At 64.7% G+C, this 56,790-nt stretch carries 50 protein-coding genes and 2 riboswitches; of the genes, 31 read left to right on the top strand and 19 right to left on the bottom strand.

Annotation, left to right across the window (positions count from 1 at the left end):
- The 7 genes from Q0K23_RS05360 to Q0K23_RS05330 all read left to right on the top strand — a co-directional run.
- Nucleotides 1–906 (top strand): toprim domain-containing protein (locus Q0K23_RS05360; protein ID WP_294518836.1); only part of this gene is annotated, 906 nt, incomplete at its 5' end.
- A gap of 76 nt (nt 907–982) precedes the next feature.
- On the top strand, nt 983–2,545 hold the full coding sequence (locus Q0K23_RS05355; protein ID WP_294518833.1) for a stalk domain-containing protein: 1,563 nt from the start codon (nt 983–985) through the stop codon (nt 2,543–2,545).
- Between the two features lie 17 nt (nt 2,546–2,562).
- Complete coding sequence (locus Q0K23_RS05350) at nt 2,563–4,806, top strand: DNA topoisomerase (ATP-hydrolyzing) subunit A (RefSeq protein WP_294518830.1); 2,244 nt, start codon at nt 2,563–2,565, stop codon at nt 4,804–4,806.
- A gap of 59 nt (nt 4,807–4,865) precedes the next feature.
- Entirely contained in the window at nt 4,866–5,741 is an 876-nt protein-coding gene (locus tag Q0K23_RS05345) for a YitT family protein (RefSeq protein ID WP_294518828.1), read from the top strand.
- A gap of 56 nt (nt 5,742–5,797) precedes the next feature.
- On the top strand, nt 5,798–6,388 hold the full coding sequence (locus Q0K23_RS05340) for a lactate utilization protein (protein WP_294518825.1): 591 nt from the start codon (nt 5,798–5,800) through the stop codon (nt 6,386–6,388).
- A 35-nt stretch (nt 6,389–6,423) separates the two neighbouring features.
- On the top strand, nt 6,424–8,283 hold the full coding sequence (locus Q0K23_RS05335) for a glycoside hydrolase family 13 protein (protein WP_294518821.1): 1,860 nt from the start codon (nt 6,424–6,426) through the stop codon (nt 8,281–8,283).
- A gap of 161 nt (nt 8,284–8,444) precedes the next feature.
- Complete coding sequence (locus Q0K23_RS05330) at nt 8,445–9,332, top strand: helix-turn-helix transcriptional regulator (protein ID WP_294518818.1); 888 nt, start codon at nt 8,445–8,447, stop codon at nt 9,330–9,332.
- A 40-nt stretch (nt 9,333–9,372) separates the two neighbouring features.
- Here the strand turns inward: Q0K23_RS05330 and Q0K23_RS05325 are convergent, their stop codons facing one another.
- The 18 genes from Q0K23_RS05325 to Q0K23_RS05240 form a co-directional block, all read right to left on the bottom strand.
- Nucleotides 9,373–9,801: a CBS domain-containing protein gene (locus Q0K23_RS05325; protein ID WP_294518816.1), complete on the bottom strand. Its 429-nt coding sequence runs from the start codon at nt 9,799–9,801 to the stop codon at nt 9,373–9,375.
- A gap of 137 nt (nt 9,802–9,938) precedes the next feature.
- Nucleotides 9,939–10,775 carry an epoxyqueuosine reductase gene (locus Q0K23_RS05320; RefSeq protein WP_294518809.1) on the bottom strand — a complete coding sequence of 279 codons (837 nt, stop codon included), beginning with the start codon at nt 10,773–10,775 and terminating at the stop codon, nt 9,939–9,941.
- On the bottom strand, nt 10,765–12,288 hold the full coding sequence (locus Q0K23_RS05315; protein ID WP_294518807.1) for a Mur ligase family protein: 1,524 nt from the start codon (nt 12,286–12,288) through the stop codon (nt 10,765–10,767). Before Q0K23_RS05315 ends, Q0K23_RS05320 begins: the two co-directional genes overlap by 11 nt.
- A 100-nt stretch (nt 12,289–12,388) precedes the next feature.
- The gene (locus tag Q0K23_RS05310) at nt 12,389–13,096 is read right to left on the bottom strand and encodes an aspartate/glutamate racemase family protein (RefSeq protein WP_294518804.1); all 708 of its coding nucleotides are present in this window, start codon (nt 13,094–13,096) and stop codon (nt 12,389–12,391) included.
- 13 nt (nt 13,097–13,109) lie between these two features.
- Nucleotides 13,110–14,321 (bottom strand): ATP-grasp domain-containing protein, encoded by a 1,212-nt coding sequence (locus tag Q0K23_RS05305; RefSeq protein WP_294518800.1) that lies wholly within the window; start codon nt 14,319–14,321, stop codon nt 13,110–13,112.
- A 39-nt stretch (nt 14,322–14,360) separates the two neighbouring features.
- Nucleotides 14,361–14,564, bottom strand: a complete 204-nt coding sequence (locus Q0K23_RS05300; RefSeq protein ID WP_294518798.1) for a hypothetical protein — start codon at nt 14,562–14,564, stop codon at nt 14,361–14,363.
- 28 nt (nt 14,565–14,592) lie between these two features.
- Entirely contained in the window at nt 14,593–16,818 is a 2,226-nt protein-coding gene (locus Q0K23_RS05295) for a bifunctional (p)ppGpp synthetase/guanosine-3',5'-bis(diphosphate) 3'-pyrophosphohydrolase (protein ID WP_294518795.1), read from the bottom strand.
- 48 nt (nt 16,819–16,866) lie between these two features.
- Complete coding sequence (gene recJ / locus Q0K23_RS05290) at nt 16,867–18,936, bottom strand: single-stranded-DNA-specific exonuclease RecJ (RefSeq protein ID WP_294518792.1); 2,070 nt, start codon at nt 18,934–18,936, stop codon at nt 16,867–16,869.
- Nucleotides 18,937–19,120: 184 nt separating this feature from the next.
- Nucleotides 19,121–19,552, bottom strand: a complete 432-nt coding sequence (locus Q0K23_RS05285; protein WP_294518789.1) for a hypothetical protein — start codon at nt 19,550–19,552, stop codon at nt 19,121–19,123.
- An 18-nt stretch (nt 19,553–19,570) separates the two neighbouring features.
- Entirely contained in the window at nt 19,571–20,635 is a 1,065-nt protein-coding gene (locus Q0K23_RS05280; RefSeq protein ID WP_294518786.1) for a type IV pilus twitching motility protein PilT, read from the bottom strand.
- Between the two features lie 13 nt (nt 20,636–20,648).
- A complete protein-coding gene (locus Q0K23_RS05275) occupies nt 20,649–21,029 on the bottom strand; it encodes a hypothetical protein (RefSeq protein WP_294518783.1) in 381 nt (126 codons plus the stop codon).
- Nucleotides 21,026–21,391, bottom strand: coding sequence for a hypothetical protein (locus tag Q0K23_RS05270; protein ID WP_294518780.1), 366 nt, complete (start codon nt 21,389–21,391; stop codon nt 21,026–21,028). The genes Q0K23_RS05275 and Q0K23_RS05270 overlap by 4 nt, the downstream gene beginning before the upstream one ends.
- Complete coding sequence (locus Q0K23_RS05265; RefSeq protein ID WP_294518777.1) at nt 21,388–21,885, bottom strand: DUF4860 domain-containing protein; 498 nt, start codon at nt 21,883–21,885, stop codon at nt 21,388–21,390. The genes Q0K23_RS05270 and Q0K23_RS05265 overlap by 4 nt, the downstream gene beginning before the upstream one ends.
- A gap of 41 nt (nt 21,886–21,926) precedes the next feature.
- A complete protein-coding gene (locus Q0K23_RS05260) occupies nt 21,927–22,244 on the bottom strand; it encodes a hypothetical protein (protein ID WP_294518775.1) in 318 nt (105 codons plus the stop codon).
- Nucleotides 22,245–22,274: 30 nt separating this feature from the next.
- Nucleotides 22,275–23,324 carry a type II secretion system F family protein gene (locus Q0K23_RS05255; protein WP_294518772.1) on the bottom strand — a complete coding sequence of 350 codons (1,050 nt, stop codon included), beginning with the start codon at nt 23,322–23,324 and terminating at the stop codon, nt 22,275–22,277.
- A 107-nt stretch (nt 23,325–23,431) separates the two neighbouring features.
- Nucleotides 23,432–24,349, bottom strand: a complete 918-nt coding sequence (locus Q0K23_RS05250; RefSeq protein ID WP_294518769.1) for a transglutaminase family protein — start codon at nt 24,347–24,349, stop codon at nt 23,432–23,434.
- Entirely contained in the window at nt 24,346–25,110 is a 765-nt protein-coding gene (locus tag Q0K23_RS05245) for a sortase (RefSeq protein ID WP_294518766.1), read from the bottom strand. Before Q0K23_RS05245 ends, Q0K23_RS05250 begins: the two co-directional genes overlap by 4 nt.
- 42 nt (nt 25,111–25,152) lie before the next feature.
- On the bottom strand, nt 25,153–26,352 hold the full coding sequence (locus tag Q0K23_RS05240) for a BTAD domain-containing putative transcriptional regulator (protein ID WP_294518763.1): 1,200 nt from the start codon (nt 26,350–26,352) through the stop codon (nt 25,153–25,155).
- Nucleotides 26,353–26,652: 300 nt separating this feature from the next.
- A riboswitch (cyclic di-GMP riboswitch) is annotated at nt 26,653–26,745 on the top strand.
- A 41-nt stretch (nt 26,746–26,786) separates the two neighbouring features.
- On the opposite strand from Q0K23_RS05240, the gene Q0K23_RS05235 reads away from it, so the two are divergent.
- The 11 genes from Q0K23_RS05235 to Q0K23_RS05185 all read left to right on the top strand — a co-directional run bounded on the left by Q0K23_RS05235 (nt 26,787) and on the right by Q0K23_RS05185 (nt 42,908).
- On the top strand, nt 26,787–29,387 hold the full coding sequence (locus Q0K23_RS05235; RefSeq protein ID WP_294518760.1) for an InlB B-repeat-containing protein: 2,601 nt from the start codon (nt 26,787–26,789) through the stop codon (nt 29,385–29,387).
- Nucleotides 29,388–29,651: 264 nt separating this feature from the next.
- Nucleotides 29,652–29,852 (top strand): hypothetical protein, encoded by a 201-nt coding sequence (locus tag Q0K23_RS05230; protein ID WP_294518757.1) that lies wholly within the window; start codon nt 29,652–29,654, stop codon nt 29,850–29,852.
- Nucleotides 29,853–29,945: 93 nt separating this feature from the next.
- A riboswitch (cyclic di-GMP riboswitch) is annotated at nt 29,946–30,036 on the top strand.
- Between the two features lie 29 nt (nt 30,037–30,065).
- Entirely contained in the window at nt 30,066–35,714 is a 5,649-nt protein-coding gene (locus tag Q0K23_RS05225; protein WP_294518754.1) for a vWA domain-containing protein, read from the top strand.
- A 218-nt stretch (nt 35,715–35,932) separates the two neighbouring features.
- A complete protein-coding gene (locus Q0K23_RS05220; protein ID WP_294518751.1) occupies nt 35,933–36,571 on the top strand; it encodes a hypothetical protein in 639 nt (212 codons plus the stop codon).
- Nucleotides 36,568–36,867, top strand: coding sequence for a DUF1294 domain-containing protein (locus Q0K23_RS05215; protein ID WP_294518748.1), 300 nt, complete (start codon nt 36,568–36,570; stop codon nt 36,865–36,867). The genes Q0K23_RS05220 and Q0K23_RS05215 overlap by 4 nt, the downstream gene beginning before the upstream one ends.
- 136 nt (nt 36,868–37,003) lie before the next feature.
- Nucleotides 37,004–38,182, top strand: a complete 1,179-nt coding sequence (locus tag Q0K23_RS05210; protein WP_294518745.1) for a cation diffusion facilitator family transporter — start codon at nt 37,004–37,006, stop codon at nt 38,180–38,182.
- Nucleotides 38,183–38,295: 113 nt separating this feature from the next.
- Nucleotides 38,296–38,988: a response regulator transcription factor gene (locus Q0K23_RS05205; protein WP_294518741.1), complete on the top strand. Its 693-nt coding sequence runs from the start codon at nt 38,296–38,298 to the stop codon at nt 38,986–38,988.
- Nucleotides 38,989–39,147: 159 nt separating this feature from the next.
- Nucleotides 39,148–40,566 carry a HAMP domain-containing sensor histidine kinase gene (locus tag Q0K23_RS05200; RefSeq protein WP_294518738.1) on the top strand — a complete coding sequence of 473 codons (1,419 nt, stop codon included), beginning with the start codon at nt 39,148–39,150 and terminating at the stop codon, nt 40,564–40,566.
- Between the two features lie 35 nt (nt 40,567–40,601).
- On the top strand, nt 40,602–41,882 hold the full coding sequence (locus tag Q0K23_RS05195) for a S1C family serine protease (protein WP_294518735.1): 1,281 nt from the start codon (nt 40,602–40,604) through the stop codon (nt 41,880–41,882).
- A gap of 22 nt (nt 41,883–41,904) precedes the next feature.
- Nucleotides 41,905–42,702 (top strand): RNA-binding protein, encoded by a 798-nt coding sequence (locus Q0K23_RS05190; RefSeq protein ID WP_294518732.1) that lies wholly within the window; start codon nt 41,905–41,907, stop codon nt 42,700–42,702.
- A complete protein-coding gene (locus Q0K23_RS05185; RefSeq protein ID WP_294518729.1) occupies nt 42,702–42,908 on the top strand; it encodes a DUF896 domain-containing protein in 207 nt (68 codons plus the stop codon). Before Q0K23_RS05190 ends, Q0K23_RS05185 begins: the two co-directional genes overlap by 1 nt.
- A gap of 46 nt (nt 42,909–42,954) precedes the next feature.
- Here Q0K23_RS05185 and Q0K23_RS05180 read toward each other — a convergent pair whose 3' ends face one another.
- Nucleotides 42,955–44,613, bottom strand: a complete 1,659-nt coding sequence (locus tag Q0K23_RS05180) for a ribonuclease J (RefSeq protein ID WP_294518726.1) — start codon at nt 44,611–44,613, stop codon at nt 42,955–42,957.
- A gap of 490 nt (nt 44,614–45,103) precedes the next feature.
- Between Q0K23_RS05180 and Q0K23_RS05175 the strand changes: the two genes are divergently transcribed.
- The 13 genes from Q0K23_RS05175 (at nt 45,104) to Q0K23_RS05115 (ending at nt 56,667) form a co-directional block, all read left to right on the top strand.
- Nucleotides 45,104–45,322, top strand: coding sequence for a DUF1653 domain-containing protein (locus Q0K23_RS05175; RefSeq protein WP_294518722.1), 219 nt, complete (start codon nt 45,104–45,106; stop codon nt 45,320–45,322).
- 2 nt (nt 45,323–45,324) lie between these two features.
- The gene (locus Q0K23_RS05170) at nt 45,325–45,657 is read left to right on the top strand and encodes an arsenate reductase family protein (protein WP_294518719.1); all 333 of its coding nucleotides are present in this window, start codon (nt 45,325–45,327) and stop codon (nt 45,655–45,657) included.
- A 189-nt stretch (nt 45,658–45,846) separates the two neighbouring features.
- Nucleotides 45,847–46,281, top strand: a complete 435-nt coding sequence (locus tag Q0K23_RS05165) for a MarR family winged helix-turn-helix transcriptional regulator (RefSeq protein ID WP_294518716.1) — start codon at nt 45,847–45,849, stop codon at nt 46,279–46,281.
- 105 nt (nt 46,282–46,386) lie between these two features.
- The gene (locus Q0K23_RS05160; protein WP_294518713.1) at nt 46,387–47,523 is read left to right on the top strand and encodes a putative glycoside hydrolase; all 1,137 of its coding nucleotides are present in this window, start codon (nt 46,387–46,389) and stop codon (nt 47,521–47,523) included.
- A 258-nt stretch (nt 47,524–47,781) separates the two neighbouring features.
- Nucleotides 47,782–48,096 carry a hypothetical protein gene (locus Q0K23_RS05155; RefSeq protein WP_294518711.1) on the top strand — a complete coding sequence of 105 codons (315 nt, stop codon included), beginning with the start codon at nt 47,782–47,784 and terminating at the stop codon, nt 48,094–48,096.
- Nucleotides 48,096–50,066, top strand: a complete 1,971-nt coding sequence (locus Q0K23_RS05150) for a V-type ATP synthase subunit I (protein ID WP_294518708.1) — start codon at nt 48,096–48,098, stop codon at nt 50,064–50,066. The genes Q0K23_RS05155 and Q0K23_RS05150 overlap by 1 nt, the downstream gene beginning before the upstream one ends.
- 3 nt (nt 50,067–50,069) lie before the next feature.
- Entirely contained in the window at nt 50,070–50,552 is a 483-nt protein-coding gene (locus tag Q0K23_RS05145) for a V-type ATP synthase subunit K (RefSeq protein ID WP_294518704.1), read from the top strand.
- A gap of 11 nt (nt 50,553–50,563) precedes the next feature.
- Nucleotides 50,564–51,250 carry a V-type ATP synthase subunit E gene (locus tag Q0K23_RS05140; protein ID WP_294518701.1) on the top strand — a complete coding sequence of 229 codons (687 nt, stop codon included), beginning with the start codon at nt 50,564–50,566 and terminating at the stop codon, nt 51,248–51,250.
- Between the two features lie 63 nt (nt 51,251–51,313).
- A complete protein-coding gene (locus tag Q0K23_RS05135; protein ID WP_294518698.1) occupies nt 51,314–52,312 on the top strand; it encodes a V-type ATPase subunit in 999 nt (332 codons plus the stop codon).
- The gene (locus Q0K23_RS05130) at nt 52,305–52,619 is read left to right on the top strand and encodes a V-type ATP synthase subunit F (RefSeq protein ID WP_294518695.1); all 315 of its coding nucleotides are present in this window, start codon (nt 52,305–52,307) and stop codon (nt 52,617–52,619) included. Before Q0K23_RS05135 ends, Q0K23_RS05130 begins: the two co-directional genes overlap by 8 nt.
- 111 nt (nt 52,620–52,730) lie before the next feature.
- Nucleotides 52,731–54,506: a V-type ATP synthase subunit A gene (locus Q0K23_RS05125; protein ID WP_294518692.1), complete on the top strand. Its 1,776-nt coding sequence runs from the start codon at nt 52,731–52,733 to the stop codon at nt 54,504–54,506.
- The gene (locus tag Q0K23_RS05120; RefSeq protein ID WP_294518689.1) at nt 54,503–55,882 is read left to right on the top strand and encodes a V-type ATP synthase subunit B; all 1,380 of its coding nucleotides are present in this window, start codon (nt 54,503–54,505) and stop codon (nt 55,880–55,882) included. Before Q0K23_RS05125 ends, Q0K23_RS05120 begins: the two co-directional genes overlap by 4 nt.
- Nucleotides 55,883–55,953: 71 nt before the next feature.
- Nucleotides 55,954–56,667, top strand: coding sequence for a V-type ATP synthase subunit D (locus Q0K23_RS05115; protein ID WP_294518687.1), 714 nt, complete (start codon nt 55,954–55,956; stop codon nt 56,665–56,667).
- Nucleotides 56,668–56,790: the final 123 nt, after the last annotated feature.

Genomic DNA, 56,790 nt, shown 5'->3' with positions numbered 1-56,790 from the left:
CAGGAGGCCATGACCGAGTTCCTCAAGAGCCAGATGGAGGTCTACTTCATCGAGAACCCCTTTGACGCCCAGAAGATCGGCGAGCAGGTGCTCATCAACAAGCGGGCCCGGGAGAACGCGGAGAAGGCCCGGCTCAACATCAAGAAGAAGCTGACCGGCAGCATGGACATCTCCAACCGGGTGCAGAAGTTCGTGGACTGCCGCACCAAGGACACCGAGCGCCGGGAGCTCTACATCGTGGAGGGCGACTCGGCCATGGGCGCGGTCAAGCTGAGCCGGGACGCCGAGTTCCAGGGCATCATGCCCGTCCGGGGCAAGATTTTGAACTGCCTCAAGGCCGACTACGCCAAGATCTTCAAGAGCGAGATCATCACCGACCTCTTAAAGGTGCTGGGCTGCGGCGTGGAGGTCAACGACAAGCACGCCAAGGACATGGCCACCTTTGACCTCATGAACCTGCGGTGGAACAAGGTGGTCATCTGTACCGATGCCGACGTGGACGGCTTCCAGATCCGCACCCTGATTTTGACCATGCTCTACCGCCTCACCCCCACCCTCATCCAGCGGGGGTATGTGTATATCGCCGAGTCCCCCCTCTACGAGATCAACTGCAAGGAGAAGACCTGGTTCGCCTACTCCGACAAGGAGAAGAACGACATTGTGGCCTCCCTGGAGGGGAAGAAGTTCACCGTCCAGCGGTCCAAGGGCCTGGGCGAGAACGAGCCGGACATGATGTGGCTCACCACCATGAATCCGGAGACCCGCCGCCTGATCAAGGTCATGCCCGAGGACGTGGAGCGCACCGCCCAGGTCTTCGATCTGCTGCTGGGGGACAATCTCCAGGGCAGAAAGGACCACATTGCCGAAAACGGGTATAAATATCTGGAGCTGGCGGATATTTCTTAAGCGGACAAGTTTACAGACAGCAGACCGTCGGGAAGCGGTCACCGAAAGGACAAACGGAAATGGGGAGATTTTTGTGATGAAAAAGACCCTCGCGCTGTTCCTGTCCCTGGCACTGGCGCTGACCCTGATCGCGCCGTCCCTGACCGCCTCCGCGGCCGATGTGCAGCCCACGCCGCCCGACTGGTGTCCGGCGGAGGAGTACGTGGTGTTCCCCGACAGCCAGGCCTATGAGGCCGACACCTGGGAAAAAATCCTGTCCCTGCGGGCCCACGCGGCGGCGGGCAACCTGGAGCCGGTCAGCGGCGTGGATACGGTGCTCTTCAACCGGCTGCGGGAGCTCCAGCGGATGAATAAGGACCCGGGCGTCCAGTTCGAGCTGGGCCTGCTGTCGGTCAAATTTGCCCTCAACGCCGCCGCCAAGGGGGAGAAGGTGCCCTACAGCACCGACTTTGAGATGGCGGCCACCTACGCCGGCGGCCAGGAGCCCGCCACCTACCTGTGCCACCTGTGGAACGCCCGGCTGGTCCTGGCCTCCCGGGATATCACCACCGGCCTGGAGGGAGGGCTGGGCGTGTACGTGGGGGCGCTGGAGTACCTGCTGTCCTATGAGCAGTTCACCATGGAGGACGTCTACAGCAGCGTGCTCACCGGCATCATCCCGGCCCAGCGGCTCAGCTACGCCAAAAGCCTGATTTTTGTCACCCTGGACGGCGCGGTGGTCCACCCCAAGGCGGTGCGCCTGAGCGCCGACTACCTGGACACCACCGCCGCCCAGGCCCGCTACCAGCGCACCATGGTCCCCGTCCGGCGGCTGGCCGAGCTGATGGGCTCCACGGTGGACTATGACGCCCAGACGGGGGACATCACCATCCGCCGGGCGGAGGACGTGTTCGTCATGACCCTGGGCAGCACCCAGGCCACCCGCAACGGCGTCCCCTTCCAGATGGACGTGGCCCCCTACGCCGAGAACAACCGGACCTATATCCCCATCCGCTACATCGCCGAGTTCTTCGGCCAGAAGGTGGAGTGGATCGGGGAGCAGCAGCACGTGCGCATCACCGAGGACAAGAGCGTGGCGGAGGGCTCCAACCTGGAACACTGGGCCCTGGCCATGAGCGCCGTGCTCAACTACGAGAACAACCCCCACGAGGCCATGCTCTTCGGCGGCAAGCAGCGCTTCGGCACCGACCCGGTGGGGGGAACCAGCACCAACCAGCTGGGGATGACCGGCCCGGACATAGGCCGCAAGATCCTGCGGGAGGGCTGGGGCATCACCGACCGGGCCGCCCTGCTGGACACCGCCGGCACGCTGAGCGCCGGCAGCGACGCCTGGGACCTGTTCCGGGTGAGCACTCTGGCCCAGTGGGGCTATCTGGCGGGCTTTGTGACCTACCGGGAGGCCCTGGAGATGGTGGAGCCCGCGGCACGCAAGGTGTGCCAGCTGTACGGCAGCTGGAAGGAGGCCTATACGGACTACCTGACCGGCTGGGTGAACTGGTCGGGCCAGACCGCGTCCGACGTGTGGCAGACCAGCCGGGGCCAGCTCTATCAGACCATCCTGGAGGACCCGGCCATGGCCCACATTCTGGACGATACCCTGTTCCGCGACGGCGTGATCGGACTGCCCGGCGGAAACTGAAAGAGGATTGATCACCATTGGCTAAGAAAAAAACCCCCGAGGAGGGGGCGAAGCACAAAAACAACCCCAACGTCATGGGCCTGCGGCCCGAGGTGCTGGAGCAGCCCATCACCGAGACGCTGGAGATCAACTACATGCCCTACGCCATGAGCGTCATCGTCTCCCGGGCCATCCCGGAGATCGACGGCTTCAAGCCCAGCCACCGGAAGCTGCTGTACACCATGTACCAGATGAAGCTGCTGGGGGGCGCCCGCACCAAGAGCGCCAACGTGGTGGGCCAGACCATGAAATTGAACCCCCACGGCGACGCCGCCATCTACGACACCATGGTGCGTCTCTCCCGGGGCTACGGGGCCCTGCTCCACCCCCTGGTGGACTCCAAGGGCAACTTCGGCAAGGTCTACTCCCGTGACATGGCCTGGGCCGCCAGCCGTTACACCGAGGTGCGGCTGGACGGCATCTGCGCCGAGCTGTTCCGGGACATCGACCAGGACACCGTGGACTTTGTGGACAACTACGACGGCACCATGCAGGAGCCCACCCTGCTGCCCACCACCTTCCCCAACGTGCTGGTGTCCGCCAACCAGGGCATCGCCGTGGGTATGGCCTCCAACCTGTGCGGCTTCAACCTGGCCGAGGTGTGCGACGCCACGGTGGAGTACCTGAAGCACCCCGACTGCGACCTGACGGCGGTGCTCAAGGCCCCCGATTTCCCCACCGGCGGCGAGCTGCTCTACGACGCCGCCGAGATCGCCCAGATATACAACACCGGCCGCGGCTCCTTCAAGGTCCGGGCCCGGTGGCGCTACCTGAAGAGCGAGAACCTCATCGAGATCTACGAGATCCCCTACTCCACCACCGTGGAGGCCATCATGGACAAGGTGGCCGAGCTCATCAAGGCGGGCAAGGTGAAGGAGATCGCCGACATGCGGGACGAGACCGACCTGACCGGCCTGAAGCTGACCATCGACCTGAAGCGGGGCACTGACCCGGACAAGCTGATGCAGAAGCTGTTCCGCGCCACCCCCCTGATGGACTCCTTTGCCTGCAACTTCAACATCCTCATCGCCGGCATGCCCCGGGTCATGGGCGTGCGGGAGATCCTGGAGGAGTGGACGGCCTGGCGGATGGAGGGGGTACGCCGGCGGACCTACTTCGTCATGAAGAAGAAGCAGGAGAAGCTCCACCTGCTCAAGGGCCTGAAGAAGATCCTGCTGGATATCGACCGGGCCATCAAAATCATCCGGGAGACCGAGGAGGATGCCGAGGTGGTGCCCAACCTGATGATCGGCTTCGGCATCGACAATATCCAGGCCGAGTACGTGGCCGACATCAAGCTGCGCAACATCAACAAGGAGTATATCCTCAAGCGGATCGAGGAAACCTCTACACTGGAGGAGGAGATCGCCGACCTCCAGGACATCGTGGGCAATCCCTCCCGCATCAAGAAGATCATCATCTCCGAGCTGGGGGCGGTGAAGAAGAAGTACGCCCAGCCCCGCTGCACCGAGATCGTCTACGAGCACCAGCGCCTGTCCGAGCCCGAGCCGGAGGAGGAGATCCCCGACTACCCGGTCACCGCCTTCCTCTCCCGGGAGGGGTATTTCAAGAAGATCACCCCCGCCTCTCTGCGCATGAACAGCGAGCAGAAGTACAAGGAGGGGGACGGGGCGTGGCTCCAGTGGGAGTGCACCAACCGGGACGAGCTGCTGGTCTTCACCGACAAACAGCAGTGCTACAAGACCCGCATGAGCGACTTCGACGACGCCAAGGCCTCCGTGCTGGGCGACTATCTGCCCACCAAGCTGGAGATGGAGGCGGGGGAGAGCGTGGTGTGGGCCTGCGTCCCCGGGGACTACTCGGGCAACCTGCTCTTCTTCTTCCGCAACGGCAAGGCCGCCCGTGTGGAGCTCTCCGCCTATCAGACCCAGACCCGCCGCCGGAAGCTCACCGGCGCCTACTCCGACAAGTCCCCCCTGGCCGCCGCTCTGCTGCTGCGGGAGGACCTGGAGCTGGCGGTGATCTCCACCGAGGGCCGCTGCCTCATCTTCCATACCGCCCTCCTGGCCCCCAAGGCCACCCGCACCACCCAGGGCGTCAACGTGATGACCCTCAAGCCCAAGTATTCCGTGGACCGGGTGGAGCCGGTGGAGCGGACGCCCATCGTCAACACCGCCCGCTACCGGGCCCGCAGCCTGCCCGTGGCCGGCGCCCTGCTGAAGGGAGAGGACAGGGGCGAGGAGCAGATGAGCCTGCTCTGAGCCGAAGTGGAAACCATAAACCCAGCCGGGTACGCCCCCGGCGCCTGTGAGAGGTATGTATGAAACCCAAATCCAAAGTGCTTTCCCTGCTCTGGTCTTACTTCATGATCACCGTGGCCTCGGCCATCTACGCCGTGGGATTCAACTGGTTCTATATGCCCAACGACATCGCCTTCGGCGGCATCACCGGCGTGGGCCAGATCATCAACGCCATCCTGCCCTGGGCCCCCATCGGCACGGTGGTCATCATCCTGAACATCCCCCTGTTCATCCTGGGCTGGCGGCTGTACGGGGGGCACCTGCTGCTCTCCTCCCTGTACGCCATGGCCGTGTCCTCGGTGTTCATCGACCTGGTGAACAGCTTCTGGACCTTTGAGCCCATGGACTCCCTGCTGGCCTGTATCTTCGGCGGCATTCTGATGGGCGCCTCCCTGGGGCTGGTGTTCCAGCAGGGAGCCACCACCGGCGGCACCGACCTGATCGCCCGGCTGCTCAAGCTGAAGATCAGCTGGCTGCCCATGGGCAGACTGCTCATGGCCACCGATCTGGTGGTCATCGTGGCCACCGCCATCGCCTTCGGCAGCATTTACAGCGCCCTGTACGGCCTGGTGGCCCTGTATATCGCCTCCATCGTCATGGACCGGATGCTCTACGGTCTGGACAGCGCCAAGGTGGCCTATATCATCAGCGACCATTTCAAGGAGATCGCCGACGCACTGGTCAACGACCTGGACCGGGGCGTCACCATCCTCCAGGGCCAGGGGGCCTACTCCCGGGCGGAGAAGAAGGTGCTCATGTGCGCCTTCAAGCAGCGGCAGATCGTGTCCATCAAGCGGATGGTCAAGCAGCTGGACCCCTCCGCCTTTATCATCGTCTGCGACGCCTACGAGGTGCTGGGCGACGGCTTCCGGGAGTACAAGCAGAACGACCTGTGAGAAAAAAGCGTTCCGGGCTGCGGCCCGGGCGCATAAAATAGAGAGGAGCGGTACATATGGCAGACATTGAAAAACTGCGCAAGAATCTGGAGGACAACGGCTTTGCCACCAGCTATTTTGAGACGGCTGAGGAGGCCGCCCGCTATCTGGACGGCAAGCTGGACGGCAAGAGCATCGGCATCGGCGGGTGCATGACCGCCCAGCAGATGGGTCTGGAGAAGCTGCTGCCCGCCCACAACACCGTCTACTGGCACTGGCTGGGGGGCAGCGCCCAGGACGCCGCCACGGCCCAGGTATACATCAGCTCGGTCAACGGCCTGGCTGAGACCGGCGAGATCGTCAACATCGACGGCACCGGCAACCGGGTGGTGGGCACCATCTGCGGCCATGAGGCGCTCTATCTGCTGGTGGGCGTGAACAAGATTGCGCCTGACTACGACAAGGCCCTCTGGCGTGCCCGGAACATCGCCGCCCCCAAGAACGCCCAGCGCCTGGGCCGCAAGACCCCCTGCGCCCAGAAGGGGGACCGCTGCTACAACTGCAACAGCCCCGAGCGGATCTGCCGGGCCCTCACGGTGCTGTGGAAAAAGCCCAACGGCATCCCCTACGCCGAAGTGATCCTGATCAATCAGGAGCTGGGGCTGTAAGGCGCGGCAATTCTGAACCCAGTTAGGATGATTCCATGATAGATCCACAGACTTATGACGCAAGGGACCTCCGTTTCAAAACCCCATACGGCGCAGTGCCCGGCGGCACGGAGGTGACCTTCACCCTCCGGCCCCTCCGGGCCGAGGGCTATTCCCGGGGCGTGCTCACCGCCCGGCTGGAGTCCTGGGACAACAGGCGCATCGAGGTGCCCATGGTGTGGAGCGGCCTGGATGGGGCCCGGGATATGTTCACCGGCGCCCTGAACACCGACGGCTACATGGGCCTGATCTGGTACTCCTTCCGCCTGGAGCGGCTGGACGGCAAGTCGGGCAAGGAGTCGGGGGAGTATCAGCTGACGGTATACGACGAGAACGACAAGGTGCCCCGCTGGTTTGGCGAGGGCATGGCCTACCAGATCTTCCCCGACCGGTTCTGCCGCCTGTCGGTGCCCAACCCCGCCGGTATGGTAGGGGGACGCTGGGTCCACCAGGGCTGGGACGAGGAGCCGGAGTACCGCCCCGACCAGAACGGGGAGATCCGCAACCGGGACTTTTTCGGCGGCAGCCTGGCGGGCATCCGCTCCAAGCTTTCCTACCTGCGGGACCTGGGGGTGGAGACCATCTACCTCTGTCCCATCTTTGAGGGCCCGGAGAACCACCGGTACGGCGTGGGCGACTACGAGAAGGTGGACCCCATGCTGGGCACCAAGGAGGAGTTCTCCGACCTGTGCGCCCAGGCCCACGCCATGGGCATGCGGATCATGCTGGACGGCGTGTTCAACCACACCGCATTTGTCAGCAAATACTTCAACGGCGACGGGTCCTACCCCAACCCCGGCGCCTGTCAGGGGCCCCAGTCCCCCTACTACGACTGGTTCTGCTTCCAGCACTGGCCCAACCAGTACACCTCCTGGTGGGGCATCTACTCCCTCCCCACCACCAACAAGAACAGCCCCACCTGGCTGGAGTACATCACCGGCAAGGACGGCATAATCCGCTCCTGGCTGCGGGCCGGCGCGGACGGCTGGCGGCTGGACGTGGCTGACGAGCTGCCCGACCGGGTGGTGGCCGCCATCCACGACGCCGCCCGGGCGGAGAACCCTGACGCGGTGATCATCGGCGAGGTGTGGGAGGACGGCTCCAATAAGATCGCCTATGGCGTCCGCCGCAAGCACATCCTGGGCGGCCACTGCGACGGGCTGATGAATTACCCCTTCCGCACCGCCGTGGTGGACTACCTGCTGGGGGGCGGGGCCGAGCGGTTCCAGGATTCCATGGAGACCCTGCGGGAGAACTACCCGGAATTCGCCTGGTACTCGGCCATGAACACCCTGGGCACCCACGACACCATGCGCATCCTCACCCTGCTGGGGGAGAAGAGCGAGCAGCGGGGCCAGAGCCGGGACTGGCGGGCCCACGCCCGGCTCAACGACCACGACCGCTCCCGGGGCAAGGAGCGGCTGGCCCTGGGGACCATGCTCCTGTTCGCCTTCCCGGGCGCGCCCACCGTGTACTACGGGGATGAGGCGGGCATGGAGGGCTTTGAGGACCCCTTCAACCGCCGCACCTTCCCCTGGGGCCACGAGGACAAGGAGCTGGTGGAGCTGTTCACCGCCCTTGGCGCCGCCCGGAAGAGCCGGAAAGCCCTCCGCCGGGGCGATATCCGGTACGTGCAGGCGGCCGGCCGGGTGCTGGCCTTTACCCGCACCCTGGAGGAGGAGACGGTGCTGTGCGCCGTCAACGCCGGACAGGAGAGCGAGACCGTGGCCATCCCCTGGGAGGGGGAGGCCGTGGACCTGCTGGGCGGCCAGGCCATGGAGGCGGAGGACGGCGTCCTCACCCTGGAGCTGCCCCCCTTTACCGGGCGGTTCATGGCCACACCGGAACAGAAATAAAACCCGCTTTTAGGGCGGGATCACCGGCGTCCCCGGGCCTGTATCGGCGTGGGGGCGCTGTTTTTTCGGCCGCAACCAGCGGTTGACAGAGGGTAAGGGCGGCTTGATTGCGGAAAACGGGTCCGGATGCTAGAATGTGGCCATGAAAGGAAGTGAACGCCATGACGCTGGGACAGAAAATTCAGACGCTGCGTCACGATGCCGGGCTCTCTCAGGAGGGCCTGGGAGAGAAGTTAGGGGTATCCCGTCAGGCCATCAGCAAGTGGGAGGCCGACGGCGCGGTGCCCGAGGTGGACAAGCTCATCGCACTCTCCCGTCTCTTTGCGGTAAATCTTCACGACCTGCTCCAGGTGGAGGGGACGCCCCGGGAGGAGCCGGAGGACTCAGGGGAGCAGCCTCCGGAGGAAGAGGCGGAGAACCCGCCGGAAAAAGACGAACCGCCCCGTCGGAACGGCCGGTGGTGGAAGGCGCTGTGCGTGGTGCTGGCTGTGGCGGTGTGCGTCCAGGGCGTGCTGCTGTTCCGGCTGAATGAGAAGCTGGAGGAGCAGGGGGATGCGCTCACCGGCCAGGAGGACAAGATCCAACAACTGGAGGAGCTGACGGACAACCTCATCGGACAGATAAGCAGTCTGGGAAGCCGCATCAGCCGGCTGGAGCAGGCGGACGGCAGCCAGAGCGGGCAGACAGAGGCGGAACTGGACCCTGCCCTGCCCCTGGTCTCCCATGTAGACTTCACCATTGAGACCACGGAGTATGGCACAAGAGCCCTGAAGCTGAATTTGGTTCCGGCTCAGAGCGCTGAGGGAATGCGGGTACGCTTTCAGATTACCTGCCCCGGAGGGGCGGCCCGCAGTCACCCTGCATCTCAGCTGGATGACAGCTCGGCCTACACCCTGTCCATGATCTGCACTGATGAGGAGGTGGCCAGCGGCTTCACCGTCTCGGCGGTATTTTTGGATAAGACAGACCGGCAGTACACCCAGCCCCTGGTCAAAATCTCCGATATTACAGAGGACAGCTGGAATGCGGAGACCCTGTGGGACCAGTAAATACAAAAAGCGCGTGGACGGTATCCGTCCACGCGCTTTTTTACAGCCGCTTGATGTTGTCCGAGATGTCGGCCAGAGCCTTGCTGGCCTCCATGTCGTAGGCCTGGCTCAGGGCCAGATCTCCCAGGGAGACCATGCCCACCACCTTGCCCTCCTCGGTGACGGGCAGCCGCCGCACCTGGGCGGCCGCCATCATCCGGGAGGCCTCCCGGGGGTCGTCCTCCGGGGAGACCACCGCACAGTTGCGGGACATAATGTCCCGCACCGGGGTGTTGGCCGGATTTTCCTCCGCCGCCACGCACCGGAGCACAATGTCCCGGTCGGTGACAATCCCACGGAGCCGTCCGTCCGCCCCGCACACCGGCAGAGAGCCGATGTTGTGCCGGGACAGGAGCCGGGCTGCCAGAGCCGCCGACTCTCCCGGCGCAATGGATACCACGCTGCTGCTCATCAGGTCGCGTACCTGCATATCAATTCCACCGCTTTCTTCAGGCTGGGAGGCGGGCCCGCCTCCCTTCACAGTCCAGTATAGCCGGAAAATGGGGCGGTGATACATCCGGGGACAAAAAACAGCAGAGCAGCCGGTTTTCCGGCGCTCCGCTGCTGCTATCCGTGCGCTTTCAGGGCCAGGTTCCGCCGCAGCACGGCGGGGCCCCGCCAGGCAAAGGCTCGGTGGCCGTACTTCTCCCGAAAAGTGCGGTTGGTCAGGCCCTCCAGGTCGGCGGGAGTGAGGGAGGGGATCAAATCCTCCCGAAAGTCGGAGATGGGGGTCATGGCCGGATGGGCGTTGTAGGGGCACACCCGCTGGCACAGGTCGCAGCCCCACAGGCACTCCTGGGCGGAGAGCAGGGCGGTCTCCTCCGGCGAGAGTTCCCCCTTCTTCTGGGAGATGTCCGACAGGCAGCGGGAGAGGTGGAAAACCTCGCCGCTCAGTGCGCCGCCCGGGCAGGCGGCGGCGCATTTTCCGCAGGAGATGCACACATTTGAGGGCGGCTGTGTGGAAAACTCCAGGGGACAGTCGGTGAGGATGGTGCCCAGGAACACATAGGACCCCCAGGGGGGCAGGATGAGCAGGCCGTTGCGCCCCCGCAGCCCCATGCCGCAGGCCCAGGCCAGCTGCCGCTCCGGCAGGGGAGAGTTGTCCGCACCGGGGAAAAACGAATACGAAGGGTATTTCTGCCGAAGAACATCGCAAATCGTATTCAATCTTTCGGTCAAAACCAGGTGGTAATCCCGTCCCCGGGCATAGAGGGACAGATTGCCCGGTTCGTCCCCGGCGAAGTAGGGGAAGGCGGCCACCAGCACCGCCCCAGGCGTGGGACAGAGGGCCAGCGTTTTTTCCACAGCCTGAGGGGTGAGATGTGAAAGGGCGTCCGCCCAGGCGAGCCCGCCCCAGGCCGCCGCGCCGCAGGCGGCAAAGGCTCTGTCCAGCTCAGGGGTCATAGTGCTTCAGCGCCCGCCGGGCCAGCAGGCCGTCGGGCACACAGGGCTCGGGGCCGCGCTTCCGCTTCTGCTGCTGCTCGGCCCCCTTGCCCGCCAGCACCACCACGGCGGGGGTGGAGGCCTCCAGGATGGCCCGCTCCACCGCCTCCTCCCGGTCGGGGATGACGGTCCAGATCTTGCCGGAGGGGGCAATGTACCTGCCGATGTCGGCGCAGATGTCGGCCACCTCCTCGGGGCCGGGGTCGTCCTCGGTGAGGATGATCCGGTCGGCCCAGCGGCCCGCTGCCTGGCCCATGCCCTCCCGGCGGTCCAGGCCCTTGCCGCCGGTGCAGCCGAAGACCACGGTCAGCTGCCGCCCGGGGAAGTCCCGCCGGACCGAGGAGAGCAGCGCCTCCAGGCTCATGCCGTTGTGGGCGTAGTCCACAATGACGGTGAGCTTGCCGTCGGGGGTGTTGAAGGTCTCCATCCGGCCGGGCACCGCGGCCTCCGCCAGACCGGCGGCCACGTCGGACTCGGGCACGCCCAGGGCCTCGGCAGCCGCCACGGCGGCCAGGGCGTTCTCCACGTTGAAGGAGCCGGGCAGGCCTATGGACAGCTCCCGGGTGTAACGGGGGGTGCGCACCAGGAAGCGGGTGGCGTCCCCCTCCCGGCGGATCTCGCTGGCGAAGATATGGGCTGTGGAAAACTTGGTGGAAAATGTGTATATTTTGCTGCAACTTTCTGCGGCGGTCAGGATTCGTTCGGCAAAATCGCTGTCCAGATTCACACAGGCGGCGGCGCTTTGGCGGAAAATCATCAGCTTGGAGGCAAAATAATCCTCAAAATCCGGGTGTTCCACCGGGCTGATGTGATCTTCTCCGATGTTCAAAAACACGCCCACGGAAAAGTCCACACCCCCGGTGCGGTGGTACTTGAGGGCCTGGCTGGACACCTCCATGGTCAGGTACTCCGCGCCGCACTCCGCCGCGTTCCACAGGTGCCGCTGCAGGTCCAGGGGCTCCGGGGTGGTCAGCTTGGCCGGACGGCGCTCCACGCCGTCGTCGGTGACGATGGTGGACAAAATGGCGCTCTCGTGCCTGCCCTGGCTCCGCCGCCACTCGTCCAGGATGGACTTGAGAAAGTAGGCCGTGGTGGTCTTGCCCTTGGTGCCGGTGATGCCGGTGATGCGGAGCCGCCCGGAGGGGTGGTCCCAGGCCCGGTCGGCCAGCAGGGCCATGGAGCGGCGGATGTCGGTCACCAGGATGCAGGGCAGGGCGCACTCCGTCCACCGGCGCTCACTGACGTACACAAAGGCGCCCTTTTCCGCCGCGTCCAGCAGGTACTGGGGCTTGAAGGCCGCGCCCTTGCAGATGAACAGGGTGCCGGGCACCACGGTCTGGGAGTCGCAGGACACCAGCCGGACCTCCCGGGTCAGGTCGGCGGGCAGGGGGGCGGCGTCGGCGAGCAGGCCGTTTTTCAGCAGCAACTGGTAGTAGTCGCCCAGGGGAAAGTGGGGACGGGACAAGGCAAACACCTCCAGAGAGGAAATAGCCCCGCCGGGCGCCGGCGGGGCGGGGGAATATAGGGGGTGGGGACGGCACTATGGGCGCCTCCCCCTTGGGGAGAGGCGCGGGTCACACCATGCGCAGCTTGTAGCCGCAGTAGGTGATGCACCGCTCGGCCAGGATGTCCATGGCGTCTACGTAGAAGTCGGGCAGGGGGTGGTAGGTGCGGTAGACCGACAGCTCGGTGCAGCCCAGAATGGCCGCGTCGCACCCGGCCTGCCGCAGGCACTTGTCCATCACGGCGAACTTCTCCCGGCTGCCCTTCTCGCCCTTTTTGATCTCGTCGTAGATGATGCTCATGACCACCTTCTGCACCTCGGGGGGCGGGGAGTAGGCCACCAGGCCCTGGGCCTCACACTCCCGCTGGTACACGCCGGTGCGGACGGTGCCGTCGGTGGCCAGGATGCCCACCTTGTGGACGCCCGGATCGGAGGAGAGCACCTTCACCGTCTCCCGCACCATGTGGATGATGGGGATGAACAGCTCCTCCTGGAGCCGGTCGGCGAAGAAGTGGGAGGTGTTGCAGGGGATGGCGATGGCGGTGCAGCCCACCTGCTCCAGGGTCCTGGCGTCCTGGAGGAGGCGGCGGTAGCAGCCCTCCGCGTCCCCGCCCAGGATGGCGGAGGTGCGGTCGGGCATGCGGGTATCGCTGAGGATGACGGTGGGCAGGTGCTCCTGGTCACAGGACGCGTCGGTCCGGTCCAGGATGCGCTGGTAGAAATCCTGGGTGGCCTGGGGGCCCATTCCACCTAAGATGCCGAGTTTTGCTTCGTTCATATGGTAAATCCTCTCAGTTGGCCTTCTCCATGGAGCTGGCGTACCGCTCCTTGTACCGCCACTGGTCCTTGATGATGCGCAGCTTGTGGATCAGGTTCCGGTCCGCCTTGTAGAAGAGGGGGTTGACCCAGGCGCCGGCGGCGGTGAGGGCCTTCATCTCCTGGTGGTACTTGCTGGGGATGTAGTCGTAGGCCACCTTGGCCGGGATGACCCGCCACAGGTGGCGGTTCTTGGTGACGGTCAGAGGGGCGGGCCGGTGGAAGATCCGGTCCTCCACCAGGTACTTGGCCAGGTTGTGGCCCGCGCCGGTGACATAGTAGTTGCTGCGGCCCTGGCGGCAGTTGATCTCAAAGACCTTGAACTTGCCGTCCCGCTGGTCGAACTTCACGTCAAAGTTGGAGAAGCCGGTGAATTTGATGTCCTCCAGGAAGGCCCGCAGCTTCTCGCACAGCTCGGGGGCCTCCTCGGTGATGATGACCGCGTGGTTGCCGATGCCGTGGCGGGTGTGCTCCTCCAGCAGCACGTGGCCCACACACATGAGCTCCACCTTGCCGTCCTCACCGGAGTAGTTGGTGACCACCCGCATGTAGGAGTCGTCCCCGGGGATGAAGTCCTGGATGATGAGGGAGTCCTCATAGCCGTGGTTGTAGATGTCGTCGATGACCTGGTCCACCTCTTCCCGGGTCTGGAGCACATAGGCCTTCTTCTGGGTGTCGAAGGGGTGATCCCAGTAGGTGGCGCTCTCGGCGGGCTTGACCACGAAGGGGCCGGAGAAGGGCAGCTGGAAGCCGTGGCCCTCCCCCTTGTGGTAGACATAGGTGGCGGGGTGGTCGATGCCGTACTGGTCGCACAGCTGGTAGAACCGCTCCTTGTGGATGAGCTTCTCCATCAGGGCCAGGTCGATGTAGGGCGCCACCACGTTCTCGGGGAAGTTGGGCAGGTTGACGGCGATGGAGGTCAGGTAGTTGTCACCGCAGCCCAGCACGATGACCTTCTTGTCCGGGAACTCCCGGGACACCTCGGTGACGTTCTTCAGCACCACCTGGGGCTCGTCGTTGTGCTGGCACACCCGGTAGTCGATGATGTCGCTGCCGTAGCAGGGGCCGGAGGGATACATGCCGTAGGCCACGGTCTTGACGCCGTAGGCCTCGTGGAAGGCCCGGGCCATACTGTACACGTTGATGTCTGCCCCCAGCAGCAGGGGGACAAAGGGCTGTTGGCTCATGTCGAATTACTTCCTTTTATTATAATGGATCAGGGGGATTCAGGCGGGCAGAACGTTCAGTTCCACGGTATACCACATCTTGTCCCCCGAGGGGGACATGGCGGTGAGGCGCACCCGCTCCCACCGCAGCGCCAGGTACTCTGCCTCCTCGGTGGTGAGGCGCAGCTCCCGCCGGCGCAGCTCTCCGCCCTGAAAGGCGGAGGACAGGGCCGCCTCCAGGGCGGCGATCTCTCTATCAGTCATATTCCAGCCTCCTGAGACGGGAGCGGGGTCAGCCGGACACCCGCTTGACCTGGTACACGCCGGAGATCTGCCCCAGCTTGTTGATGACGTTGTTGAGCTCGTCCCGGTCCTTGACCTCCAGGACGATGGACACGGAGGCATACCCGTCGGGCATGCCCCGGGCGGAGAAGGAGTCCACCTTCACCTTGGCGGCGGACAGGGCCATGGTCACGTCCATGGCCAGGCAGTCCCGGTCCTTGGCGGAGATCTCCAGGGAGGTGGGGTAGGCGGCCTGATCGCTGCCCACCCAGGCCACATTCACCCAGCGGCCGGCCTCTTCGGGGCGGCGCTTCTCGGGGGCGGCGTTGGGGCAGTCGGCCCGGTGGACCGACACGCCGAAGCCCCGGGTGATAAAGCCCACCACCGGGTCACCGGGCACGGGGGTGCAGCACTTGGCGAACTTGACCAGGCAGTTGTCCAGGCCCTCCACCACGATGCCGGACTCCGACTTGCGGGGGGCCTTGACCTGGCCGGGCGCGGGGGCGGGGGAGGCAGGGAAGACCACCTCGTTGGCGGCTCGCTCGGCGGCCGCCTTCTCCTCTTTCAGGCGGCCCAGGCGGGTCAGCTCGTCCTTGATGCGCACCACCGACTTGACGGCGGTCATGCCGCCGTAGCCGATGGCGGCGTACAGCTCGTCCAGAGAGTTGAACCGGACCTTTTTCAGAATGGAGGGGAGGGCGTCTTCGGCGGTGATCTGGGCCAGGGTGATGCCGGCGCGCTTCAGCTCGGCCTCGAAGGAGGCGCGGCCGGTGGCGATGTTCTCCTCCCGCTTCTCCTTCTTGAACCACTGGCGGATCTTGTTGCGGGCCTCGTTGGACTTGCAGATGTTCATCCAGTCGCGGCTGGGGCCGTGGGCCGACTTGGAGGTGATGATCTCCACAATGTCGCCGTTTTTCAGGGGGGTGTCAAAGGGCACCATGCGGCCGTTGACCTTGGCGCCCGTCATCTTGTTGCCCACGGCGGAGTGGATGGAGTAGGCGAAGTCGATGGGGGTGGCGCCGGCGGGCAGGTTGATCACGTCGCCCCGGGGGGTGAACACGAACACCTCGTCGGCGAACATATCCACCTTCAGGGTGCGGACGAACTCCTCGGCGTCGGTGTCCTGCTGGTTCTCCAGCAGCTTGCGCACCCACTCGAAGGCCGCCTCGGTGCCCAGCTTCTCGTTGGCCAGGCCCTGCTTGTACTTCCAGTGGGCGGCGATGCCGTACTCAGCGGTGTTGTGCATCTCCTGGGTGCGGATCTGTACCTCAAAGGGGATGCCCTCCCGGCCGATGACGGTGGTGTGGAGGGACTGGTAGCCGTTGGGCTTGGGGGTGCCGATATAGTCCTTGAACCGGCCCAGCACCGGGCGGAACAGGTCGTGGATGCAGCCCAGCACATTGTAGCACTCCGGGATGTCGTCTACAATCACCCGGAAGGCATAGAGATCAAAAATTTCATCCAGGGTCTTGTTCTGGGCGTACATCTTCCGGTAGATGGAGTAGATGTGCTTCACCCGGCCGTACACCGTGCACTTGATGCCCTCCTCGGCCAGCCGGTCCTGTATCTTCTTCTGGATGGAGGCCATGAACTCCTCGTTGGCCGAGGAGCGGGCGGCCAGCTCGTCGGCGATCTCCTGGTAGCCGATGGGGTCCAGGTACTTGAGGGAGGTGTCCTCCAGCTCCCACTTGATGCGCTGCATGCCCAGCCGGTGGGCGATGGGGGCATAGATCTCCATGGTCTCCAGGGCCTTTTCCCGCTGCTTCTTGGGGGACTGGTACTCCATGGTGCGCATGTTGTGGAGCCGGTCGCAGATCTTGATGAGGATCACCCGGATGTCCTTGACCATGGCCATGAGCATCTTGCGCAGGTTCTCCATCTGCTCCTCTTCTTTAGAGGTGTACTGCACCCGGGTCAGCTTGGTGACGCCCTCCACCAGGTCGGCCACCGTGGGGCCGAACCGCTTGGCGATCTCCTCATGGGTGGCGCCGGTGTCCTCGATGGTGTCATGGAGCAGGGCGGCGATGATGGAGTCGGTGTCCAGCCCCAGGTCGGCCACGATCTCGGCCACCGCCAGGGGATGGGTGATATAGGGGGAGCCGTCCTTGCGCAGCTGGCTGGAGTGGGCGTTATCCGCGAAGGTAAACGCGTCGAAGAGCCGCTTGGTGTCAAGAGACGGGTTATAGGATTTGATCTTATCCTCCAGCGCCTGATAGCGCTCCAGGATGGGGTCCATAAAATCACCTCCGAAAATGTCGCGGGGGGGGGGTGGGAACGTAAGGGGTCACACGCCTTCGGTCAGTTTGCGCAGGCGGCGCATGATGTATGAGTCCTCCAGGTTGACCTTGCCCTCCACCGGGGTCAGGTCGATGCACAGGTGGTCGGTGGAGTGCTCCACCCGGATAAGCCCCCGCTCGTCCAGCACCTCCAGGCACACCATGGTGCGCATAAAGGTCTCCCGCAGGCCGAAGGAGCGGGCAATGTTCCGGGAGAGGCGGCCCGCCGTCTCCTCCAGCCGTCCGGCGGAGCTGCGGTTCTTCAGGTACCGCCACACCGCCGCGAACTCCTCCCGGCTGGGGGTGAGGGCGGCGGCCTCCTGGGGGGTGAGGGACGCGCCGGAGTGGAGCTTTTCGTAGAGCGCCCGCTCCGCCTGGGCCCGTGTGAGGGCGGGGCGCAGGTCGATGAGCTGGAGCTGCACCGAACGCCAGCCCCGGAACTCGTTGATCTGGGGGGAGAAGGCCAGGTCCACCCGGTCGCCGGGGGCCAGGCCCGCCTCCGCCAGGGAGACAGAGAAAAAGATGGCGTCAAAGCTGCGCCCGCCCTTGGACACCTTCAGCTTCAGGTGCCGTCCGCCGCCCACCTCAGTGGCGGAGGTGACGGTGCAGCCCGACATGGAGAAGACCGGTTTGGGGTTGCCGGTGCCGTAGGGCTCCAGCAGGTCCAGGGACAGCACGCCCTCCTGGGTCAGCAGGGCGGGGTCGGCCTCGGCGTCCACCTCCAGGGAGGACTCCATGGCCGCGCCGCCGGTGGAGGAGCGGACCAGCTCCAGCATCCGCGCCCGGAAGGCGGGGATATTCCCCTCCAGAATGGTGAACCCGGCGGCCAGCTCGTGGCCGCCGAACCCCTCCAGCAGGTCCCGGCACTGCTCCAGGGCGGCGAACAGGTTGAAGCCGCCGAAGGACCGGCAGGAGCCCTTGCCCTTGCCGTCCTGGAGGCAGATCATAAAGGTGGGGCAGGAGTACTTCTCGCTCAGGCGGGAGGCCACGATGCCCACCACGCCCTGATGCCAGCCCTCCCGGGCCAGGACCAGGGCGGGCCGGTCCTCGGGGGCCATGGCGTCGGCCATGGCCACGCACTCCTCATAGATGTCCAGCTCCACGGCCTGCCGCTCCCGGTTGAGGGCACACAACTCCCGGGCCAGAGCCTCGCCCCGGGCCGGGTCGGAGGTCAGGAGCAGCTCGGCGGCCAGTCCGGCGCAGCCCATCCGCCCGGAGGCGTTGATCCGTGGGGCCAGGGTGTACCCGATGGATACGGAGGTGAGGGGCCGCTCGGTCAGGCCTGCCTCATGGAGCAGGGCCCGCAGGCCGGGCCGGGCCGTGTCCTTCAGGGCGGTCAGGCCCATGCGGATGATGGTCCGGTTTTCCCCCACCACCTGCATCACGTCGGCCACCGTGCCCACGGCGGCCAGGTCGGCGTACCGGCGGAGCAGGGCGGGCTCCTCCGCCCTGTCCCCCAGGGCCAGCACCAGCTTGAGGGCCACGCCTACCCCGGCCAGATGCTTGAAGGGGTAGCCGCAGTCCCGCCGGTGGGGGTCCACCACCGCGGCGGCGGCGGGGATGCGGTCCTTGCACTCGTGGTGGTCGGTGATGACCAGGTCGATGCCCAGGGAGGCGGCAAACTCCGCCTCGGCCACGGCGGTGATGCCGCAGTCCACGGTGATGATCAGGCTCACGCCCTTGGCCTGGAGGGCGGAGACGGCGGAGCAGCTCAGGCCGTAACCCTCCTCCATCCGGTCGGGGATGTAGGGGGTGACTTTGGCGCCACGGCTGCGGAGGTAGTCGGTGAGCAGGCAGGTGGAGGTGATGCCGTCCACGTCGTAGTCGCCGTACACGGCAATGTGCTCCCGCTGGTCCAGGGCGGCGGCGATACGCCCCACCGCCCGGTCCATGTCCTTCAGGAGAAAGGGGTCCCACAGCAGGCCCTCGTCGGAGCGGAGAAAGTCCTTTGCCTTGTCCACGGTGTCCAGGCCCCGGGCGCAGAGCACCGCGGCCGCCAGCGGGGGGACCCCATCCGCCTCCATGGCCGCCTGGGCCGCGGGAGACGGTGCGCGTAGATTCCAATGTCTGTACTTCATGGGTGTGCCCCCGAAATTGGATAGAAAATTACTTTTCATTATAACAAAGATAGCAGAAAGATACAAGTTGAAACGGGAAATATCCCGCGGCGGGAAATGGTTCCGCCCCGTCATTTGACCCAGGATAAAAAGAAGCCCTGCCGCACCGGATGCGGCAGGGCACAGGATATGGAAAAGCGAGGCCTCAGAGGAAACGCTCCTCCGCCAGGCGGATGAGCTCCAGGGCGCTGGCGAACTGCTGCTTGGGGGAGCCGTCCATCCAGTCCACCCAGCCCTGCCAGGAGGCGTTGCGCCGGGAGATGACACACAGGGTAAAGGTGGCCAGGGAACCGGCCGAGCCCTCCACCTCATCCAGAGGGATGCCCTCGCTGGGGTCGGCGGCGGCGGGGACGTGGCTCTCATGCTCCCGGAAGGTGCGGGAGTGCTGGAAGGCCTGGGGGAAGTTCTGCTTCTCCAGCACGTCGTCCAGCCGGAGGATCAGGCTGCCCATGTCGGAGAAGGCCATGGGCCGGGTGAGCCGCTGGCTGTACACCATACCGGAGATCCGGCCGTTGTCCGAGCGGTCCACGCACACCCGCAGGACCGCGCTGGGGCTGTTCAGGTTGGAAAAGGACATGTATCAAACCTCCCTTGTTCAAGAATTCATGGCCAGACGCTTGCGCAGCCAGTCACTGTTGACGCAGTGGCCCAGGGCGGCGTCCGGACCGATACGGCCCGCTTTCACCAGCTGGAGCAGGCTCTGGTCCATGGAGATCATGCCGTCGGCGGCAGAGGAGGAGATCACATTGTCCAGCTGGTGGGCTTTGGACTCCCGGATCATGTTGCGCACGGCGGGGGTGACGGTCATCACCTCAAAGGCGGGGATCAGGGAGCCGTCCTTGGTGGGTACCAGCTGCTGGGACACCACGCCCTCGATGACCAGGGCCAGCTGGGTGCGGATCTGCTGCTGCTGCTCCGGGGGGAAGGAGTCCACGATCCGGTCGATGGTGTTGGACGCCCCCAGGGTGTGGAGGGTGGAGATGACCAGGTGGCCGGTCTCGGCGGCGGTGACGGCGGCCTTGATGGTCTCCGCGTCCCGCATCTCGCCCACCAGGATCACGTCGGGGGCCTCCCGCAGGGCGGCCCGGAGGGCGGCGTCATAGCTGGTGGTATCGGTGGCCAGCTCCCGCTGGGTGACCACGCTCATCTTGTGGTGGTGGAGGTACTCGATGGGGTCCTCGATGGTGATGACGTGGAGGTTGCGGGAGGAGTTGATGGCGTCCACGATGCAGGCCAGAGTGGTGGTCTTGCCGCTGCCCGCCGGGCCGGTGAAGAGCACCAGACCCCGGGAGCAGGCGGCGAAGTTCATGACGCTGTCCGGGATGCCCAGGGCCGTCCGGTCGGGCAGGGAGAAGGACACCACCCGGATGACCAGGGCTAGAGAGCCCCTCTGCCGCAGGGCGTTGACCCGGAACCGGGAGAGATGGGCCACGGCAAAGGAAAAGTCGTCGTCCCCGGTGCGCTCCAGCCGGTCCATGGAGCGGTTTCCCGCCAGGGAGTAGGCCTCCCGCACCAGGGCGTCCAGGGCGTCGGGCAGGAGCCGCTCCCCCTCCCGGGTGATGACGCCGCTGATCTTGTAGGCCGCGGGCAGGCCGGGGATCAGGAGGATGTCGGAGGCCTCCCGCTCCACCGCGTGGGTGAGAATATCAACTAAATTCATGGCAAACCCCTTCCTATTCCGGCAGTGTGCCGTCAAAGACGGGCAGATGGTCCCCGTCTCCGCCGTCGTCCTCCACCGGGACGGTCTGCCAGGCGAGAATTTCCACCCCGTCCCCGCTCCGCACCAGGTGGAGGTGGAGGGACTGGGTGTCGGTCATGGGAATATAGGTGTCCAGCTCGGCGTCCGTGCCGGCGGCAAACCCGGCGTACAGCGCTGCGGCCTGGGCGTCGGCGGCGTAGTAGGCGGACACTGTGCCGGCGTTGGTCTGGGACAGAGACAGGTCGGCCCGGGCCGAGGTGAGGGTGAGGGCGGAGAACACCGACAATGTGAGCACCAGCAGCACCGTCATGATGGACACCACGCCGATGCCGATGGGCGGCGGAGATTTCTTCACGGCAGGGCCACCTCCTCACCGCTGTTCCCGCCCAGGGCGGGGACCCAGCTGGTCTCCAGGGTGTAGAGGGACGTGTCGCCCCAGAAGATCTCGATTTCAGCGGTGGAGAGGCCGTCCTCCTCCCCCTGGCTGACCTGGCACCGGTACCCCTCCGGGGCCTGGGGCAGGGCGTCGCCCGCCCGGAGGGCCTCCGCGGCGCTCTGGGCCAGGTACACCGCCTGGGTGAGCCGGGTGCTCTCCAGGCTCATGCTCCGGGCGTGGAGCAGCAGCCCCACGCACACCGCGGCGCACAGCACAAAGAGGAACAGGTCGATCACCAGCTCCATGAGAAAGAGGGAAAAACGGCTGCCCGATTCCTTCACAGCGTCCCCACCTCCTCCACGCCGGTGCGGGGATACAGGGTCACGGACCACTGGTGTTCCCCGTCGCCGGCGGAGATGTCCAGCCCGCCCCGCTCCGTGACGGACAGGGTCAGGGAGGACAGAGGCAGCAGCTCCATGCCGTCCTCGGGCGCCAGGCCGGTGCCCTCCTCCATGTACAGCTCCCGGAGGGAGCCCTCAAAGCAGTAGATCAGGGTGACGTACACGCTGCCGTCCTCACCGGTTTCTGTGAGGCGCAGGGCGTCCCCGCCGCCGAAGGTGCCCACGGCCACGCCTCCCCCGTCCGCCCGGCGGATCTGGTTGACCACGTAGGACAGGGCGGTGCGCTGGGCGGAGTTGGCGGCGGCGTCGTCGGCCACGGCGCGGTACACGCCGGTGCCCATCAGGGTCACGCCCATGGCCAGCAGGGCAAACAGCGCCGCCAGACACACGATGACCACCCGCCGCAGCCCGGCGCCGCCGGAATGGGTTTTCATGGGGACACCCCCTTACAAAAAGCGTTTTTTACGGGAAGAGCCTATTCTCCCAGGGCCAGCACTGTGATGTCTGGCATCAGGTTGGAGGCCACATACTGGTAGGAGACCATGTACCGGTCGTCGCCGGCGGTGACGCCGTAGTGTTCCACCAGGTAGTCCAGGCTCCTGGGGTAGAAGCCCTCCAGGGCGTAGCACTCCACCGCCGCCCGCCGGACGCTCTCCTCGGCCAGGGCGAGGACCTCCGCGTCGGTGCGGACGCTGATGACCCTGGTGAACAGCAGCCCGGCCGCCGCCAGGGCGATGAGGAACACGGCGGCGGGCAGGACCCGCCGCAGGAATGAGGCACGTCTGCCGCCCATGGCGGAGACCCCCTTTCACGATGAGATCGGTCAGCCGATGGCGGTCAGCACGCCCAGCAGGGGCAGCATGACCGACAGGAGCACCAGGCCCACGGCCACGCACAGCAGCAGCACCAGGGCAAACTCCAGCCGGGACAGCAGGGAGGACAGCCGCTCGTCGGCCTCCTCCTGGCAGCGGGAGGCCAGCTCCTCCATGGCCTGCTCGGGCACGCCGGAGCGGAACCCGGCGCCCAGCAGCCCGGCCTGGAGGCCGTCCAGCAGCCCGCAGGCGGTGACGGCCTTATAGAAGTCCTCCCCCTGCTCCATGCGGGACTGGCAGTCCTTCAGGGCGGGGGAGAGGGCGGAGCCCTCCAGCAGGTGGACGGTGCGCTCCATGGCCTCGTCCAGGGGCAGGCCGCTGGAGAGCATGAGGGCCATGGCGGCGGCGAAGCGGCTCCGGTCCACCGCTTTGGCAGCCCTGCCCTTTCCCAGCAGGCGGGCCTCCATGGGCTGGGCCCCCGCGCTCTGCCGCCGGGACAGCACCAGCAGAACCACCGCGCCCACGGCCAGCAGCGCCACCAGCACGCCGCCGACATACTGCCCGGCTGCGCCGGCGGTCATCAGGGCCTGGGCGGCGGGGGACAGAGTCAGGCCCAGCTGCCGGAACACCTGCTGGAACACGGGGAGCACCCGGGTCATGAGCACCAGGAACACCGCCGCCACCAGCACTGCCATGACGGCGGGGTAGAGGACGGCCCGGCGGATGGCCGACGCTGTCTCCGACTCCCGGCGGTAGTAGGCGGCCAGGGCGGAGAGGACCTGATCCAGCCGGCCGGCGGCCTGGCCGATCTCCACCATGCGCACCATGTACCCGGGGAAGGCGCCGCTGGCGCTGAGTGCCTGGGACAGGGGCGCGCCGTCCAGCAGGGAGGCGTGGAGAGCAGTCAGCAGGGCCTTGCTGCCGGGGTCGGCGGCGTCCTCGGCCAGCACCTCCACGCCCTCCTCAGAGCCGATGCCGGCGTGCATCATCAGGGAGAGCTGATAGCAGAACACCGACAGCGCGTCCGCGCTGAGGGGTGCGGTACTCCGTTGCTTTGCCATGGGGCAACACCTCCGGATGGAAATGACCCAGGCGGCCTGCCGCCTGAGACGGATGGAATGGCGCATGCCCTGAGCCCGCGCGGCAGCGCTGACTCAGGGCAGAGGGATCAATAGGCGTATTTCTCGGTGTAGTTGGTGCCGTCGCCCACGTACTGGAGCACGGCGGGGTTGTTCTTGCCGTTGGAGACAAAGGTGGGGTCCATCATGGACCAGTCCTCACCGTTGAAGTAGATCAGGTGATCCACCCAGCCCACGCCCTCGATGTACACGTTGATCCAGGCGTGGTACACGGTGCCCGCATAGCCCACGATCAGCTTGCAGGGGATATTCTGGCTGCGGAGCATGGAGGCCATGACGGCGGCGTAGTCGAAGCAGATGCCCTTGCCGCTCTCCAGCACCTTGTCCACGTCGGGCAGGTAGCCGGAGGCCACGGTGGCGGCCAGCTGGTAGTCGTAGGTGATGTTGTTGATGACGTAGTGGTAGATCTCGGTCACCTTGTCCAGGTCGGTGGTCAGACCCTTGGTCAGCTCGGCGGCCTTGGCCACCACCTTGGAGTCGTCGGTGAAGTTGACGTACTGGTTGGCGTACAGGAAGGGGGAGAACTCGCTGGTCAGCTTCAGGGTCAGGGGGCAGGAGTAGGCCTGGGCGTACTTGGTGCCCGTGGTGTTCTCAAACACCTTCACAGTGTACTTGCCGTCGCCCTCGGTGAGGGGGAAGGTCTCGGCGGTGCCCTTGTTGTTCAGGTTGTAGGTGTAGGTGGTGCCGCCGGTTTTGGTGATCTGGACCTTGATGCGCACGTCCTTGCCGCCGGTGTAGGACACGGACACAAAGCCCAGGGCCAGGTTGGACGCATCCACGGTGGCCTTGCCGTTCTTATACACGGTGACGCCGCTCTGGATGGCCTCCTTGTGGGGGATGACGCCGGCCTGGGCCAGCAGGGGGATGGCCACCCCCGCCACCAGCACGATGGCCAGCACGGCGCAGATGATCCGGGTGGTCTTTTTCATGGACTTGAAGAATTTCATGGATTGAGTGAAGCCTCCTCTTCCGCGTTGGCGGGATAAGCATAGTCGTCAGACAACGGAATGATGTCCACCAGGGCGCCCCGGACGATGAGCCGGTGGTCGGAGACGCCCACGGGGGTGCAGGTGGTCAGGGTGACGCAGGAGTGGTCGGTCTTGTAGATGGGGCCCCAGTCGTCGGGCTCCACCACCTCCTGGTATTCAAAGAGGTACTGGTAGATGTTCTCCCCGTACACCAGGTAGAGGTAATCCCCCTCCCCCAGGGTGTCCAGGTAGGAGAAGGGCTGGTCCAGGGTGATCTTGCCGCCCCGGATCCAGTTGCGGTGCCCGGCGATGGAGGTGTTGGACCGGCCCTCGCCGGGGAGCTGGGCGTAGTCGTACAAACCCTCGCCCTGGAGCAGGGTCTGCTCGTCCACGCCGTTCAGGATGGGCTCATCCACTTCCAGCTTGGGGATGATGAGCCGCAGGTCGCCGCTCTGGTAGCTCTTGCGGGTGTCGGTGACAAAGACCTTGTCGGTGGGCAGGCCGTCCTCCGGCTCCTCCAGGACCGCCTTATAGACGGGGGCCGTGGGGGTGGGAGACGGGGTCTCGGAGTCCTCCGCCGTGGGGGAGGGCGTGGGGGTGGAGGAGATCACCGGCGCTGTGGAGGGCGCCACGATCTCGTACTGGGGCTCTCTGCCCCAGAGGAACAGCGCCGCCGCTGCAATCAGCAGCACGACGGCGGCCGCCGCCGCGATGACGGCGCCGATGGGAGGTCTTTTCATGGCAGATGTACCTGGAAATGTTCTGAAATATGTGGATAGGGGTCAGTCCAGCGCCCGGATCTTGTAGGAGAGCTTGAGGAAGTTCCGCCGGTGCTGCCGGTAGAAGGCGGAGACCACGCGCTCCATGACCATGGTGCTGTTCTCAAAGTTGGCGGCGGGCAGCATCACCACGAACTGGGCGCCCGAGTATTTGGACACCACGTCGCCCCGGCGCAGGCTGCCGGTGAGCACCTCCTGGAGCTGGTCCATGGTGGCGGCCAGCACGCTCAGGGGCGGCACGCCCCCGTCGGGCAGGGAGACGGTGATGAGGGCGATGTGGACCGAAGTGCCGCTGCGGGCGGCCCGGCGGGCCTCCAGCCGGTAGGCCTCCCGGAAGAAGCCGTACTCACAGACAAAGGCCCCGGGGCGGGCGGCGGCCTCCCGCAGGTCGTCCTGGATGGACTCCAGGTCGGTCTCCAGCGACTTCTCCACGCTCATGATCTCGTTGTACAGCTCCCGCAGCTCCTGGGAGGGGCGCACGCCCAGGTTGCGGTAGAGCAGGTCGGTGGCCGACTCGTAGTGGGCCAGGGCGGCGGTGTCGTTGCCCTGGCGCAGCAGGGAGCGGACGATGAGGATGTGCAGGTTCTCATCCAGGGAGTCCAGATGGCTGGCCCGGATGCAGACCTCGGTCATCTCCTCAAAGAGCTCCTTTTTCTCCAGCAGGGCGGCGTAGTCCTTGATCATCTGGAGGTAGAGGTTGTGGTATTCCACCGAGTAGGGGATGATCCACAGGGAGCCCTCCAGCTTGGGCAGAAAGTCCCCCCGGTAGAGCTGCTCGGCCTGGCGGTAGAGGGACAGGCGGCTCTCGTCGGACAGGCGGCCGTCGTTGGCCTTGTGGCACAGGGCCTCGAACTCGTCGATGTCCAGGGTACAGGAAATGTCCGGATTCCAGGAGTAGGACCCCCGGCGGGAGAGGATGGGCTCCACCTCCGAGCCGAACAGGGGCTCCAGCATGGCCCGCACCCGGTAGAGCAGGGTCTTGAGGGCGTTGACCGGGTTGGCGCTGTTCTCACCCGGCCAGAACTGCTCGATGAATTCGCTCTGGGGCACGTTCCGGTCCCGGTGGACCAGCAGGTAGGAGAGCACGTTCCAGAGCTTTTGGGAGCGATTTGCCTCGTCTGTCAGCACGTGACCGTCCACAGCGATGGAAAAACCGCCCAACATAGTGACTTTTACGTTTTTGATACCAGCGGAATCGCTCATGACAGGCACCTGCTTTCGTCGGTAATATTTCCGGGAAAAAACAATGGGCAGAATCAAGGCTGTTCCTATTATAGCACAGGATTGAAAAGGCTGGAAGAGTCTTTTTCTATTTTATCGGGAATTTTTTTCGTAAAAAAACAGCCTCCTGCCCAAAAGAGGCCGGACGGAAAAAGGGAAATGAAAAAATATACTTTTTCAAAATATAACCCGAAATGTAACCTTGCGGTGGTAGAGTGGGTACAGCGCCGGACGAGACGGGATTTTTTCGCGGAAAGAAGCGGAAAAATCCGGCGGAATCCGGCAAGAAAAGGGCAAACCGGCTGAAAGGCCGGGACGCAAAGCCTGGAGGCTAAAGCGGTGGGGGAGCGCCGCCACGTCCGTCCGGCTGCCGCATACTTACAACTGCCCGCGCAAAGCGAGGAAGGAGAATGAGCATGTTGGCAAGAATGAGCAAGAAGGCCCTGGCCCTTCTCATGGTGTTCTGTATGGTGGTGAGCGCCCTGTCCATCGGGGCCCTGGCCGCTGTGGAGACCCCCAATGGGACCTATGACGGAGACCTGACCTTTGAGTACCATATCACGGCCAAGGCGCTGAAGGATATGGTGAAGGGCGAGCAGGAATACGGCTACCGCGATATCCACGGGGCCACCCTGTTCTTCGGCGACGACAGCCGGGAGCTGAAGTGGAACGGAGTGCCCAATATCTACTGGACTGCGGTGAGCGGCCTGGAGGACAAGCAGCCCGGGGACATGACCGCCCTTGAGCTGTATCTGGACAACGGCTGCACCCGGAAGACCCTGCGCTTCAGCGGCGAGGAGCTTCAGGCCCTGTTCTATGAGAAGGCTGCAAGCGGCTTCTACGAGATTGAGCTGAAGGACGCCGGCTCCACCCAGCCCGGAGAGCCCGAGCTGAGCCTCCAGAACGTCTATGTGTATGTGGACGGCAAGGAGGGCCAGGGCACCCCCAACGACCACGGCTACTTCACCGTGGGCAAGATCCAGATGGAGCTGCCTGACCCCACCTCCGTGGTGGCCGGCGACAACTACTACAGCCAGTACGGCTCCGCCGTCTCCCTGACCGGCATGGAGCGCTTTGCGGCCAACAGCTGGCTGAACCTGGCCGACGTGGAGTGGTACATGCTCCGGGTGGCCGACGGCGCCGACAACTATGTGGACAGCGGCGAGTACGTCTGGCACCTGGACGGCAAGCTCCTGGACAAGGTCCAGCTCTACCACGTGACCTATGACGCCAACGGCGGCACCGGCACTGTGACCGACGAGGCGGGCTACATGGCCGGCCAGACCTTCACCCCCAAGAGCGGCGACGGCCTGACCCGGGACGGCTATGACTTCCTGGGCTGGTCCACCGACAAGAACGCCTCCGCCCCGGACAGCACCTTCGCCATCCCCTCCCAGGGCGGTGACGTGACCCTCTACGCTGTGTGGAAGGAGTCCAAGCCCACCTCCCAGACCTATGTGCTCCAGTACTACTACAAGGTGAACAACACCTACGTGAGCTTTGCCTCCGAGCTGTATGAGAGCGGCGAGACCGCCGTCATCATCAGCGGTGCGCCCACCATGCCCGGCTACACCCTGGTGGGGTGGAACACCAACCCCGACGGCACCGGCATCACCTACAAGGCCGGCGACAAGCTGGTGATGACCGCCAACGAGAGCCTGTACGCCGTGTGGGAGGAGGAGAAGCCCGTCCCCCAGACCTACGTGCTCCAGTACTACTACAAGGACAACAACACCTACGTGAGCTTTGCCTCCGAGCTGTATGAGAGCGGCGAGACCGCCGTTGTCATCAGCGGGGAGCCCTCCCTGCCCGGCTATACCTTTGCCGGCTGGAATACCAACCCCGACGGCAGCGGCGACGCCTACAAGGCCGGCGACAAGATCGTCATGACCGCCAACATGAGCCTGTACGCCCAGTGGACTCAGAACGGCGGCACCGATCCCCAGCCCGCTACCTATACCGTGAACTACGTCTGTGTGGGCGACGTGCCCCAGGGCTATACCGCCCCCGCCAGCGCGTCCTACACCGCGGGCACCCAGGTGACCGTGGCCGCCGCGCCCACCGCTGAGGGCTACACCTTCTCCGGCTGGAGCTGCGACCTGGTGACCATCTCCGGCGGCAAGTTCACCATGCCCGACTACGACGTGTACCTGGTGGGCACCTGGACCAAGGACGGCGGCACGGATCCCCAGCCCACTACTTACACCGTGACCTTCAAGACTGAGGCGGGCGGCACCATCAACGGGGGCACCGCCGATGTGAGCGGCACTTACACCGAGGGCGCGGCGTTCCCCGCCGTCCCCACCACCGCGGCCAACAGCGGCTACACCTTCGACGGCTGGTATGACGAGAGCGGCAGCAAGGTGACCGAGTGGCCCGCCACCGTCACCGCCAGCGCTGTCTACACCGCCAAGTGGACCGCCGACGGCGGCTCCGTCACGCCTCCTCCCACCCCCGGCTATATGTACTACCATGTCACCGTCAACTACCTGGACCGGGCCGACGGCAGCAAGATTGCCCAGAGCTACACCAGCCCCAGCCACATCGAGGGCAGCGCGTATGACGTGAGCGAGCAGGACGCCATCGCCATCGACGGCTACACCTACGACGGCACCGAGGGCGACAGCCTGACCGGCGTGCTCAACAGCAACAAGACCGTGAATGTGTACTACGTGGCCGACGGCACCGACATCCCCGACGACGACACGCCCACCACTGACCTGCCCGACGTACCCGGCGGCGACGGCGGCCAGACCGACATCCCCGACGACAACACCCCCACCACCGATCTGCCCGGCACCGGCGACACGGGCAATACCGGCACCGGCGACACCGGCACCGGCAGCGAGACCAACATCCCCGACGGCGAGACACCCACCGGCAACCTGCCTCAGACCGGTACCCAGGCGCAGGTCTCCGCGGCCCGCGTGGCCCTGGGCGCCATGGCCCTGTCCGCCGCTCTGGCGGCGGCCGGACTGGCGCTGATCCTGTTCCGCAAGAGCCGGAGAAACGCCTGAGCGGAGAGGCCATAGCTTCCGTAATATAGGATAACGGCGCCAGGCGGCGGTCCATCGGGACCGCCGCCTGGTTTTTCACAGGTAAAGAAAAACCGCCGATCCTGACAGAGCGCCGGGTTTACAGAAAACAGAAGAGGAAAAACGGTATAAAAAACGGTGATGCCGGGAGAGAAAAAAATCAGATGTGACCGAAATGTAACCACGGCCATGTATAATAATCCGTGTAAGTGCAGGAGAGAGGCAGTGCAAAGGAGCGTGCATGCGATGAAGACAAACGGCGGTGAGACATTTTTGGTTCAGATCCGCAATACACAGAACGCGACCTGGCAGGGAACTGTTGCGTGGACAGACGGGCGCAAACAGGAGACCTTTCGCAGTGCGCTGGAACTGATACGACTGATGGACAGCGTCCTCAGTGCCGGAGATAACCAAGAAGAAAGCGGGGAGGAAAACAGAAGAAAATAACGCTCACACCCAGCAGAAGAGGAAAGAAGCGCAGATCCATGCGGGGACAATCCCGCTCCCATTTCCAGCAGGGGATGGGAAGAGCTCTATGGAACCGACAAATGGCAAACCGGCTGAAAAACCGGGACGCAAAGTCAGGAGGCTAAAGCGGAGTCCCCTCCGCCACGCCCGTCCGACCGCCGCACTTCTATTCTCAATGAGAGGAGAATGAAAATGTTGGCAAAGAAAACGAAGAGAATCCTGGCATCCCTGCTCACCGCAGCCATGGTAGTGGGCCTGCTGCCCATGAGCGTACTGGCCGCGGGGGGAGAACTCCTGAGTCCGGAGAGCAAGTACTACGCCACGGACGGCACCCCTACCAGCCAATCCAACGCCAAGGTGGTCCTCAGCAAGAACGCTGAGCGCACCGCCGCCGACGAGTGGCAGGTCACCCTGTCGGCCAAAGTGAACGACATCCAGATCGAACAGCAGCCCCTTGAGGTCACCTTTGTCCTGGACGTATCCGGCTCCATGGCATGGTGCGCCGAGGAGCACACCCACGACAGCAGCTGCATCGGCTGCGGCCTGGAGGAGCACAGACATGGCAGGGACTGCTATAACTGGCGGGGGCAGCTGATCTGCAACAAGGAAGAGCACACCCACAACAGCAGCTGCTACACCTGCGGCAAGGAAGAGCATGTCCATATTTCCACCGGCTGGAACGCCAATGTCTCCGGCGGCGAGCCCTGCAGTCTGGTGAAGAGCGGCAAGGCCCAGTCCCGGCTTGAAATCGCCGTCTCCGCCATCAAGAACATGGTGGCGACCCTGCGGGAGCAGCTGGGCAATAAGCTGAACGCCAAGATTGTGATTTTCTCTTCCAAGGCGGAGCACATCTTTGACTCCGGCTATGCGAATGGCGTCGGTAAGGGAAGATGGGATAGCGCCAAGGTAATTACAGAGTCCCAGCTGGACCAGCTGGTGGCCGAGGGCGGCACCAACCTGTCTGACGGCGTGGCGCTGGGCGTTGACCAGTTCAAGAGCAGCTCCGCCCGCCAGGTGCTGGTGGTCGTGGCCGACGGTGACTCCGACGACGGCTATCCCAACCGGACCGCCACTAACTTCAAGAATGACGGCGGCATCATCTACACCGTGGGCTTCACCTTCTCCAGCAGCAACTTCAACAATCTGGCCACCGACAGCGACCACGCCCTGCTGGCCAACAGCGACACCGAGCTGGGCGAGGCCATGGAGGACATCTCCACCGACATCACCGCCATGATCTGGGACCCCATGGGGGACAACTTCTCCGTGGTGAAGGGCAGCGCCCAGGCGTCGGGCATTACCGACGGCGTCCTGAACGAGTACAGCGACCTGATCACCTGGTATCCCGGCGAAACTCAGCTGGACCGGAACAATGACATCGTCACCCTGACCTACACCGTCAAGCTGAAGGACAGCGCCAAGACCGCCGGCGTACATACCGGTGTGCCCCTCAACGGCGACGCGGAGCTTCAGTACAAGGTCAGCAACAGCGAGAACGGCCCCATCAACGCCGACTTCCCCCTGCCCAAGGCCAGCTATGAGGTGGGCACCATGACCGTGGAGTACCGGGACGTGGAGACCGTCGCGCCCATCAGCGTGCTGCCCGCCGACCGGACCATCACCACCATCACCGACTACGGCGAGCCTGTCTTTGACGTGAACCTGCCCGCCGAGAGCGTCCCCCAGGGCACCAACCAGACCTGGTTCTATGTGAGCAGCGCGCTGGACGGCGACCGGGAGTACAGCGACACGGAGGCCAATATTGCCGCCACCACCGGAGAGCACACCCTGGTGCGGTACTACAAGCTCCAGAACTCCTACACCGTGACCTACCAGTACACCGGCGATGTGCCGCAGGGCGCGCCCACCGCGCCTGACAGCCGGACCTATCCCGAGGGTACCGTGCTTGCCGTGGAGGCCGCCCCCGTCCTTCCCGGCTATGAGTTCTCCGGCTGGACCACCGATGACGCCGCCGTCTCCGATGGCAAGTTCACCGTCAACAGTGACGTGACCTTCACCGGCTCCTGGAAGGCCCTGCCCTACTACACCGTGGTGGCCAATTTCTACACCAACACCGACAACGAGGGTTACAATCAGGACAACACTGAGTCTGTTACCCTCAAGTCCCTGACCTATGGCGACTACCAGGACTATGTGGCCTCTGAAAAGCAGACCTGGGAGGGCAACGGCCAGACCTACACCCTGAACGCCGAGGCCACCGACACCCAGACCGACGGTCTGAGCACCGTCATCACCCTGCGGTACGAGCGCAGCGTGACCAGCTCCGCGGAGTACGAGGTGGTACATGAGTACTACGTCCGCACCGACGGCGTGATTGCCGATACGCCTGAGGACACGCTCACCGACGGCCCCATCGCGGGCAAGCACGACCAGGTCATCGACGCGGACACCATCACCGCCAAGCCTGTCAACGGCGTGTATACCTACACCGAGACGAGCCGCTCCGGCGACATCACGCTGGACAAGAACAGCAAGCAGACCATCACCATCACCTACGTCCGGGACCGCTACACCGTCACCACCTGGATCGACGAAAACGGTACCATCACCCCCGATACCGCCGTCCATGACGCCGGCGAGGACGTGAAGGTGGACTGGAAGGCCAACCTGGGTTATGAGGTGGCCAGCATCAAGGTGGACGGCGAGAGCTCTTCTGCCGACGGCACCATCTCCTTCAACGGCCTGGATGCCGCCCACAGCGTGGAGGTCACCACCAGTCCCATCGACTACCAGCTCCATGTGAAGTACGTGTTTACCGATGACAGCACCCACGAGGACGAGGGCTTTGTGGACTACACCGAGGAGCACATCTACCACATCGGCGATTCCTATGAAGTCACCGCGCCTGCCGGCCCTGCCGGGTATACGTACAGCCCCGAACTCTCCGCCTACACCAGCGGCACCTTCGGCGCCAGGGATGTGACCGTCTATCTGACCTACACCCCCAACGACAAGTCCACCGCCATCGTCCTGTTCCAGGACCGGAACGGCAATGACCTCCAGACCGCCATCAGCGACTCCGGCCTGGTGGGCCAGTCCTACGATGTGAGCGCTGCCGAGGATTACACGGAGATCACCACCTATGGCGGCGTGCGCTATACTTTCGTGGGCGACGACATCGCCACCACCGGCGCAGCCTATTCCGGAACCCTGCCCGAGGGCGGCGTGACCATCATCCGTACCTATGAGCCCCTGCCCACCTACACCGTGACCTATGATCCCGGCAAGTGCGGCACCTTTAAGCATCAGATCACCTCCGGCCTCTACGCCGGCGACCCCACCCCCGCCTTTAACGGAACCCCCACCGGCGCGGACAACTGGGTGTTCGACGGCTGGTCCCCTGAGGTGACCGCCACCGTCACCGGCGACGTGACCTATGTGGCCCAGTGGAAGGAGATGCCCAAGCTCACCGTGGTGTATGAGCTGTACACCTCCCACAACGGCGGAGCGTACGAGCTGACCGACACCGTTACCATCAAGGACGCCGAGTATGTGGCCCTGGGCGTGCAGAGCCACACGGCCCCTGCCGCCTACGGGGACGGCTATGCCCTGGTGGGCGAGGCCACCCAGTCCACCGCCGCGCTGAGCTACAATGAGAGCGCCACCCTCACCTTCCGCTATGAGCGGCAGACCTACGGCTCCGTGGACTACACGGTCAGATACGTCTACCGCACCCTCACCGGCGACGCCGAGAATGTGACTGTGGACGGCTATCTGGATGTGCCCGCCGCCGGCACCCACAGCAGCGTGGTCTACGCCGCCGATGTGGAGGCAAAGCCCAACTACAACGGCAAGCTCTACGTGTTCAACGCCGCTGCCAGCGACAAGTCCATCACCCTGGACGGCAGCGTGGGACAGACCATCACCCTGTATTATGACCGGTATGAGTACGTCGTCACCGTCAACGGCGATGAGGGCGTGGCCTCCACCACCGGCCAGGGCACCTATGAGAAGGGCAGCGACGTCACCGTCAGCTGGACCCTGAACCCCGGCTATGAGCTGGTCTCCGTCACCGTCAACAGCGTGGACCATGCCCTCAGCCAGGTGGAGCTGACCAACCTGAGCGCGGACGCCACCGTCTCCCTGACCACCAAGAAGGTGCTCTACAACGTGACCTACTACGTGGACGGCACGCAGTACGGCGAGGTGGAGAACTACTACTACGGCGACGCCGTCACCATGCGGCCCGCCCCCAGCGCCCCCAGCGGCATGACCTTCAGCGGCTGGGACAAGACCCTCACCACCATGCCCGCCGAGAACGTGGACATCCACGGCACCTTCTCCTACATCGACTACACCGTGGTCTACAAGCCCGGCGACCACGGCACCTTTGACGAGCAGAGCTACTCCGGCCTCCACTACGGCGATGATACCCCCGCCTTCCAGGGCGAGACCACCGGCGAGGATACCTGGGAGTTTGCCGGCTGGCAGCCCGAGGTGGCGGAGACCGTCACCGGCGGCGCCACCTACACCGCCCAGTGGGAGCGCTCCGACTACACCGTGGTGGTCAATCACGTGAGCCAGGCCACCGGCGAGACCATGGAGACCAGCACCAACCAGTACGACGTGGACGCTGAGAGCGCCGCCGCTCCCCTGAGCGCGGACAAGATTCCTCAGGACTTCAAGCTGGTGGGCTGGACGGTCAATGCCGAGGCCGCCGACAGCGTGACCTTCGACCAGGCCGGCAACGCCGCCATCAACAGCGACAGGGTGCAGACCATCACCATCACCTACACCTACGGTCCCAAGGCCGCCGCCTATGTGAACATCAACTACCTGCTCACCGACGGCACCAAGGACGAGAGCGGCGCGTACAACGTGATCGCGCCTCTGGACATGGAGATCAAGGCCTACAAGGAGAACGACGCCTACGACGTGACCGCGGATGTGGCCGCCTTTGACGACGCCCACCAGATGTACACCCGCATCGACGCCGACAGCCTGACCGGCACCATCTCCGGCACCCAGACCGTTATCATCAACGTGTACTACACCGCCGATGAGTACGAGTTCACCGTCAAGTACTTCAACGACTACACCAACCAGGAGATCGAGCCCGCCGAGGGCCTGACCGTCACCGGCAAGGCGCCCTACGGCACCACCCTCACCCAGGAGCTGGTCTCCCAGTATCTGGGCTACACGGAGGGTGAGGACTGGGTCAACGCCATGCGTCCCGCCGACTATGAGGACGGCGTGGTGACCTACATCACCATCAGCGACGACACCGCCAAGAACGTGGTGGAGGTCCACTACGACTACGAAGTGCCCTACAACCCCGGCTACATGTACTATCACGTCACCGTCAACTACCTGGACCGGGCCGACGGCAGCAAGATCGCCCAGAGCTACACCAGCCCCAGCCACATCGAGGGCAGCGCGTATGACGTGAGCGAGCAGAACGCCATCGCCATCGACGGCTACACCTACGACGGCACCGAGGGCGACAGCCTGACCGGTGTGCTCAACAGCAATAAGACCGTGAACGTGTACTACGTGGCCGACAGCACCGACATCCCCGACGACGACACGCCCACCGGCGACCTGCCCGACGTGCCCGGTGGGGACGACGGCGGCCAGACCGACATTCCCGACGACGACACGCCCACCGGCGACCTGCCCGACGTGCCCGGCGGGGACGGCGGCTCCGGCGAGACCAACATCCCCGACGGCGAGACGCCCACCGGCAACCTGCCCCAGACCGGCAGCGTGGCCGGCCAGGTGGAGAACCGCTGGACCCTGGGCGTGCTGGCCCTGATGGCCTCCATGGCCGCGGCCGGCCTGTCCATTGCCATCTCCCGCAAGAAGGAAGAGGAGAAGTAAGCCCTCTCCCCATCCTTATAAATGAACCCCGCAGGCGGGGCCTCCAATCGTGGAGGCCCCGCCTGCGCATATCAGGGGCATGCCTTGAGATGGAGGCCCCGCCTGAAATTTTTTCAAAAGGGCCGGGGGCTGGTTCCTATTTGGCCCGGAATACGCTATAATGATAGGAAACAAACGGCCCGAGCGCAGGCCGGATCAGGAACAGAGGTTGACATGATTTGAAACACATACTCTCCCTGTCCCACCCCCAGGCCATGGACATCCGCCGTCAGGACGGCGGCCGCTCCCACGGCGCAGACCAGGACTGGTACAGCCTGCCCTGGCGGCAGCGGGCGGGCTGCGGTCCCACCACCGCGTCGGTGCAGATGGCCTATCTGGCCGCACAGCGGCCGTCTCTGGCGGCGCTGTGCCCGCTGGAAGGGAGGGAGCAGGGGACCTTTGTGGGCTATATGGACCAGGTGTGGGAGTACGTCACCCCCGGAGACCACGGGCTCAACCGGGTGGAGATGTACACCGGCGGAGTGGCCCGGTTCTGTGCGGCCAGGGGCGTGGAGCTGCTCCCCCGGGCGCTGGAGGTGCCCGCCGGTGAAGGCCGGCCCGGCTTTGACCGCTGTGTGGCCTTTATCCGGGCGGGATTGGCGGCCGACTGCCCCGTGGCCTTCCTCAATCTGGACAACGGGGCGGTGGCGGCCCTGGACAAGTGGCACTGGGTGCTCCTCTCCGCTCTGGAGGAGGGGGACCGGGGGACCCTGGTCACCGTTGTGGACAGCGGGAAGACCTTTCCCATCGACCTGAAGCTGTGGTATGACACCGCCCGGGACCTGGGCGGCTTCGTGTGGCTGGAGGAAGTGCATTGAGAGAATTTCTGCTGCGGTTCTGGCCCTGGATCGGGGGCTGGGCCGGTATCATGAGCCTGCTGGACTTCTGCCTGATGGGCTTTGACAAGCGCCGGGCCCGGCGGGACGGGTGGCGGGTGCGGGAGTGCACCTTTTTTATCGTGGCGCTGCTGGGCGGCGCCCTGGGGGGCGTGATCGGCATGTTCTTCTTCCGCCACAAGACCAGACACTGGTACTTCCGGTACGGTCTGCCCGCCATCCTGATCCTCCAGCTGGTGCTGGTGGCCTGGGGGCTGCTGTCCGGCGGCGCCTCTTGACGGGCCCGGCCCGGCGTGGGATAATATGCCAGGCCAGCCCGGTGAGACGGGCTGTTTTGCTGTGCAGACGCCCGCAAAAGAGGCACGGCCTCTGCGGGCGCAAAATTTGAAGTGCTTGGTTCCGAGGTGCGGGATTATGATCGATCTGTTGGTAAAGACCTTTGTAAAGGACTGCGGCAACGTGCAAGACCCCCAGGTGCGGCAGCGGTACGGCACCCTGTCCGGCGCTGTGGGTATTTTCCTCAACCTGCTGCTGTCGGCGGGCAAGATGATCGCCGGCGTGCTCACCGGCTCCATCGCCATTACGGCGGACGCCTTCAACAACCTGACCGACGCGGGCTCGTCGGTGGTGACCCTGGTGGGCTTCCGCATGGCGGGCAAGCAGGCCGACGACGACCACCCCTTCGGCCACGGGCGCATCGAGTACCTGTCCGGCCTGGCCGTGTCGGTGGTCATCCTGCTGGTGGGCCTGGAGCTGGCCAAGAGCTCGGTGGAGAAGATCATCCACCCGGAGCCGGTGGACTTCTCCTGGCTGTCCGCGGGCATCCTGGCCGCCGCCATCTGCGTCAAGCTGTGGATGAGCTATTTCAACCGCAGCCTGTCCCGCCGTATCGGCTCCGCCGCCATGGCCGCCACCGCCACCGACTCCCTCTCCGACGCGGTGGCCACCTCCGCCGTGCTCCTCAGCAGCCTGATCGGCAAGTTCACCGGCGTGAACATCGACGCCTGGGCGGGCATCCTGGTGGCCGCCTTTATCCTCCGGGCGGGCTGGGGCGCCGCCCAGGACACCCTGAACCCCCTCCTGGGCCAGAGCCCCGACCCGGAGCTGGTGCGGGACATTGAAAAGACCGTTCTGGCCCACCCCCAGGTGTTGGGCATCCACGACATGATCATCCACGACTACGGCCCCGGCCGGTCCATGATGTCCCTCCACGCTGAGGTGCCCGCCGGGTCGGACATCATGGAGGTCCACGACGAGATCGACGCCATCGAGCGGGAGCTGAAGGCCAAATACCATATTGAGGCCAGCATCCACATGGACCCCATCGTCACCGGGGACGCCACCATCAGCAAGGCCCGGCAGATGGTGCTGGACCTGGTGCGCCAGGTGGACCCGGCCATGACCATTCACGACTTCCGCATGACCAGCGGTCCCCGGCACCGGAACCTGATCTTTGACGTGGTGGTGCCCTACAGCGTGAAGCGCACCGACGAGGAGGTCCGGCGCGAGATCGAGAAAAAGATCCGCTCCGCCGACCCCAACAGCTTTGCCGTCATCCAGATCGACCGGGCCTACACCCAGGAGCCCGACTGACCAGGCCAGTCTTTACAAAAAATTCACCCCATGGGGTGAAAAATGTCTATAATGTTATTACAGTAATCATATGGCCGGGGCGGGTCCCGGCCGCGGAAGGATGGTGTACGGAAATGGCGCAGAAGGTACTCATCGTGGAGGACGAGGCCAACATTGCCGAGCTGCTCCACCTGTACCTGGAGAAAGAGGGCTACGAGACCGCTGTGGCGCCGGACGGAGGAAAGGGCGTGGAGCTGTTCCGCTCCTTCCACCCCGACCTGGTGCTGCTGGACATCATGCTGCCCGTGATGGACGGCTGGTCCGTGCTCAAGAAGATCCGGGAGAGCGACAAGACCCCTGTCATCATGCTCACGGCCAAGGGCGAGACCGAGGACAAGGTCCACGGCCTGGAGGGGGGCGCGGACGACTATATCGTCAAGCCCTTTGAGATGAAGGAAGTGCTGGCCCGCATCCACGCCGTGCTCCGCCGCTTCGGCGCGGAGGAGGAGGGGAACGGGGAGAAGAAACTGACCTTTGACAAGCTGGTCATCAATCTGGACTCCTACGAGCTGCTGGTGGACGGCAAGCGGGTGGATACGCCCCCCAAGGAGCTGGAGCTGCTCTACCACCTGGCCGCCTCCCCCAACCGGGTGTTCACCCGCAACCAGCTGCTGGACGAGGTGTGGGGCTTTGACTACTTCGGAGACTCCCGCACCGTGGATGTCCACATCAAGCGCCTGCGGGAGAAGCTGGAGGGCGTCAGCGACCAGTGGAGCCTGAAAACTGTGTGGGGCGTGGGCTACAAGTTTGAGGTCGTGAACAGCTGAGCGTTCCGGCTGACGCCCGACGGGCGCGGCTGACGCCCCGCCCACCCCGCAGAAACCATAGCCTGTACCGGTCCGGAGCCAGACGCGGCCCGGCGGCAGTGCGCCCTCAGAAAGGAGGAGAACGGCACGAAGAGCCTGTATAAGCGCCAGTTTGCCATTATGGCCGGGATGATCCTCATCTCCTTTGCCCTGCTGGGCGCTGCATTCATCACCCTTTCCTACCAGTACACGGTCCGGGAAAAACAGGATACCATGGAGAAAAACGCGGCTTATATCGCGGAATTCACCGGGTCCTATCTCTCGGAATCCCGTTACTCCACCACCATCTACGACTCTGCCTACCGGCAGTACACCTCCAACCTGGCCCAGCTGGCCGATGCCTACGTGATCCTCTGCGAGACCACGCCGGACCGGATCGGCCAGATTGTCTACTCCTCCGACGGCCAGACCGAGGGGGCCTTCATCGGCCAGACCCTGTCCGCCGACATGGTCAGCCAGGCGGTGAAGGACGGGGCCTACGGCTCCATGACCACCCTCAACGGCCTGTTCACGGAGAAGCGGTTTGTGGCCGGGTGCCCCATCTACAAGACCGGCCTGCTGGGCCAGAACGTCCAGACCGGCATGGTCTTTGTGGCGGCGGAGACCGAGAACATCACCGAGATGTGGCGGGCCTTTGCCCAGATCTTTTTCTTCACCGCCATCGTGGTGCTGTGCATCGCCTTCATCACCACCTCGGTCACCTCCCTGCGGCAGACCAAGCCCCTCAAGGAGATGGCGGAGGCGGCCCGCAAGTTCGGCCACGGGGAGTTTGAGACCCGCGTGGAGGTGGGCAACCGGAAGGACGAGGTGGGGGAGCTGGCCGAGGCCTTCAACGCCATGGCCGAGTCCCTGGCCCAGTCGGAGGCCAAGCGCAGCGAGTTCGTGGCCAACGTGTCCCACGAACTCAAGACCCCCATGACCACCATCGCCGGCTTCGCCGACGGCATTCTGGACGGCACCATTCCCCCAGAGAAGGAACAGGAAGCCCTGCGCACCATCTCCTCCGAGACCAGGCGGCTGTCCCGTCTGGTGCGGCGGATGCTGGACCTGAGCCGTCTCCAGTCGGCGGAGAACGTGACCGCCCAGGAGCAGTTCGACATCTCCGAGCTGATGGTCCGGGTGCTGCTGAGCCTGGAGACCAAGATCAACCAGTCCGGCCTGGACGTGGCCACCAACCTGCCCGAGGAGCCGGTCATGGTGTGGGGCGACCCGGACGGCATCACCCAGGTGTGCTACAACCTGCTGGACAACGCCATCAAGTTCTCCCAGGAGAAGGGGGTCATCACCATCTCCATCACCACCAAGGGCGGCAAGGCCCATGTGTCGGTGCGCAACGTGGGGGACACCATTCCGGCCGAGGAGCTGCCCCTGCTCTTTGACCGCTTCCACAAGAGCGACAAGTCCCGCAGCGAGGACCGGGACGGCGTGGGCCTGGGGCTGTATATCGTCAAGACCATTCTCAACAACCACAAGGAAAACATCACCGTCACCAGCGAAAACGGCGTGACGGAGTTCACCTTCACGCTGACGCTGGCGTGAGGGGAGCAGATCGAAACCATCCAGGGAGGTCACCTATGCGCACCGATTACTACACCACCGCCCCTGCCGGCGGCGGTCCGGGATGGACCGGCACACCCCGTTACACGGTCATCCCCTTTGAGGCGCCCCCGCCGGAGGAGAAGAAGCGCCGGGGCAGCCGGAAGGCGCCCTGGATCTTCGCCGTTTTCCTGGTGCTCATCGTGGCGCTGACCGGCCTGACCCTGGCCCTGAGCTGGATGCTGGCCCAGAGCGGCGAGAGCGGAGAGACCACGGTGGAGAGCGGCGGCGGCAACTATACCCTCATCCCCATCCCCACCGCCTCGGACTCCGCCGGGACCACAGATCTGGAGCGGGCCCCGACCGGCACCGGCGTCACCCTGACCGTGGCGGGACTGCCCGATCAGGTCCTGACCTACCAGGAGATCTATGACCGGAACATCGCCGCCATTGTCAGTATCCGGGCCTACCAGACCGGCGGCGGCGCCACCGGCACCGGCGTGGTCATGACGGCGGACGGGTACATCATTACCAATTACCACGTGATCCAGGGCTCCTACCAGGTGGAGGTAGTGCTTCTGGACGACAGCGTCCACCAGGCCCTGCTGGTGGGCGGCGACCAGACCAACGACCTGGCCGTGCTGAAGATCGACGCCCAGGACCTGACCCCGGCGGAGTTCGGCGACTCCGACCAGCTCCAGGTGGGCGACCCGGCCCTGGCCATCGGCAACCCCCTGGGGGAGGAGCTGCGGGGCACCATGACCGACGGCATCATCTCCGCCATCAGCCGGGATGTGAACGTGGACGGCAACACCATGACCCTCATCCAGACCACCGCCGCCCTCAACTCGGGCAACTCAGGCGGCGCTCTGCTCAACGACCGGGGCCAGGTGGTGGGCATCACCAACATGAAGATGACCAGCTACTCCGGCTCGGTGGAGGGCCTGGGCTTTGCCATCCCCACCAGCACCGTCAAGGCCATTGTGGATGAGCTTATCGCCTACGGCCACGTCCGGGGCTATCCCACCCTGGGCATCCTGGGCTCCACCATGGATGCCCAGCGGGCCGCGGCCAACGGCCTGGTGGAGGGGGTGTACGTCCAGAGCGTCACCGCCGGGTCGGACGCGGAGAAGCAGGGCATGCGCTCCGGCGACGTGATCACGGAGTGCAACGGCCAGACCGTCACCTCCGTGGACGACATCAACGCCATCAAGGAGGGCTTTCAGGCCGGGGATGTGCTCACCTTCCGGGTATACCGGAACGGGGAGTATCTGGACCTGGAGGTCAGGCTGATGGAGCGGTACGAGCTGGACCAGTAAAATTCCCATATCGGGAGGAACCATGAACAAAACGGAACTTCTGACCCGGCTTGCCCGGGACGGGGAGGAGCGGCTGCTCCTGGCCCGCACCATGGACAAGCTGGAGCTGGCCGGGCGGCGGAACATCCCCGCCCACACGGCCTTTCTCTCCCCCCAGGAGAGAGCGTCGGTGGAGATGCTCATCAACGCCAGCGGCCACCCGTCCCACCTGTTCTTTGGGGGCTTTGAGGGGGCGGAGCGGACCATCTGCGTCTTTCTCCCTGACTGGCAGGCCCCGGAGGACTGGCTGGCGGGGGAGGACTGCCCCATCTCCGCCCTGCGGTGCACCTTCCCCGAGGACGCGGGGCTGACTCACCGGGACTTCCTGGGCTCCATCCTGGGCCTGGGCCTGGACCGGGAAAAGGTGGGGGACCTGCTGGTGTCCCCCGGCGTGTGCGACGTGCTGCTGCTCAAGGAGATCGAGGACTTCCTCCTGCTCCACCTGGAGAGCGCCGGACGCACCCGGCTCAAGGTGGCCCCGGTGGCCCTGTCGGAGCTGACGCCCCCCAAGGTGGAGGTCAAACTGATCCGGGACACGGTGGCCACCCTGCGGCTGGACGCGGTGGCGGCCTCCGCCTTCTCGCTGCCCCGGTCCAAGGCGGCGGACCTGATCTCCTCCGGCCGGGTGCAGCTCAACCACCGGGAGTGCACCAAGCCGGACCGAACTGTGGCCCAGGGGGATGTGATCTCCTGCCGGGGCATGGGAAAAGCCGCGGTGAAGACCGTGGGCGGCCTGTCGAAAAAGGGCCGTATCATGATAGAATTGGAGCGATATCTCTGATGGAACAGGCAAAGATCGACCGCATCAATGAGCTGGCCAGAAAGGCCAGGACGCCCGAGGGCCTCACCCCGGAGGAGATTACCGAGCGTGCAGCCCTCCGGCAGGAGTACGTGGCCGCCTTTCGGAAGAACCTGACGGCCCAGCTGGAGAACACCTACATTGTGGAGCCCGACGGCACCAAGCACAAGCTGCCCAAGAAGAAATGAAAAAAGGCGTCTGTCCAACGGACAGACGCCTTTTTTGTTCGCTGTATCACACATCCATGATGACAGGCAGGATCATGGGATTGCGCTTGGTCTTTTTGTAAAGGAAGGCGGACAGATCGTTCTTGATCTGGGTCTTGATGGCGGACCAGTCCTTGAGGCGCTGGTCCTGGCACGCCTCGATGGCCTCGGTGGCCACCCGCTTGAGCTCCTCCATCAGGCCCTCGGACTCCTTGACGTACACAAAGCCCCGGGTGATGATGTCCGGGCCGGAGAGCAGGGCGCCGTCCTCGGCGGACATGGTGGCCACCACCACGATCATGCCGTCTTCGGCCAGGTGCTTCCGGTCCCGCAGGACCACGGCGCCCACGTCGCCCACGCCGTAGCCGTCCACGAACACCCGCCCGGCGGGCACGGTGCCGTTGATGCGGGCGCTGGTGCGGGTGAACTCCATCACCTTGCCGATGTCGCTGATGAGGATGTTGTTGGGGTCCATGCCCATCTCACGGGCCAGCTTGGCGTGGGTCTTGAGCATCCGCTGCTCGCCGTGGACGGGGACGAAGAACTTGGGCTTGACCAGGGCGTGGATGATCTTCAGGTCGCCCTGGCAGGCGTGGCCGGAGACATGGAGGGGAGCCTCCCGCTCGTTGACCACCTCGGCGCCCTTGCGGTAGAGCTCGTTGATGACGCTGCCGATGGCGTTCTCGTTGCCCGGGATGGCGGAGGCCGAGATGATGACCCGGTCGCCGGCCTGGATGTCCACCTGCCGGTGGGTGGAGAAGGCCATGCGGGTCAGGGCGGACATGGTCTCGCCCTGGCTGCCGGTGGTGATGATGCACACCTTGTTCTTGGGCAGGCTCTTGAGGTGGTTCACGTCCACCAGCACGCCGGCGGGGATGTTCATATACCCCAGCTCGGTGGAGACCTTGATGGCGTTCTCCATGCTGCGGCCGGTGACGGCCACCTTCCGGCCGTACTTGGCGGCCACCGAGATGATCTGCTGCATCCGGTCCACGTTGGAGGCGAAGGTGGTGACGATGATCCGCTCCTCGCAGCCCCGGAACAGGGCGTCAAAGGAGGCGCCCACGCTCCGCTCGCTCTTGGTGAAGCCGGGGCGCTCCACGTTGGTGGAGTCGGCCAGCAGGGCCAGGACGCCCTCCTTGCCCAGCTGGCCCAGACGGGTCAGGTCGATCATGCCGCCGGACACGGGGGTGGGGTCGATCTTGAAGTCGCCGGTGTGGACGCACACGCCCACCGGGCACTTGATGGCAAAGCCGCAGGCGTCGGCGATGGAGTGGTTCACATGGATGAACTCCACCGAGAACTTGCCCGCCTTCACCGTCTCGCCCGCCTCACAGGTGATGAGCTTGGTCTTGTCCAGCAGGCGGTGTTCCTCCAGCTTCAGCTTCACCAGTCCGGCGGTCATCCGGGTGGCGTAGATGGGGGCCTGCACGTCCCGCAGCAGGTAGGGGATGGAGCCGATGTGGTCCTCGTGGCCGTGGGTCAGGAAGATGCCCCTGATCTTGTCCTTGTTCTTGATGAGATAGGTGAAGTCGGGGATGACCACGTCAATGCCGTACATGTCGTCATCGGGGAAGCCCATGCCCACGTCGATGACGATGATATCCCCGCCGTACTCGTAGACGGTGACGTTCTTGCCGATCTCGTTCAGACCGCCCAGGGAGATGATTTTCAGTTTTTCTGCCATAATAGGTTGATTGCACTCCTTAATTTGTGTTGTATTCCAAGATTGAAAGGGATGTAACAGACACATGAGCGCACCAAAACAAGGCGATTCCGCCCGCTCTTTCCGGCCCTGCCTCGCCGGAAAAAGGGGCGGCCATTCGCCGCCGGTGCTGTATATCCGTGTCTTTGCCTTATCTCAGGTGCGCACAGCGCACATAAAGCCAAATCGCATACGCTCGACCCCGGAGGGGAGCATCCTGTGGTTTAGTATACCACACAGATGGGGAAAAGTATACAGAAACTTTTCGCCCCCATTCGCCGCCGGTGGGTCTCCGCGCTCCTTTTATATATAAAGGTATGTCCGCGTGCGGCGTGCATGGCCGCAGGGGAAGGACAGGGGGAGCGTATCTCCGGCGGCAGGGGAAATTCCAAAAGGGACTTTCTTTTTCGGCCAAAATCAAGTATCCTGTTTTCAGCAGTCCGGGCCTGGCCCGGAGAGAGGAGCAGTGACCATGGAGGAGATCAGGCCGGGCCGTTACCGGCATTTCAAGGGCAGGGAGTACCGGGTGTTTTTCACCGCCCGCCATTCGGAGACGGAGGAGCTGATGGTGGTCTACCAGCCCCTGTACGGCGAGGGGGGCATGTGGGTGCGCCCGGCGGCCATGTGGAGCGAGCATGTGGAGCGGGACGGGTACTCCGGCCCCAGATTCGTGTATATTGGAGGAGAATAAGGGTGAATATCCAGATTTTCGGCAAGTCCAAGTGCTTTGACACCAAGAAGGCGGAGCGGTACTTCAAGGAGCGGCGGATCAAGTTCCAGGCGGTGGACCTGGTGAAGTTCGGCATGAGCCGTGGGGAGCTCCAGAGCGTGAAGAACGCGGTTGGGCTGGAGAACCTGGTGGACTGGGACAACCCGGACGCGGCCATCCTCCGCTACCTGGCTGGGGAGGGGGACAAGCTGGAGAAGCTGCTGGATAACCCCAGACTCATCCGCACCCCCGTGGTGCGCAACGGCCGCCAGGCCACCGTGGGGTACTGCCCCGACGTGTGGAAGGATTGGACGTGAGCGAAAGACAGCACGGCACTTTTTTTGCCCTTGAGGGGGAAATCTTCAATAAATGTGACATATGTGTAAACAAACGATGAACCTTTTTCCGTGTTCATTGACAAAGCGGAAGCCCGGGGGTATGCTTTTTTCGTGCGCGAAGCGAAGTATCCGGCGGGTCCGCCTGCCGGAAGAAAGGAACGGACGCGGATGAAGGAATCCAATGATATTTTAATGAGCTACCTGCGGGTGACGCAGCATATGTCCCAGCATTTTCGCAGCCATTTCGGCCGTTTGAACCTGACCTTTCCTCAGGCCCTGGTGCTGACCGTGCTGGGAGAGGACGGACCCATGCCCATCAGTGCCCTGGCCGAGCGGACCGGCAGCGCCAACTCCACCGTCTCGGGCATCGTGGACCGGCTGGAGAAGCTGGAGCTGGCCCGCCGGGAGCGGTCTGAGACCGACCGCCGGGTGATCTATGTCACCGCCACGGAGAAGTATCAGGACCTGCGGCAGAAGGCCAAAACCGATGTTTCGGGCTATTTTGCCACGGTGCTCAACACCATGGAGCCCCAGGACAGAGAGATGGTCCTCACCGCGCTGGAAAAACTGGACCAGGCCCTGACCCAGTGCGGAGACTCCTGAGACCAAAAGGGGATGCTTTTTTTCCCGGCATGTGATATGATACCTGCACACGGGGTATTATGGAACCGGCAGAACTGAGCTGACCGGGAAAGGACGGACATTTCCATGAGAAGAAGGAATCACTACGGATACGGGGCCTACCGGGGCAAGTCCAAGCTCCGTACCTTTTTGAAGTTCGTGATCGCCGTGCTGGCCGTGGTGCTGGTGCTGCTGGTGGGGGCCTTTTTCTTCCTCCAGCGGTATATGGTGGTCTCCTCCACCGGGGGCATCTACTTTGACCTGCCCTTCCTGAACCGGGAGGAGGAATCCCCGCCGCCCAGCGAGACCGAGGAGACCCCGTCCATCGTGGTGGTCTCTCCCTCGCCCACGCCGGAGCCCACGCCCTCGCCGGAGCCTGAACCGGTGTACACCCGGGCGGTGGCCCTGCCCGACAGCCTGATCGCCGGCGGCGGAGTGCAGAACCTGTACGCGGCGGGAGGACTGGACCTGACGGCCTATACCGGCGGCAGCGACGCCGCCCCCATCCTGACCATGAAGGGCATCGACGGCCTGCTGGGGTACACCTCCGCCCAGACGGTGGCCCAGTCCGTGGGGGCCTCTTCGGCGGATACCGCCCGCAACGGGGACCTGACCGCTCTGTGCTCCGCCATGGACACGGCGGCCTATGTGTCCTGCTTCCGGGACAACACCGCCCCCTACCAGAACAACCAGCTGGCCCTGCGCACCAGCATCGGCAACTGGCGGGGCCCCGGGGAGATCCGCTGGATGACCCCGGAGAACGCCGACGTGCGGGCCTATCTGGCCGGCGTGTGCAGCGAGCTGGCCGGCCTGGGCTTTGACGAGATCATCCTGGACTACGCCGCCTTCCCCACCGAGGGCGACCTGTCCCTGATCCTCACCGGGGACCGGTACAACCCGGACACCTTCAGCCAGACGGTAGACGCCTTCTATCAGCAGGTGCGCCAGGCTATCGGCACCGGGGAGAACGCGCCGCTGTTGTCCATTGTCACCGACAAGACCACCCTGGCGCAGGGGAGCAATCCCCTCAGCGGCCAGACTCTGTCCGGCCTGTGCGCCGCGGCGGACCGGCTCTATGTGAAGCTGGACGGCGGCGACCCGGCGGACTACTACCCCGCCCTGCGGGAGGCGGGCATGGAGAACCCGGAGGAGAACCTGGTGGTCATCCTGGACCAGGCCCCCATCGGAGACCTGCCCTACAGCTGGGCCGTACTGCCCCAATAAGCAGAATATCTTCACAAAGATGTGAAACACACCTGTGTTTCACATCTTTTTTTCGTGGGAAAAAGATGACGGAAAAAGCAAGAAAAATTATTTGGCAGCATAAAAAAGAATTTGATTGTGCTGTTTCTGCCAAAATACAACCGGTTGGAGCAGAGCGTTTCGGGTAAAAATGCTTGCAATCTATTGCGGACTCGTCTATTATTCTATATAAGTGGGAGAATTTAATTTGAAGGTCCCACACTGGAAGGCGGTGAAATCATGTCCCTGGAAGCGATGAAAAAGATCACGGAGGCAGAGCAGGACACCCAGTCCCGTCGGGCAGGCGCGGCCGCTGAGGCCAAAAAGCTGGTATCCGACGCGGAAAAGGCAGGGCGGGCACTGATCGAGCAGGCCAACGCCCAGGCCGAGGCCCAGGCCAAGGAGGCCATGGCCCAGGCGGAGAGCCGCGCAGCCCGCCGTACCGAAGAGATCCTGGCGGAAAAGCGCAGCGCCTGTGATGCGCTCCGGTCTGCCGCCCGTGAGCGGCTGCCGGCGGCGGTGGAACTGATAGTCGGAAGGGTTGTGAGCATCTAATGGCCATCGTCAAGATGAAACGGCTGCGGGTCATCGCCCTGGCCTCCCAGCGGGACGAGCTGCTCCAGCGGCTGCTGCACGCCGGGTGTGTGGAGGTCACCGAGCCCCAGGCGGAGCTCAGCGACCCGGAGTGGATGGCCCTGCTCAAGCGGGATACCTCCGCTCTGAGCGATGTGAAGGCCAGGCAGAACGCCGTCAACGGTGCGCTGGAAGCCCTGCAGAAGTACGCGCCCGAGAAAAAAGGCCTGTTCATCCACCGCCGCACCATCAAGGAACAGGAGTTCATGAGCGACGCGGCCATGAACTCCGCCCTCCACAGCGCGGCGGAGATCAACACCCGGGTGCAGCGCATCTCCCAGCTGTTCACCCAGGATAACCGGCTCACCGGCCAACGGGCCAGTCTGGTGCCCTGGTCCGGCCTGGACCTGAACCTGAACACCGGCGGCACGGAGCACGCCCGGGTCTCCTTCCACACCTGCCCCGCGGCGGTGGACTTGAGGGAGGTCCGCCAGGCGCTGGCCCAGGCGGCCCCCTCGGCGGAGCTGTTCCCCGTCAGCGCCGACCGGGAATTGCAGTATCTGCTTATCATGTGTCACCGGGCCGAGGCGGAGACCGTCACCGAGACCGTCCGCCCCTGGTCCTTCTCCACCGTCACCTTCAAGGATCTCAACGGTACGGCGGAGGAGAACATCGCCCGCATTGACGGCGAGCTGGAGGAACTCCGGGCCCGCCGGGAGAAGACAGCCGGGGAGATCGCCGCCATGGCGGACTGCCGCCGGGATCTCCAGGTGTGCGCCGACCGGCTGACCGCCGAGCTGAGCAAGGAGAGCGCCAAGGAGCGCCTGCTCACCAACGGCACCGTGGTGTTCCTGGAGGGGTGGATCAGCGAGCCGGGCATCCCCAGGGCCGAGTCGGAGATGCTGAAATTCGCCTGCGCCTGGGAGACCTCCGACCCCCTGGAAGAGGAGGAGCCCCCCATCCTGCTCCACAACCCCAAGTGGATGACCCCCATCAACATGGTCACCGAGATGTACTCCCTGCCCGCCTACCGGGGTATCGACCCCAACCCCCTGATCTTCTGGTTTTTCCTGTTCTTCTTCGGTTTTATGTTCGCTGACGTGGCCTACGGCATCATCATCTGGGCCATCAGCTTTGTCATCACCAGGAAGTACAACCCCAAGGGCACGATGGGCTATATGTTCCGTTTGGGCCAGTATATGGGCATCTCCACCTTCATCTGCGGCATCTTTACCGGCGGATTCTTCGGCGACGTGATCCCCAAGGTGGCTGAGCAGATGTTCGGCATCCCGATGGAGGGACTGCCTCAGTGGCTCCAGACCTTCAGCAACGGTATTATCGTCAACCCCATCAACGACCCCATGACCACCCTGATTATGGCTGTGGTCATCGGCGTAATCCAGCTGGTGTTCGGCCAGTGCATCCACATCTATATGTGCTTCCGGGACGGCCATCCCGCCGACGGACTGCTGGATGTGGTGCCCTGGTGGCTCTTCTTCGGGTCCATCGGCCTGGTGGCCGCCGGCCAGCCCTGGTGGTGGATCCTGGTGGGCTGCGTTATCCTCATCGCCACCCAGGGCCACACCAAGCGGGGCTTCTTCGGCAAGCTGTTCGGCGGCGTGGCCAGCCTGTATGACGTGACCAGCTGGCTGTCCGACGTGCTGTCCTACTCCCGTCTGATGGCCCTCATGCTGGCCACCTCTGTCATCGCCAGCGTAATGAACACCCTGGGTACCCTGGGCGGTCTGAGCGTGGGCGGCGTCATTTTGTTCGTGGTGGTGTTCCTTATCGGCCACGTGTTCAACGTGGGCGTCAACATCATCGGCACCTATGTCCACGCGGCCCGACTCCAGTACCTGGAGTTCTTCGGCAAGTTCTACGAGGAGGGCGGCCAGGCCTTCCAGCCCATGACCTACAATACCAAATACGTGGATATCATTGAGGAGGAATAAGTTATGGAACTGCAAAACCTGATCGGTACCGGCATCGCCTTTATCGGCGCGTGCCTGGCGGTTGGTATGTCCTGCGCCGGCTCCGGCCGGGGCGTGGGTATCGCCGGTGAGGCGGCCGCCGGCGTGGTGTCCGAGGACCCCAGCAAGTTCGCCAAGACCCTGATCCTTCAGCTCCTGCCCGGCACCCAGGGCCTGTACGGCCTGGTCATCTGGTTCTGGGCCATCTTCAACATGGGCCTGCTCGGCGGCGTGCCCACCCTGGACATCGGCGCCGGTATCGCCGTGTTCGGCGCCTGCCTGCCCATGGCCATCGGCGGCTATGTGACCGCCGTCGCCCAGGGCCGCTGCGCCGCCGCCGGCATCGGCATCGTAGCCAAGCGCCCCGACCAGGCCTCCAAGGGCATCCTGATGGCCCTGATGGTGGAGTTCTACGCCATCCTCTGCCTGCTGGCCTCCTTCCTGATGATCTTCTTCTTCGCCGCCTGAGGTGAAACGCCATGAATGGAATTGAAAAGATTACCCAGCGCATGGAGGACGACGCCCAGCGGGAGATCAACGAGGTCCTGACCACCGCCCGGACTCAGGCCGACGAGATCACCCGCCGCTGCCGGGAGCAGGCGGACAAGGAGAGCGCCGCCATCGTGGCCCGGGGTGAGAGCGCCGCCGCCGAGCGGGAAAAGCGGCTGGAGAGCATGGCGGAGATGGAATCCCGCAAGCTGGTCCTGGCCGCCAAGCAGGAGGTGCTGGACGAGGCCTTCACCATGGCGCTGGAAAAGCTGTGTACCCTCCCCGACGAGGAGTACATCGAGCTCCTGGCCGCCCTGGCCGTCAAGGCCGCCCGCACCGGCCGGGAGAAGGTCATCTTCTCCCAGAAGGACCGCAACCGGGTGGGCAAGGCCGTGGTCACCAAGGCCAACGACGCCCTGGCCCGCAAGGTGGCCCCCCGTCTCCCCAACGACCTGACCGACACCAAGGCCGGCGCCATCCTGGACAAGGTGGTCACCGGCGCCTCCGCCATCCTGGCGGGCACCGGCATGCTCACCCTGGCCGAGGAGACCCGGCCCATCAAGGGCGGCATCATCCTGTCCGACGGCGACGTGGAGACCAACTGTACCTTTGAGACTCTGGTCCGCCTCCAGCGGGAGAACATCTCCGGCGAGGTGGCCAAGGTCCTCTTCGACTAATTTCCCAGCCCGGGGCGGGAGAGCCGCCCGGAATCACTTCCTCTCGAAAGGAGGAATCACGGCTTGCCAAAGATCAAAGACACCGACTACCTCTTCCTCTCCACCCGCATCAAGTCCATGGAGCGCAACCTCCTCAACGGCGAGCGGCTGGAGCGCATGCTGGAGGCCAGAACGCCGGAGGACGCGGTCAAGGTCCTCACCGAGTGCGGCTGGCCCGACATGCCCAGAGTGGATCTGGATGAGCTGGACCGGGTGCTGACCCAGGAGCGGGACAAGACGCTGAAGGATCTCACCTCCTCCGCCCCTCATCCGGAGATTCTGGAGGTTTTCAAGGTCAAATACGACTACCACAACATCAAGACCCTGCTCAAGGCCGAGGCCATGGGGGTGGACCCGGAGCGGCTTCTGGTGTCCGCCGGCCGGGTGAGCGTGGAGGAGCTGACGGAGAAGCTCCGCTCCGGCGACCTGCGGGGCCTGCCGGGTATCCTCCAGGCCGCCGCCGGGGAGGCCCGGGAGGTGCTGGGCACCACCGGCGACCCCCAGCTGGCCGACTTCGTGCTGGACCGGGCCTGCTACGCCGACATGGCCGACATCGCCAGCAAGTCGGGCAGCGCCTTCCTGGCCGGGTACGTCCGCATCACCGTGGACGCGGCCAACCTGCGCAGCGTGGTGCGTACCCTGCGCATGGGCAAGGGGGCGGAGTTCCTCAAGGGCGTCCTCTTCCGGGGCGGCAACGTGGACACCGGGCGGATCCTCTCCGCCGTGTCCTCCGGCGGCTCCATCGAGGAGATCTACACCACCTCCGCCCTGCGGGATGCGGCCGCCGCCGGCACCGCCGCCATTGCGGGGGGACGGCTCACCCACTTTGAGAAGCTCTGTGACGACGCCGTCACCGCCTACCTGGCGGGGGCCCGGTACGTGGCCTTCGGCGAGGCCCCCCTCATCGGCTACCTGGCCGCCCGGGAGACCGAGCTGACCAACGTGCGGGTCATCCTCTCCGGCCGTCTGGCCGGGCTGGACGCGGATACCATCCGGGAAAGGCTGCGTGAGAGCTATGTCTAACTGGAAAATCGCCGTCCTGGGGGACCGGGAGAGCGTCATGGGCTTCAAGGCCCTGGGGCTGGAGGTCTGCCCCGCCGAGACCGTGGAGGAGGCCAAGACCATCCTCCACCGCCTGGCCAAGGAGAACTGCGCCGTGGTGTACCTCACCGAGCAGTACGCCGCCGAGATGGGCCCGGAGATCGACCGCTACAAGGACGAGCTGACCCCGGCCATCATCCTCATCCCCGGCAAGGCCGGCAGCCTGGGCATCGGCATGGACAACATCAGAATCGCCGTGGAGCGGGCCGTGGGCGCCGACATCTTATAAAAGCCCATCCACCGGCAAACCTGTCACCTTACCAATTCAGACCTGAAGCGCCGGAGCGCGCATATTGGAGCTTCGCGCGCCTGAGCGTTTGTCAGAAAGAAGGTTGAAACATTGAGCGGAAAAATCGTCAAGGTCTCGGGCCCCCTGGTGGTGGCCGCGGGCCTGTCCGACGCCAACATGGCCGACGTGGTCCGGGTGGGCGAGCAGAAGCTCATCGGAGAGATCCTCACCATGAACGGGGATTCGGCCTCCATCCAGGTCTACGAGGAGACCTCCGGCCTGGGCCCCGGCGCTGTGGTGGAGACCACCGGCGCCCCTCTGTCCGTGGAGCTGGGCCCCGGCCTGATTGAGAACATTTACGACGGCATCCAGCGCCCCTTGGAGGAGATCATGAAGATCGCCGGGGCCACCATCCAGCGCGGCATGCAGGTGCCCGCCCTGAGCCGGGAGAAGAAGTGGGACTTCACCCCCACTGTTGAGGCCGGGGCCGCTGTGTCCGCCGGCGACGTCATCGGCACCGTCCAGGAGACCGCCGTGGTGCTCCACAAGATCATGGTCCCCGTGGGCCTGAAGGGCACCATCGAGTCCATCCAGGCCGGGTCCTTCACCGTGCTGGACACCGTGGCCGTCCTCCGGGACGAGAACGGCGACAAGCATGAGCTGACCATGATGCAGAAGTGGCCCGTCCGTGTGGGCCGCCCCTACAAGCACAAATACCCCCCCAAGGCTCCCCTGTGCTCCGGCCAGCGCATCATCGACACCATGTTCCCCATCGCCAAGGGCGGCACCGCCGCCGTTCCCGGCCCCTTCGGCTCGGGCAAGACCGTGGTGCAGCACCAGCTGGCCAAGTGGGCCGACGTGGACATCGTCATCTACATCGGCTGCGGCGAGCGCGGCAACGAGATGACCGACGTGCTGCGGGAGTTCCCCGAGCTGAAGGACCCCCGCACCGGCGAGAGCCTGATGAAGCGCACCGTGCTCATCGCCAACACCTCCGATATGCCCGTGGCCGCCCGTGAGGCGTCCATCTACACCGGCATCACCATCGCCGAGTACTTCCGCGACATGGGCTACGACGTGGCCGTCATCGCCGACTCCACCTCCCGCTGGGCCGAGGCCCTGCGCGAGATGTCCGGCCGTCTGGAGGAGATGCCCGGCGAGGAGGGCTACCCCGCCTACCTGTCCAGCCGCCTGGCCCAGTTCTACGAGCGGGCGGGCAGCGTGTCCTGCATCTGCTCCGACGGGGACCGCCGGGGCAGCCTGACCGCCGTGGGCGCCGTGTCGCCTCCCGGCGGCGACCTGTCCGAGCCCGTCAGCCAGGCCACCATGCGCATCGTCAAGGTGTTCTGGGCCCTGGACGCCAGCCTGGCCTACAAGCGCCATTTCCCCGCCATCAACTGGCTCAACTCCTACTCCCTGTACCTGGACTCCCTGAAGCCCTGGTTTGACGAGCATCTGGGCAAGACCTTCCTCATCGACCGGGACAAGGCCATGAGCCTGCTCCAGGAGGAGGCCAGCCTGAACGAGATCGTCCAGCTGGTGGGCAAGGACTCCCTGTCTCCCGCCGACCAGCTCACCCTGGAGACGGCCAAGATGGTCCGGGAGGACTTCCTCCAGCAGAACGCCTTTGTGGACGTGGACAGCTTCTCCGAGTACGACCGGCAGGAGAAGTTGCTGGCCATGATCCTCCGCTATGACAGCCTCTGCCGGGCCGCCATTCTCCGGGGGGCGGACGTGCAGGCCCTCTTTGAGATCCCGTCCCGGGAGCGCATCGGCCGGGCCAAGAGCGTGGAGAGCAGCACGTATCAGGCCGAGTACGCCGACATCGCCGCCCAGATGGAGCGGGAGATCGAGGCCGTGGCCGAGAGAGGGGAGGCGGAGGCATGATCCGCGAGTATAAAACCATACAGGAGATCAACGGCCCTCTGATGGTGGTGCGCAAGGTGGAGGGCGTCACCTACGACGAGCTGGGCGAGATCCAGCTGCCCAACGGGGACGTCCGCCGCTGCAAGGTGCTGGAGGTCAACGGCGACAACGCCGTGGTCCAGCTCTTTGAGGCCAGCGCCGGCATCAACCTGAAGGAGTCCCGCATCCGCTTCCTGGGCCACCCCCTGGAGCTGGCGGTGTCCGGCGACATGCTGGGCCGGGTGTTCAACGGCATGGGCCGCCCCATTGACGGCGGCCCCGAGATCCTGCCTGAGGAGCGCCGGGACATCAACGGCCTGGCCATGAACCCCGCCGCCCGGGACTACCCCAACGAGTTCATCCAGACCGGTATCTCCACCATCGACGGTCTGAACACCCTGGTCCGCGGCCAGAAGCTGCCCATCTTCTCCGGCTCCGGCCTGCCCCACGCCGCCCTGGCCGCCCAGATCGCCCGCCAGGCCAAGGTGCTGGACGGCGCGTCCAACTTCGCCGTGGTCTTCGCCGCCATCGGCATCACCTTCGAGGAGTCCAACTTCTTCGTGGAGGAGTTCCGCCGCACCGGCGCCATCGACCGCACCGTGCTCTTCACCAACCTGGCCAACGATCCCGCCGTGGAGCGCATCTCCACGCCCCGTATGGCCCTCACCGCCGCCGAGTACCTGGCCTTTGAGAAGGGCATGCACGTGCTGGTCATCCTCACCGATATCACCAACTACGCCGAGGCCCTCCGGGAGGTGTCCGCGGCCAAGAAGGAGGTCCCGGGCCGCCGCGGCTACCCCGGCTACCTGTACACCGACCTGGCCACCATGTACGAGCGGGCCGGCCGCCGTCTGGGCTGCCCCGGCTCCATCACCATGATCCCCATCCTCACCATGCCCGAGGACGACAAGACCCACCCCATCCCCGACCTGACCGGCTATATCACCGAGGGCCAGATCATCCTCTCCCGTGAGCTCTACCGCAAGGGCATCATCCCCCCCGTGGACGTGCTGCCCTCCCTGAGCCGTCTGAAGGACAAGGGCATCGGCGCCGGCAAGACCCGGGAGGACCACGCCGGCACCATGAACCAGCTCTTTGCCGCCTACTCCACCGGCAAGGAGATGAAGGAGCTCATGTCCATCCTGGGCGAGAGCGCCCTCTCTCCCACCGACCTGCTGTACGCCAAGTTCGCCGACGAGTTCGAGAAGCGGTACGTGGCCCAGGGCAACGAGGAGAACCGCTCCATCGAGGAGACCCTGAACCTGGGCTGGGAGCTGCTGAGCATCCTGCCCAGAAGCGAGCTCAAGCGCATCAAGCCCGAGCTCATCGACAAGTACCTCCCCAAGAAGGCGGAGTGACGCCCCACCTCTCCGCCGGAGCAGGCGGAGAGGCAGACCGGCGAATCCGACTTTGAAAGGAGGCGAATCCCTTGCCGGCCATCAATGTAAACCCCACCCGGATGGAGCTCACCCGGCTGAAGACCCGGCTCAAGACCGCCCAGCGGGGCCACAAGCTCCTCAAGGACAAGCGGGACGAGCTGATGAAGCAGTTCCTGGACGTGGTGCGGGAGAACCGCGCCCTGCGGAAAAAGGTGGAGGAGGGGCTCATGCGCTCCCACGGGTCCTTCACCGTTGCCTCCGCCCTCATGTCCGCCGAGATGCTGGAGCAGTCCCTGCTCTACCCCAAGCAGAGCGTGGAGCTGGACATGACCTTCCACAACATCATGTCGGTCAACGTGCCGGAGTACCACTTCAAGACCAAGAGCAGCGACGCCGGGGAGATCTACCCCTATGGCTTCGCCGCCACCTCCGGCGAGCTGGACGACGCGGTGGACGCCCTGGCGGGGGTGTTCCAGGACATGCTCCGCCTGGCCCAGATCGAAAAGACCTCCCAGCTGCTGGCCGAGGAGATCGAAAAGACCCGCCGCCGGGTCAACGCCCTGGAGTATGTGAAGATCCCCCAGATGCAGGAGGCCATCAAGTATATCTCCATGAAGCTGGACGAGAACGAGCGGTCCAACACCATCCGCCTGATGAAGGTGAAGGATATGCTCCTCAAGGAGGCCATCGAGGAGAAGCGTGAGGCCGACGCCCGGGCCGTGGAGGCCTTCGGCGGCCATCCGGAGGGCCCGGAGGAGATCTGAATTTTCCACAGTCCGGACCTGAAATGTGTAAAAATACCCGCTGCCACATGGCCGGGGGTCATAAGAAAGTAATAAGTTTTCGCAGGAACGGCATGGCTTCGGTCATGCCGTTTCCTGTTTCAT

Source organism: uncultured Pseudoflavonifractor sp., assembly GCF_944387275.1.
Taxonomy (GTDB): Bacteria; Bacillota; Clostridia; order Oscillospirales; family Oscillospiraceae; genus Pseudoflavonifractor; species Pseudoflavonifractor intestinihominis.
Note: the sequence above shows the minus strand (reverse complement) of the source record. Positions and strands in the feature narration are given on the sequence as shown.

Excerpts from the sequence above, each read along its gene's own strand:
- Q0K23_RS05355 (WP_294518833.1), top strand. The coding sequence starts at position 983 with ATGAAAAAGACCCTCGCGCTGTTCCTGTCCCTGGCACTGGCGCTGACC.
- Q0K23_RS05345 (WP_294518828.1), top strand. The coding sequence starts at position 4,866 with ATGAAACCCAAATCCAAAGTGCTTTCCCTGCTCTGGTCTTACTTCATG.
- Q0K23_RS05340 (WP_294518825.1), top strand. The coding sequence starts at position 5,798 with ATGGCAGACATTGAAAAACTGCGCAAGAATCTGGAGGACAACGGCTTT.
- Q0K23_RS05335 (WP_294518821.1), top strand. The coding sequence starts at position 6,424 with ATGATAGATCCACAGACTTATGACGCAAGGGACCTCCGTTTCAAAACC.
- Q0K23_RS05330 (WP_294518818.1), top strand. The coding sequence starts at position 8,445 with ATGACGCTGGGACAGAAAATTCAGACGCTGCGTCACGATGCCGGGCTC.
- Q0K23_RS05325 (WP_294518816.1), bottom strand. The coding sequence starts at position 9,801 with ATGCAGGTACGCGACCTGATGAGCAGCAGCGTGGTATCCATTGCGCCG.
- Q0K23_RS05320 (WP_294518809.1), bottom strand. The coding sequence starts at position 10,775 with ATGACCCCTGAGCTGGACAGAGCCTTTGCCGCCTGCGGCGCGGCGGCC.
- Q0K23_RS05310 (WP_294518804.1), bottom strand. The coding sequence starts at position 13,096 with ATGAACGAAGCAAAACTCGGCATCTTAGGTGGAATGGGCCCCCAGGCC.
- Q0K23_RS05305 (WP_294518800.1), bottom strand. The coding sequence starts at position 14,321 with ATGAGCCAACAGCCCTTTGTCCCCCTGCTGCTGGGGGCAGACATCAAC.
- Q0K23_RS05300 (WP_294518798.1), bottom strand. The coding sequence starts at position 14,564 with ATGACTGATAGAGAGATCGCCGCCCTGGAGGCGGCCCTGTCCTCCGCC.
- Q0K23_RS05295 (WP_294518795.1), bottom strand. The coding sequence starts at position 16,818 with ATGGACCCCATCCTGGAGCGCTATCAGGCGCTGGAGGATAAGATCAAA.
- recJ (WP_294518792.1), bottom strand. The coding sequence starts at position 18,936 with ATGAAGTACAGACATTGGAATCTACGCGCACCGTCTCCCGCGGCCCAG.
- Q0K23_RS05285 (WP_294518789.1), bottom strand. The coding sequence starts at position 19,552 with ATGTCCTTTTCCAACCTGAACAGCCCCAGCGCGGTCCTGCGGGTGTGC.
- Q0K23_RS05280 (WP_294518786.1), bottom strand. The coding sequence starts at position 20,635 with ATGAATTTAGTTGATATTCTCACCCACGCGGTGGAGCGGGAGGCCTCC.
- Q0K23_RS05265 (WP_294518777.1), bottom strand. The coding sequence starts at position 21,885 with ATGAAAACCCATTCCGGCGGCGCCGGGCTGCGGCGGGTGGTCATCGTG.
- Q0K23_RS05260 (WP_294518775.1), bottom strand. The coding sequence starts at position 22,244 with ATGGGCGGCAGACGTGCCTCATTCCTGCGGCGGGTCCTGCCCGCCGCC.
- Q0K23_RS05255 (WP_294518772.1), bottom strand. The coding sequence starts at position 23,324 with ATGGCAAAGCAACGGAGTACCGCACCCCTCAGCGCGGACGCGCTGTCG.
- Q0K23_RS05250 (WP_294518769.1), bottom strand. The coding sequence starts at position 24,349 with ATGAAATTCTTCAAGTCCATGAAAAAGACCACCCGGATCATCTGCGCC.
- Q0K23_RS05245 (WP_294518766.1), bottom strand. The coding sequence starts at position 25,110 with ATGAAAAGACCTCCCATCGGCGCCGTCATCGCGGCGGCGGCCGCCGTC.
- Q0K23_RS05240 (WP_294518763.1), bottom strand. The coding sequence starts at position 26,352 with ATGAGCGATTCCGCTGGTATCAAAAACGTAAAAGTCACTATGTTGGGC.
- Q0K23_RS05235 (WP_294518760.1), top strand. The coding sequence starts at position 26,787 with ATGTTGGCAAGAATGAGCAAGAAGGCCCTGGCCCTTCTCATGGTGTTC.
- Q0K23_RS05230 (WP_294518757.1), top strand. The coding sequence starts at position 29,652 with ATGAAGACAAACGGCGGTGAGACATTTTTGGTTCAGATCCGCAATACA.
- Q0K23_RS05225 (WP_294518754.1), top strand. The coding sequence starts at position 30,066 with ATGTTGGCAAAGAAAACGAAGAGAATCCTGGCATCCCTGCTCACCGCA.
- Q0K23_RS05210 (WP_294518745.1), top strand. The coding sequence starts at position 37,004 with ATGATCGATCTGTTGGTAAAGACCTTTGTAAAGGACTGCGGCAACGTG.
- Q0K23_RS05205 (WP_294518741.1), top strand. The coding sequence starts at position 38,296 with ATGGCGCAGAAGGTACTCATCGTGGAGGACGAGGCCAACATTGCCGAG.
- Q0K23_RS05200 (WP_294518738.1), top strand. The coding sequence starts at position 39,148 with ATGGCCGGGATGATCCTCATCTCCTTTGCCCTGCTGGGCGCTGCATTC.
- Q0K23_RS05195 (WP_294518735.1), top strand. The coding sequence starts at position 40,602 with ATGCGCACCGATTACTACACCACCGCCCCTGCCGGCGGCGGTCCGGGA.
- Q0K23_RS05190 (WP_294518732.1), top strand. The coding sequence starts at position 41,905 with ATGAACAAAACGGAACTTCTGACCCGGCTTGCCCGGGACGGGGAGGAG.
- Q0K23_RS05185 (WP_294518729.1), top strand. The coding sequence starts at position 42,702 with ATGGAACAGGCAAAGATCGACCGCATCAATGAGCTGGCCAGAAAGGCC.
- Q0K23_RS05180 (WP_294518726.1), bottom strand. The coding sequence starts at position 44,613 with ATGGCAGAAAAACTGAAAATCATCTCCCTGGGCGGTCTGAACGAGATC.
- Q0K23_RS05175 (WP_294518722.1), top strand. The coding sequence starts at position 45,104 with ATGGAGGAGATCAGGCCGGGCCGTTACCGGCATTTCAAGGGCAGGGAG.
- Q0K23_RS05165 (WP_294518716.1), top strand. The coding sequence starts at position 45,847 with ATGAAGGAATCCAATGATATTTTAATGAGCTACCTGCGGGTGACGCAG.
- Q0K23_RS05160 (WP_294518713.1), top strand. The coding sequence starts at position 46,387 with ATGAGAAGAAGGAATCACTACGGATACGGGGCCTACCGGGGCAAGTCC.
- Q0K23_RS05155 (WP_294518711.1), top strand. The coding sequence starts at position 47,782 with ATGTCCCTGGAAGCGATGAAAAAGATCACGGAGGCAGAGCAGGACACC.
- Q0K23_RS05150 (WP_294518708.1), top strand. The coding sequence starts at position 48,096 with ATGGCCATCGTCAAGATGAAACGGCTGCGGGTCATCGCCCTGGCCTCC.
- Q0K23_RS05145 (WP_294518704.1), top strand. The coding sequence starts at position 50,070 with ATGGAACTGCAAAACCTGATCGGTACCGGCATCGCCTTTATCGGCGCG.
- Q0K23_RS05140 (WP_294518701.1), top strand. The coding sequence starts at position 50,564 with ATGAATGGAATTGAAAAGATTACCCAGCGCATGGAGGACGACGCCCAG.
- Q0K23_RS05130 (WP_294518695.1), top strand. The coding sequence starts at position 52,305 with ATGTCTAACTGGAAAATCGCCGTCCTGGGGGACCGGGAGAGCGTCATG.
- Q0K23_RS05120 (WP_294518689.1), top strand. The coding sequence starts at position 54,503 with ATGATCCGCGAGTATAAAACCATACAGGAGATCAACGGCCCTCTGATG.